This window comes from Kitasatospora sp. NPDC056731, assembly GCF_040687675.1.
Classification (GTDB): domain Bacteria; phylum Actinomycetota; class Actinomycetes; order Streptomycetales; family Streptomycetaceae; genus Kitasatospora.
On sequence record NZ_JBFBNR010000014.1, the window covers coordinates 115,344 to 173,014 of the forward strand.

Below are 57,671 nucleotides of genomic sequence, written 5' to 3' on the forward strand. Positions count from 1 at the left end.
GGTGACCAGCTCGGTCAGGACGCCGCCGCAGTCCTTGGGGTGCAGGAAGGTGATCCGCGAACCCATCGAGCCGATCCGGGGCTGGTCGTAGAGGACCCGCACGCCCTTGGCCCGGACGGCCTCGGCGTCGCCGTCCACGTCGGCGGTGCCGAAGGCGATGTGGTGCACGCCCTCGCCGTTCTTCTCCAGCCACTTGGCGACGGTCGAGTCGGGCCGGGTGGGCTCCAGCAGCTGGAGGTAGGAGGCGCCGCCGTCGCCGGTGTCGTTGATCTTGAGCATGGCCTCGCGGACGCCCTGCTCCTCGTTGACCTCGGTGTGGAACACCTCGAAGCCGTAGGTGGCGCGGTAGAACTCGACCGTCTTGTCGAGGTCGCGGCAGGCGATGCCGATGTGGTCGATACGGGTCAGCACGGCGACCTCCGGGGGCGGGTTGGGTACCTCGGGAACCAGGTGGCACCAGTGCAGCGCATCGCTGCTGACCGGCGCCAGCGCCGGACGTGCGAGTCTGCTCACACGCCGGGGGTTGCCCCGGGCCGCACGCCGGGGGCTCACCCGGGGCAGGCGCCGGGGTTCACCCGGGCCGCGTTGACACGGTGTTGACTGGAAGGTGCCAGTGCGCTCGATCACACCGTCGCTCCGGTGACGGGCGGGTAACAGGTCAGTACATTGAGCGCATCCTCACCTGGCCACGACGTGCGAAGGGGCTCGTCCCATGACCAACACCACCTCTGTGATCGTTGCCGGTGCGCGGACCCCGATGGGTCGCCTGCTCGGTTCCCTCAAGGGCTTCTCCGGTGCCGACCTCGGCGGCTTCGCGATCAAGGCCGCGCTGGAGCGGGCCGGCATCACGGGTGAGCAGGTCCAGTACGTGATCATGGGCCAGGTGCTGCAGGCCGGCGCCGGCCAGATCCCGGCCCGCCAGGCCGCCGTCCGGGCCGGCATCCCGATGAGCGTCCCGGCGCTCACCATCAACAAGGTCTGCCTCTCCGGCCTGGACGCCATCGCGCTGGCCGACCAGCTGATCCGGGCCGGTGAGTTCGACGTCGTGGTGGCCGGCGGCCAGGAGTCGATGACCAACGCCCCGCACCTGCTGCCGAAGTCCCGCGAGGGCTACAAGTACGGCGCGATCGGGATGCTCGACTCGATGGCCCACGACGGCCTCACCGACGCCTACGAGAACATCCCGATGGGCGAGTCCACCGAGAAGCACAACACCCGGCTGGGCATCGCCCGCGAGGTGCAGGACGAGATCGCCGCGGCCTCCCACCAGCGGGCCGCCAAGGCGCAGGCCGACGGCGTCTTCGACGCCGAGATCACCCCCGTCCCGATCCCGCAGCGCAAGGGCGAGCCGGTGCTGTTCGGCCAGGACGAGGGCATCCGCGCGGACACCACCGTCGAGGGCCTGGCCAAGCTGCGTCCGGCGTTCGCCAAGGACGGCACGATCACGGCCGGCACCTCCTCGCAGATCTCCGACGGCGCCGCCGCGGTGGTCGTGATGAGCAAGGCCAAGGCCGAGGAGCTGGGCCTGAGCTGGATCGCCGAGATCGGCGCGCACGGCAACGTGGCGGGCCCGGACAACTCGCTGCAGTCGCAGCCGTCCAACGCGATCAGGCACGCGCTGGCCAAGGAGGGCCTGGAGGTCTCCGACCTCGACCTGATCGAGATCAACGAGGCGTTCGCGGCCGTCGCCCACCAGTCGACCAAGGACCTGGGCGTCTCCTCGGACATCGTCAACGTCAACGGCGGCGCGATCGCGCTCGGCCACCCGATCGGGATGTCCGGCGCCCGCGTGGTGCTGCACCTGGCGCTGGAGCTCCAGCGGCGCGGCGGCGGGGTCGGCGCGGCCGCGCTGTGCGGCGGCGGCGGCCAGGGCGACGCCCTGATCGTGCGCGTCCCCAAGGACGCCAGCCCGAAGGCCTGATCAGCTGACATGCCTTCGGGGCTGCGGACCGCCACGCGCGGCGCCGCAGCCCCGAAGGCATCCGCGCTAGGAGCTCCCGATGATCGATGTCGCCACGCTGGTCGAACAGGCCCGGGCGGGCCGGCCGCGGGCGGTCGCCCGGCTGATCACGCTGGTCGAGAACGCCGCCCCGCAACTGCGCGAGGCGATGGCCGCGCTCGCGCCGTACACCGGGCAGGCCTACACGGTGGGCCTGACCGGCTCGCCCGGGGTCGGCAAGTCCACCTCCACCTCGGCGCTGGTCTCCGCCTACCGGCGGCTCGGCAAGCGGGTCGGGGTGCTGGCCGTCGACCCGTCCTCGCCGTTCTCCGGCGGCGCGCTGCTCGGCGACCGGGTCCGGATGCAGGACCACGCCACCGACCCCGAGGTGTTCATCCGCTCGATGGCCACCCGCGGCCACCTCGGCGGGCTGTCCTGGACGGCCCCGCAGGCCCTGCGGGTGCTGGACGCGGCCGGCTGCGACGTGATCCTGGTCGAGACCGTCGGGGTGGGCCAGTCCGAGGTGGAGATCGCCGCCCAGGCCGACACCACCGTGGTGCTGCTCGCCCCCGGCATGGGCGACGGCATCCAGGCCGCCAAGGCCGGGATCCTGGAGATCGGCGACGTCTTCGTGGTCAACAAGGCCGACCGGGACGGCGCCGACGCCACCGCGCGCGAGCTCAACCACATGCTCGGCCTCGGCGAGGCCCGCGGGGCGGGGGACTGGCGCCCGCCGATCGTCAAGACCGTCGCCGCCCGCGGCGAGGGCGTCGACGAGCTGGTCGAGGCGCTGGAGAAGCACCGCGCCTGGCTGGAGGAGCACGGCGAACTGGCGGCGCGCCGCCGCCGCCGGGCCTCCGACGAGATCGAGGCGATCGCGCTGGCCGAACTGCGCACCCGGATCGGCGACCTGCGCGGGGACCGCCACCTGGCCGGCCTGGCCGAGCGGGTGGTGGCGGGCGAACTGGACCCGTACGGCGCGGCCGACGAACTCGTGGCCGGCCTCACCCGCGGCTGAGGACGGCGCAGGGCCGGCCCCCGGTGGGGCCGGCCCTGGTGTGCTGGGGGGCGGCGGTGCGTCAGGCGCGGCCGCGGAGGCCGCGCAGGTGTTCGGCGACCGGGGCGAGTGCCTCGTACATGGCGTCGAGCTGCTCCTGGGTGAAGCGGTCGATGAAGTGGGCCCGGACGCTGCGCACGTGGTCGGGGGCGACCCGCTGCATGGTGTCCCAGCCGTGCTCGGTGAGGTGGGCGTAGAGGCCGCGGCGGTCGCCGGGACACTCCTGGCGCAGCACCAGGCCGGCGTTCTCCATCCGGGTGATCTGGTGCGAGAGCCGGCTCTTGGACTGGAGGGTGGCGGTGGCGAGGTCGGTCATCCGCATCCGGCGGTCGGGGGCCTCGGAGAGCACGACCAGGATCTCGTAGTCGTTGATCGCCAGGTTGTGTGGCTGGAGTTCGCGGCTGAGCTGGTACTCCAGCAGCTTGGCGACCTCCAGATGGGCGCGCCACATCCGCTGCTCCCTGGCGGTCAGCCAGGGAGTCTCCTCCTCGGGCTGCGACGGAGGGGTGTCCGCAGTGTTGATCGTGTGCGTATCCATGGGCTCAGCATACCCTATTTAGTTCAATATTGTACAAGTTTACAGGCCGAAACGTCGCCCCAGATCGCCCAGATTGCCGAGACCCGGCACGTTGAGGTTGCCCCCGCCGTGGCCCGACGCCGCCGGCTGGGACGGCACCCCGCCCACCGGCACGCCCGCCTCGGCGTCCACCTGGCCCACCGACCGCTCGGCCATCAGCTTCTCGCTGGACTGCAGCAGCACCTGGCCGGCGCCGATGAACTCGAACTGGTGCTCCTCGCCGGAGGCCCCGCCCAGCCCGGTCAGCCGCCGGATGCCGCCGATCAGCCCGTGCATGTAGTCGTGGTCGTAGTGGTGGCACGGCGCCGGGCAGTCCGCCCAGCCGACCAGCGCCTGCGGGTCCACCCGGATCGGCGGCTCGACGAAGTGCACCGGCCCGTTGGAGGCGGCGACGAACTTCCCGGTGCCGATCAGGGTCAGGAAGCCCGGGATGATCGACTGCTTGAGCCGCAGCGACGGGTCGAAGGCCAGCAGGTTGCCCGAGCGGACGGTCAGGTTGCCGTCGTCCAGGTCGTAGGAGTTGAGGTCGAAGGCCCGGTCGGCCAGCAGCAGCTTGCCGCGGCCCTGGGCGACGACCCAGTCCGCCGCGTGCATCGGCGAGTTGAAGTGCTGGCCGATCACCCGGTCCAGCATGCCGGCGCCGACGCCCTTGAAGGTGATGTCGCCGTAGTAGGCGACCATCTTGCCCTTCTGCAGGAAGTACGAGCCGTTCAGGTCGACCGAGTAGGCGTACGGGTTGACGTTGTCGTTCACCGGCAGGCTGTACGCGTCGTGCACCACCGGGCCGGAGCCGCCGTGCGGGTTCGGCAGCGGGGCCTGCGGGCCGCCGAACTGCTCCTGGGCGTAGGCCTGTTGGGGTTGCTGCGGGGGAGGTGGCGGCGGGTAGCCGCCCTGCTGGGGGTAGCCCTGCGCGGGCGGGTGGCCCTGGCCGGGCGGCGGCGCGTAGCCCGGCGGGGGAGGGGCGGCGAAGCCGGGCTGGGTCGGCTGGTCGTACGGCGACTGCCCGTACGGCGGCTGCGGCGGGTAGGACATCAGAGCTTCTCCTCGCTCGCCTGGACGTACACCGCGCCCTGTCCGGACAGCTCCAGCTGGAAGGCCTCGCCGGAGCCGCGGCCGATCATGTCGCGCCAGCCCAGCGCCGTGGACAGCTTGTTCTGCACCTGGCCGCGGTGCGCCACGTACGCCTGCGGGTCGACGTGCACCGGCTGGCCCGGGACGATCGGCAGCTCGAAGACGCCGCCGTGCGCCATCACCGCGACCGAGCCCTTGCCGTCCAGCTGGGTGGTGAACAGGCCCTGGCCGGTGACCTGGCCGCGGACCATGCCCATCACCCCGCCCTGCGAGCCCATGAACATGGTGGACTGGCGCAGCGTGCCCTCGAAGGCCAGCAGCCGGTCCGCCTCGACGTACAGGGTGTCGCCGGCCAGGTCGATCACGTGCACGTGGTGGCCGCCGTGGCCGAACATCACCCGGCCCTGGCCCTCGACGGTCATCAGCGGGGTGTCCTCGTTGGCCACCCGGCGGCCGATCATCGACATCACGCCGCCCTGCCCGCCGGTGATGTTCGGCGTGAAGCGGACGTCCCCGGTGTACGCGAGCATCGCGCCGCGCTGGCTGAACAGCCGCTGCCCGGGCAGCACCACGGCCTCGACCATCTTGCCGTTGATCTTCGTGAAGCCCATCAGACGTCGCCCCCGATGGTGACCTTCTCCGACGGCTGCACGTACACCAGGCCCTCTCCGGTGAACTCCACCTGGACGGCCTCGCCGCCGCCCTCGCCGATCACCGTGGTCCAGCCCGCGCCCGACTTCAGGCTGCGGTGCAGGCTGCCGGTGTGCGCCACGTAGGCGCCCGGGTCCACCCGCAGCGGCTGGCCCTGGCCGACCCGCAGGATGATCGCGGGCCCGTTCGAGGTGACGGCGGCCCAGCCGTGGCCCTCCACCTTGGTGGTGAAGAGGCCGTTGCCGGAGGACATGCCGTTGAGTCCGGTGAAGGTGGTGCCGGTGCGCAGCGAGCCCTCCGTGCAGAGCAGGTTGTCCGCCTCGACGAACAGCGTCTCGCCGTTCAGCCGGACCAGGTTGATCTCGGTGGCCTTGTCGGCGAAGTAGCAGGTGCCCTGGCCCTTCACCTCCATGACGGTCATCTGCTCGCCGGTGAGCCGGCGGGCGACCATGCCGCGTAGGCCGTCCCCGCCGCCGGTCAGCTTCTTGAAGCTCATCTGGCCGGTGTAGGCGACCATCGAGCCGTGTCTGGCCTTGACGGCCTCGCCGGCCAACTCGACGGCGAGTACCCGGGATCCCTGGAGTCTGAACTGTGCCACGGCCGCAATCTAGCGGGCGCGGCCGGTGCAGGGGGAGGGGCGGGGGCGGAACTGGTACCGGTCTGCGACAAACGCGCCGGTCACGCCCGCGCGTGCGCCCCCCGAGCGGCGTGCGGGACGGCGCCGGCCGCCTCCTCGACCTCCAGCAGCGAGGCCGAGTGGCGCTCCGCCTCGAAGGCCACCACACCGCCGCGCAGCCCGAACAGCCGCTTGGACAGCATGATCCAGAGCACCGCGGCGATGTTCAGCACCAGCGTGCCGATCTTCACGGCGCTGACGTGCTCGCTCAGCTCGTAGCCCTCCAGCGGCAGGAAGGCGGCGGTGGCCACGACGGTGAGGTACTCGGCCCAGCGCCTGCCCAGCCAGAGGCCGACCGCCTCGACGATCTCGATCAGCGCGTAGGCCACCAGCGCGCCCGCGACGATCAGCAGGGTGCTCTTCCTGTAGTCGAAGGTCTTGCGGATGGTGTCGACGATCGGGGAGTGTTCGAGGTCCCAGTGGAAGTGGTCGGTGACCGGCCGGAAGACCGACAGGTTCTCGTCGAAGACCCGGTGCACGGCGTCCTGGCTGTTGGAGAACTTCCAGACGGCCCAGGCCACGATGATGATCAGCAGGCCGCGCAGCACCCGCTCGACGGCGAGGAAGCGCAGGATGAAGAGGTCCCGCAGCGCCTTGCCGCGCGGCACCAGCGGGGCGTCCTGCGCCGGGCCGGAGCCGTGCGGGGTGCCGAGCGCGAAGTCGCCGCAGCGCAGGCAGCGCCAGGCGTCGCCGAGGGCGGTCGCGGCGTGCAGCCGGGCGGCCAGCTCGGGCTCGGTCGGTGCGTAGGTGGTGTGGCCGCGCTTGGCGCAGGTCCTTCGGTCCCAGTCCCGCTTGAACATGTGGTCGCTACCCCCGGTCGTCCGATGTCTACGGCGCCCGGTGTGTCGGGCGCGGGCAGCAGGATAGGGGCAGCGGGTGACGGGCCGGCGCGACCCGCCGGGTTCTGGCGCACAGCTGTGACACGGACACGACGGCCGTGGGGTCGGGCGTGACGGCCGTGGCGCCGGGGCCGGGCACGGCGGTTGTGACGTCGGGCACGGTGCCCACCCCGGCCGGGGCTTCGGACAGGTGCTCGGTGATAATGGCCGGAAGGCTTGTGAGTCGCTTCACAAGCAGGTCCGCCGCCGACCCCCGTATTGAGGTACCCATCGTGAACAGCAGCGCCGTCCACCGCCTGCGCCTGGTCTCCGGCCCCGAAGGGGTCTCGTTCATCCTGCTGCTGATCTGCTCCGTGCTGAAGCGGACCACGTCCTTCGACGGCGTCCCGGTGATGGGCATGGTCCACGGGATCCTGTTCATCCTGTACGTCGTCTTCTGGATCCAGGCCTGGCAGGCGCAGAAGTGGGACGCCAAGCGCGGCGTGCTGCTGTTCGTCCTCTCGGTGCTGCCCACCGGCGGCTTCTTCGCCGAGCGGATGCTCGCCAAGGAGGAGCGCGGCGAGCTGAAGCCGGCCACCGCGTAGGGACGAACCCCCACTGCGCGACGGTCGACAGGCTGCCGCGGCCTCCTCTCCCAAAGGGCCGCGGCAGCCTGTCGCCGTTTCTTACCGGGGGTGGCTAGGGGGTGGCTAGTTGACGTTGACGCCGCTCCACGCGGCCGCCACGGTCTTGTACTCGGTGCTGGTGGCGCCGTACAGGTCGGTCGCGGCCTTCAGGGTCGCCGTGCGGGCGGCCTTGTAGTTGGTGGTGGAGGTCATGTAGACGGTCAGCGCGCGGTACCAGATCGCGGCCGCCTTGGTCCGGCCGATGCCGGTGACCGTCGAGCCGTTGGAGGTCGGGCTGTTGTAGCTGACCCCGTTGACCACCTTGGCGCCGCTGCCCTCGGACAGCAGGTAGAAGAAGTGGTTGGCGATGCCCGAGGAGTAGTGGACGTCGAGGTTGCCGACGCCCGAGTACCAGGAGTCCGCGGAGCTGCCGTCCTTGGAGGGCTTGTCCATGTAGCGCAGCGGCTTGCCGTTGCCGAAGATGTTGAGCTTCTCGCCGATCAGGTAGTCCGGCGGGTCCGCGGGCAGGTTGGCCGACCACTCGACCATGGTGCCGAAGATGTCGGAGGTGGCCTCGTTGAGGCCGCCGGACTCGCCGGAGTAGTTGAGGTTCGCCGTGGCGGAGGTGACGCCGTGGGTCATCTCGTGGCCGGAGACGTCGATCGCGGTCAGCGGGTTGGTGTTGCCGGAGCCGTCCCCGTACGTCATGCAGAAGCAGGAGTCGTCCCAGAACGCGTTGACGTAGTTGGAGCCGTAGTGGACGCGGCTGGCGGCGCCGACGCCGTTGTTCTTGATGCCGTTGCGGCCGAAGGTGTTCTTGTAGTAGTCCCAGGTGGCCGCGGCGCCGTACTGGGCGTCCACGGCGGCGGACTCGCGGTTGGAGGCCAGGCCGTTGCCCCAGGAGTTGCTGGTCTTGGCGAACAGCGTGCCGTTGCCCGAGGTGGCGCCCTTGAGGTCGGTGGTGGACTGGCCGCCGCGCGTGGCGTCCTTCAGCGAGTAGGTCGAGCCGCTCTGGGTGGTGGTCAGCGTGACGGTGCCGACGTTGACGCCCTTGCCGGTGCCGGACGCGGTCTGCACCTGCTCGCGGGTGGACAGCACCTGGCCGGTGGCGGCGTCGGTGACGACCTGCTGGCTGCTCGGGGTGCCGTCGGCCCGCTCGCCGCGGACCACCGTGCGGTGGGCCAGCCGCGGCGCGCCGTCGGCCGCCCACACCACCAGCTCGGCCGCGCCCGCGCCGTCGACCCGGCTGAGCGCCGCCTCGTCCTCGTCGGCGGCCGTCCCGACGGTCGCCCGCACCGCGGCGGTGGCCCGCTCGGCCGCCTGCCCGGCGGCGAGGCCCGGGGCCAGGCTCGGCAGCGACAGGCTGCCGTCGAAGGCCCGGTCGACCGAGTCCACCGAGCCGTCGGCGCGCTGGTGGACGACCAGGTCGCCGCCGAGCACCGGCAGGCCGGCGTAGGTCCGCTCGTAGCGCAGGTGGCGTTCGCCGTTGGCGTCCGCGACGACGTCCTTGACCACCAGCCGCTCCTGGCCGCCGAGGGCCAGGGCCTGGGCGGCCGGGCTGCTCTGCCCGGCGGCCACCGCGAGCAGCGCCGCGCGCTGCTGCTCCGGCGACGGGGCGGCGGCCTGGGCGGCGGGGACGATGGCGATCTGGATCACGCCGGCGAGCAGGGCGGTGGCGGAGAGTACGGCGCCGGCTGTCAGCTTTCGCTTCACGTGCGGGGGTTCCTTCCACGAAACCGCGTGTGCGCGCGGTTGCGCCGCGTACCGGGGCGCCGGGGTTGGCGCCGTTGGGGCGGTAGGGCGCGGACGTGCTGCTCCCGTGCGGTACCTGACGATCCGTCGATGGGTGGGGGTGGCGGATGTCGGACGGGGCTTGGGCAGAAGCATGACAATCGATGGCAGGAAATGACAGACCACGGACAGGAATTGGCCGGGATCCGCCAGTGCTGGTGCGGATGGTTCGGCTGCCGCCCAGTGCCCGCTACGGGCGGTTCGTCCGGCTGGCGGGACTTCGCCACCCGGGGAGCGGAGTGGAGCGGGCATGCGGGGGAGGGTAGGCGCGCAAGGGGGTGTGCGGACGTCCGGGACCGCCTTCCGCGGAGGCCCCGGACGTCCTGTCACCGTGCGCCGTACGTCAGTTGACGTTGACGCCGCTCCACGCGGCCGCAACCGCCTTGTACTCGGCGCTGGTGGCGCCGTACAGGTCGGAGGCGGCCTTCAGGGTGCCGGTGCGGGCACTCGCGTAGTTGGTGGTGGAGGTGAAGTAGACGGTCAGCGCGCGGTACCAGATCTGCGCGGCCTTGTCCCGGCCGATGCCGGTGACGGCCGAGCCGTTGGAGGTCGGGCTGTTGTAGCTGAAGCCGTTGATGCTCTTCGCGCCGCTGCCCTCGGACAGCAGGTAGAAGAAGTGGTTGGCGATGCCCGAGGAGTAGTGGACGTCGAGGTTGCCGACGCCCGAGTACCAGGAGTCCGCCGAGCCGCCGTCCTTGCTGGGCTTGTCCATGTAGCGCAGCGGGGAGCCGTCGCCGTTCAGGTTGATCAGCTCGCCGATCCAGTAGTTCGGCGGGTTGGAGGGCAGGTTGGCGTAGAACTCGACCATCGTGCCGAAGATGTCGGAGGTGGCCTCGTTGAGGCCGCCGGACTCTCCGGAGTAGTTGAGGTTCGCCGTGGCGGAGGTGACGCCGTGGCTCATCTCGTGGCCGGCCACGTCGATCTCGGTGAGCGGGTGGGTGTTGCCGCTGCCGTCGCCGTAGGACATGCAGAAGCAGGCGTCGCTCCAGAACGCGTTGACGTAGTTGGAGCCGTAGTGCACCCGGCTGGTCGCGCCGACGCCGTTGTTCTTGATGCCGTTGCGGCCGAAGGTGTTCTTGTAGAAGTCCCAGGTGGCGGACGCGCCGTACTGGGCGTCCACGGCGGCGGACTCGCTGTTGGAGGCCAGGCCGTTGCCGAAGGCGTTGGTCGAGTTGGCGACCAGCGTGCCGGTGCCGGAGGTCTTGTTCTTCAGGTTGACGGTCGACTGGCCGCCGCGCGTGGCGTCCTTCAGCTGGTACGAGCTGCCGCTCTGGGTGGTGGTCAGCGGGACGCTGCCGACGAAGACGCCCTTGCCGGTGCCGGAGGCGGTCTGCACCTGCTCGTGGGTGGACAGCACCTGGCCGGTGGCGGCGTCGGTGACCAGCAGCTGGCTGCTGGGGGTGCCGTCGGCGCGCACGCCCTCGACGGTGGTCCGGTACGCCAGGCGCGGGCTGCCGTCGCTCGCCCAGACCACCAGCTCGGCCTTGCCGGTCTGGTGCACGGCCGCCAGCGGGGACTCGTCCTTGTCCGCGGCGACGCCGACGGTGGCCTGGACGGCGCCGGTGGCCTGCGCGGCGGCCTTGTCGGCCGGGATCTGCGGGGCCAGGCTCGACAGGCTCAGCTGCGCGGAGACCGCCTTGTCGACCGACTGCACCGCGCCGCGGGCGTTCTGGTGGACGACCAGGTCGCCGCCGAGCACGGGCAGTCCGGCGTAGGTGCGCTCGAAGCGCAGGTGCCGGGTGCCGTCCTGGTCCACCACGGCGTCCTTCGCCACCAGTTGCTCCTGGCCGCCGAGGGCGAGGGCCTTCGCCAGCGGGCCGGACTGGCCGCCCGCCAGGGCGAGCGCCGCCGCGTGCTGCTCGGCGGCCTGCGCCTGCGCCGCGGGGATCGGGCTGGCCTGGGCGGCGGTGCTCACCTGGACGACGCCGGTGAGCAGGGCGGTGGCGGAGAGTACGGCGACTGCTGCGAGCTTTCGCTTCACGGACGAGTCCTTCCGGGTAACCGCGTGTGGGCGGTCGCGCCTCGTCCCGGGGGCCGGGGTCGGCACCTGAGGGGCGGGACGGGCGCTGACGTGCGGACCCCGTGCGGCCGAGCGGCGAGCCACCGGTGGGTGGGGGTGGTGGCTACCGGACGGGGTTGGCGGAAAGCATGACAATCGAGCAAATCAAATGACAGGTCTTGCTCATGAATTGGCCAAGTCCCGCCAGCCGGAAGGATTGTGAACGGGCGGACAAAAGGTGCGAATCACCCTGCCTTTCAGCGGGTTACCATCCGAACCGAGGCCTGATAGTGCGGCTGCGGACCGATCGGCCGTCAACTCCGCTGCGCCCCGCTCCCGTTGCCGTGCATTCACACCGGTGCAATGTCCTGGTATGGACCTGGCCGCCCTTTTGGCGGGTTCCCGCCACGCGTCGCGCTTGTCCACCATCAGGACGGCTGGTAGCACCCGTCCCGTCCGCCGGTACGGTAAGGAGGTGCCCAAGCCCCTAGCCCTCGACTTCGACCCGATCGCCCGCGCCGACGAGCTCTGGACCCGCCGCTGGGGCGGGGTCCCCTCGATGGCGGCGATCACCTCGATCATGCGAGCCCACCAGATCCTGCTCTCCCGGGTCGACGCGGTGCTCAAGCCGTACGGGCTGACCTTCGCCCGGTACGAGGCGCTGGTGCTGCTGACCTTCAGCCGGACCGGCGAGCTCTCGCTGTCCAAGATCGGCGAGCGGCTCATGGTCCATCCGACCAGCGTCACCAACACCGTCGACCGGCTGGAGCGGGCCGGCCTGGTCGCCCGCCGCCCCAACCCGCTGGACGGCCGCGGCGTGCTGGCCGCGATCACCGGCCGCGGCCGTGAGACGGTCGAGGAGGCCACCCGGGAGCTCATGGCGATGGAGTTCGGGCTGGAGGAGTACGACACCGAGCAGTGTCGGCAGGTGTTCGAACTGCTCAGGCCGCTGCGGATCGCCGCCGGCGACTTCACCGACGAACGCGACGAGGGGGCTGCGCGGGAGCGGCCGTGAGGACGGCTACCCTCGTGGGAGCGGTGCGCGGATCCGGGCGTACCGGTCGATCCCTGCCGAACGAGGCGATGAAGAGTATGAAGGCGACCCCCCTGCTGGGCTGGTACCGGGCCCTGGCCATTGCGACCGGTGTGGCCCTGCTGGTGTTCTGCGGCTTCATGGTCGCGAAGTACGGCTTCGACGCGGCCGAGGACCTGACCACGTACGTCGCGATGCTGCACGGCTACCTGTACATCGGGTACTTCGTGGTGACCTTCCTGCTCGGGCAGAAGCTCAAGTGGCCGCTCGGCCGGATGATCCTGACCCTGGCCGCCGGCTGCATCCCGTTCGCCTCCTTCGTCTTCGAGCGCAAGGTGGTCCGCGAGGCCGCCGAGCGGCTCCCGGCCGGCGGCGACGCCCGCCAGCCCGCCGGCGTCTGATCCGACGCCCCGGCGAGTGCCCCTTCCCCCGCGGGGGAAGGGGCACTGCGCGTTTTGGCCCCCGGCGTTTCGACCCCGGCATCCATCGACAGCTGCTAGGACGTCCGAGTAAATTAGTAGGACGTCCTAATAGCTGTGCCGCCCCGGTGCCGTGGCGGCCGTACGGAGCGGAGTTCGGGGTCATGGACGCCGAGGAGATCGAGCGCGGACGGCAGCGCTGGCAGCAGCGGTACGACAGCGCCCGCAAGCGGGACGCGGACTTCACCACCCTGTCCGGCGACGAGGTCGAGCCGATGTACGGGCCCGCCCCCGGGCAGGCCGTCGAGGGCTTCGAGCGGATCGGCTGGCCGGGCGAGTACCCCTTCACCCGCGGGCTGCACCCGACCGGCTACCGGGGCCGCACCTGGACCATCCGCCAGTTCGCCGGCTTCGGCAACGCGCAGCAGACCAACGAGCGCTACCGGATGATCCTGGAGGCGGGCGGCGGCGGCCTCTCGGTCGCCTTCGACATGCCCACCCTGATGGGCTACGACTCCGACGACGCCAAGTCGCTCGGCGAGGTGGGCCACTGCGGCGTCGCCATCGACTCGGCCGCCGACATGGAGGTGCTGTTCCACGGCATCCCGCTCGGCGAGGTCACCACCTCGATGACGATCAGCGGCCCGGCCGTCCCGATCTTCTGCATGTACCTGGTCGCCGCCGAGCGCCAGGGCGTCGACCCGGCGGTGCTCAACGGCACCCTGCAGACGGACATCTTCAAGGAGTACATCGCCCAGAAGGAGTGGCTCTTCGCCCCCGAGCCGCACCTGCGGCTGATCGGCGACCTGATGGCGTACTGCGCCCAGGGCATCCCCGCGTACAAGCCGCTGTCCGTCTCCGGCTACCACATCCGCGAGGCCGGGGCGACGGCCGCGCAGGAGCTCGCGTACACCCTCGCCGACGGCTTCGCCTACGTCGAGCTGGGCCTGTCCCGGGGCCTGGACGTGGACGTCTTCGCGCCCGGCCTGTCCTTCTTCTTCGACGCGCACCTGGACTTCTTCGAGGAGATCGCCAAGTTCCGCGCCGCGCGCCGGATCTGGGCCCGCTGGATGCGCGACCGCTTCGGCGCCAAGACCGACAAGGCGCAGTGGCTGCGCTTCCACACCCAGACCGCCGGCGTCTCGCTGACCGCGCAGCAGCCGTACAACAACGTGGTCCGCACCGCCGTGGAGGCGCTGTCCGCGGTGCTCGGCGGCACCAACTCGCTGCACACCAACGCCCTGGACGAGACCCTGGCGCTGCCCTCCGAGCAGGCCGCCGAGATCGCCCTGCGCACCCAGCAGGTGCTGATGGAGGAGACCGGCGTCGCCAACGTGGCCGACCCGCTGGGCGGTTCCTGGTACGTCGAGGCGCTCACCGACCGGATCGAGCAGCAGGCCGAGGCGATCTTCCAGCGGATCCTCGACAAGGGCCGCGAGGACCACGGGATCGGCCCGATCACCTCCGGCATCCTGCGCGGGATCGAGGAGGGCTGGTTCACCGGCGAGATCGCCGAGGCGGCCTTCCAGTACCAGCAGTCGGTGGAGAAGGGGGACAAGCGCGTGGTCGGCGTCAACTGCCACCCGCGCAGCGTCACCCCCGAACTGGAGATCCTGCGGGTCAGCCACGAGGTCGAACGCGAGCAGGTGCGGGTGCTGCGCGAGCGCAAGGAGGCCCGGGACGAGGCGGCGGTGCGGGCCGGGCTGGACGCCATGCTGGCGGCCGCGCGCTCGGGCGAGTCGATGATCCCGCCGATGCTGGACGCGGTGCGCGCCGAGGCGACCCTGGGCGAGATCTGCAACGCGCTGCGCGAGGAGTGGGGGACGTACCGGGAGAACGCGTCCTTCTAGGACGTGCCGGTGGGCCGCCCCGTACGGAGCTTCTTCGTGCGGGGCGGCTTTGCCGTGCCCTCGGCCGGGCGGGAATTTTGAAACACGCCCTAGTCGCCCAGCAGGCTGGGAAAGGGGCCGAGCAGCAGGTTGGTGAAGCGGCGGGTCCAGTCGGCGGTGATCGGCTCGCCGCTGACCAGGACGCGGTGCTCGACCGTCCCGGCGATGGTGTCGAAGATGATGTCGATCTCCTCGCGGGCCGTCCGCGGGTCGGCGTCCGGGGCGAGTTCGCCGCGCGTCTGGGCGGCCGCCCGGCCCTGCCGGACCAGGCGCTTCTGCGGGTCGACGATGGCCTCCCGGATCCGGCGGCGCAGGTGCGGGTCGCGGGTGCCCTCGGCGAACAGCGCGAGCAGCGCGGCCTGGGTCTCGGGGCGGGCCAGCAGGTCGGCGAACTGGGCGACCACTGCCTCGATGTCGGCCCGCAGGCTGCCGAGGTCGGGCATCACCAGGTCGTCGAAGAGGCTGGCGACGGCGTCCACCACGAGTTCGTTCTTGGACGGCCAGCGGCGGTAGAGGGTGGTCTTGGCGACCTTGGCGCGGGTCGCGACGTGGCCCATGGTCAGCCCGCCCCAGCCGAGTTCGGCGAGGGCCTCGCGGGTGGCGTCGAGGATGGCGCGGTCGGCGGCGGCACTGCGCGGGCGCCCCTTGGCCCTGGTCGTGGCACCTGCCGAGGGGGCGGGTCCGTCCGCGGTCTCCGGGCCTGTGACGTCCGGGTTCGCGGGGGGCTGGGGGGCCGGCAACCGGGCCTCCTTGCGCTCTACTGGTGAGTAACATGGGTGGGGCTGGTAACGGTAGCGGCTGTTCGCCCGTTCGGGCAGCCGGGCCGCCCCGGAAAGTGGGGCAGGTCACGTCGCGGAACCGCCGGTGGGGCTTGCGGCCGGGACCCCGGCTCCAGTTACGCTACGACTCGTAGCGAAAGCAGTGACAACCAGGCGCCGCACCCGTGGGACGGGGCGGCGCGGGCGCGGGTGGGGATCCGCGCCGAACGGTTCAGGCTACCGGGGGAGGGCCACCGCGCCCGGGAATCCGCGCCGCGCGGCCCGCGCGGGGCGACTTTCCCGAGGTTGGTTGCCCGCAGGCGGCGCGGACGGGGGAGGATGGTGCCATGCAGCCACGGAATTCGCGTCTCAACAGCTCCGCCCTGCGCGGTGCGGTCGACCTCGCCGCAGTGAAGGCAGCCGGCGAGGCTGCCCAGAAGGCCGAGCAGGCCCGGGTCGAGCGGGCCCGCCAGGCGGCCGCCGACGAAGCGGCCGGAGTCGCCCCCGAGCAGTCCGCCTACGCGCTCGTCATCGACGTCACCGAGGACACCTTCGAGTCCGAGGTCGTCCAGCGCTCCACCGAAGTGCCGGTCGTCATCGACTTCTGGGCCGAGTGGTGCGGCCCCTGCAAGCAGCTCAGCCCGATCCTGGAGGGCCTGGCCGAGGAGTACGCCGGCCGGTTCGTGCTCGCCAAGATCGACGTGGACGCCAACCCGCTGATCTCCCAGCAGTTCGGCATCCAGGGCATCCCGGCCGTGATGGCCGTGGTGGCCGGCCAGTTGGTGCCGCTGTTCCAGGGCGCCGAGAGCGCGGCCAACGTCCGCAAGGTGCTGGACCAGCTGATCCTGGTCGCCGAGCAGCGCTTCGGCGTGGTCGGCGGCGCCGGGGCTCCGGGCGAGGCGCCGGACGCCGCCCCGCAGCGGCCGGAGGACCCGGCCCTGGCCGCCGCGCACGACGCGCTGGACAGCGGCGACCTGGGCGGCGCCGTCCAGGCCTACCGGAACGTGCTGGCCGACCAGCCGGGCAACACCGAGGCCAGGCTGGGCCTCGCCCAGGCCGAACTGCTGCAGCGGATCGAGAGCGTGGACCCGCAGGCCGTCCGCACCGCGGCCGCGGCCGACCCGAAGGACGTCGAGGCCCAGCTGCGGGCGGCCGACCTGGACCTGGTGGGCGGTCACGTCGAGGACGCCTTCGGCCGGCTGGTGGACACCGTCGGCCGGACCGCCGGTGAGGACCGGGACGCCGCCCGGCTGCGCCTGCTGGAGCTGTTCGAGGTGATCGGCCCGGAGGACCCGCGGGTCACCGCGGCCCGCACCGCGCTGGCGCGCGTGCTGTTCTGACGCCCCCTCCGGTCCGGTCCCGGCCGGTCCCGGGCGGATCCTGGCACGGCGGATGACCTGCGGTGTCGCCGGGTGATTTGGCGACAATCCGGTCAACCGGACAGAGGTTTACCAAATCTTGACAACACCCGTGGACAGTCACACTTGGTGACTGTCCACGGGTGTTTCGTTCGTGTTTCCGGCGGATTTCTTCGTCACGTTTCCTTCATGACGTCACGCACGGTGCATGCCACGCCGATTCCGCGGTCAACGCCGCCGGGTGTTGCATTACCCGTCAGTAAGGAACCTCTTGTGCTTCGCCCGGGATTCGAGCACGATCGGCGACGCCCGGTCCCTGACTCCACACCCTCCGATCCGGTCGGCCACATGGAGCGCGGGATCCCCACCGGGTGATCCGCCGGCCCCGGTCGGCGGTAGGGAGGGCAGGGGGGTATCCGCGGTCCCACGGCGGTTCCTGTCCTTCGACCGGCCGCGCGGCCCTGCGCGGTCGCTGGTTGTCGCTCGGGGGTGATCGCCGATGTCGTCGGTCCTGCCCGCCGCCCCGCAAGGACGGCCGGTGGAGGGACGGGAGTGCCGCTGTGTGCCGGCCGCTCCCGCGTCCGACGACGCCCAAGGCGCTCTCCGCTACCGAGGACGTAGCTCTCTCCCATCCCAGTCCCCCACCGGCGCGGGCTCGCCGCCGGGGAGCCGGAGATGTACGTCCTAGAAGGAGGACTCGCATGTCCCAGACCTACGGCAAGACCCGCTGGAAGCGCTTCGCCCTGGTGATGGTGCCGAGCATCGCGGCCACCGCGATGGTCGGCGCCGCCATGGCCAACAACGCGCTGGCGGCTTCGTTCAGCGTCTCCGGCCAGAGCTTCAAGGTCACCACGCCGGAGCTGCACGGCAAGAACTTCGCCCAGTTCGGCTCGATCGACGCCGAGGTGAACGGCACTCCGCACCCGGTCGCCGTCTCGGCCTTCGACGAGGCCACCATCAAGGGCCTCTGCCAGTCGGTGGTGACCGACCCCAACGTCATCCCCGGCCTGCCGTGGAAGCTGCCCAAGATCGTCCTTCGCCTGGAGGCGGGCAACAGCGACGACGTCAAGAAGCAGGTCTACGCCAAGAACCTGCTGATCGACCTCGACCAGCTGAACGCGGACGCCGAGTTCACCAACATCAACATCGGCCAGGACGCCTCGACCCTCAAGGGCGAGGCCACCCAGGGCTGGAAGTCCAAGCTCGGCGGCCTGCCGTCCGGCGCGACCGGCTTCGCCCAGGCCGCCGACAAGGCCGACCTGTACAACGTGCAGCAGACCGCCTGGGCCACCTCGGCCGGCACCTTCAAGCTCCCCGGCCTGAAGCTCGCGCTGCACACCGACGGCACCGGCGAGTGCTACTAGGCCGTTGACGGGCGGCGGACCGGGCCCGGTCCGCCGCCCCGACGGCACCCGAGGGACCGGTGGCGGCGCGTGTGCCGTCGCCGGATCCCGTGTCTCGTCCATCCCTCGTTCACACCATCGAGGAGCTGCACCGTGTCCAGCGCCCTTGCCTCATTCCGGCCCGCCGAGCACGAGAACCCCGTCCAGTGGCTGCGCCGGGTGTTCCGTACCTTCCGTCGGACGCGGCCGTACTACGGCGGCCTGCTGGCCATGATCGCCGGCGTCCCGATCATGTACTTCCCGTACGCCAAGCTCTCGTTGGGCGGCATGACGGTGGCCATGGCCACCACGGCGGGCGCCGGATCGCTGATCATCGGCGTGCTGCTGATCGTGCTCGGGCTGACCGCGTGGTTCCAGCCGACCGTGCGGGTCTTCGCGGGAGTCGCCACCACCCTGCTGACGCTGGTCTCGATCCCGGTCTCCAACCTGGCCGGGTTCGGCCTGGCGCTGCTGCCGGGTCTGATCGGCGGCGGTCTGATGGCGTCCTGGGCGCCGCTGCCGGAGCCGAAGGCGGCCAAGGCCGACGTCGCCGCGAGCGTCGCCGCCGAGGCCCCTGCTCCTGAGGCCCTCGCCTCCGAAACCCCTGCCTCCGAGGCCGCCGTCGCCGAGACCGCGGTCGTCGCCGGGAGCGTCGCCACCGAGCCCGCGGCCGCCGAAGCGCCCACCGCGAAGCTGCCCGCACAGGCCGCTTCGAACGAGCAGGCCGTCGCCGTGGACCCGAAGGAGGCGCGGTGAGCGCGTCGGAGGACCAACCGCAGCGCGCCGGTCGACACGCGGCGCCGCGCACGCCCGTCCGGGTCCGGCTGAGAGGCCGCGCGCTGGCGATGGCCGCGGTGCCGACGGCGCTGCTGATGGCCGCCGCGTACACCCCCAACCCGGCCGTCGCCGAGTCCACGGCGGGCAAGCCCTGCGGTACCGCGCCCGCCACCGTGCCGGACGTCGCGCCGCTGGAGACGCCCGTCCCCAAGAGCGAGCTGCCCGAGCCGCCGCCCGGTCCGTCCACGGCGCCCTCGACGGTGCCTTCCACGGCGCCTTCGACGGGGCCGAGCGCGATCCCCACCCAGACGCCGACCACCGCGCCCACCCAGCAGCCCTCCGTGCCGGCCGGTACGCCGAGCGCCGACGCGACGCCGACCGGCGCCCCGACCGGCGCGGCCACCGCCCCGGCGACCACGCCGTCGGCCGCCCGCTCCGCCGCCGTCGGCGGTTCGGACACGGTCCACCGGGCCGGGCTGATCGACGACGTCCTGGGCGGCGTCAACCACCTGCTGGACCCGGGTGGTTCACCGAGCCCGACGCCGAGCGCCAAGTCGACCGGCACCCCCGCGCCGGCCACCACCCAGGCCCCCGCGCCGGCCGCCCCGGCCCCGCGCGCCGGGACGCCGGCCCAGCCGCAGGCCCCGACGACCGGGGCCCCGGCCGACGCACAGCCCGGCACCCCGCCGCCCGCCGCCGGCAGCGGCGAGCAGACCCCGGCGGGCGACCAGGCCTCGCCCGCCGCGACGGCCCCCGCCGCCGGTGGCCCGGCCGGCGCCACCACGGGGAAGCCGAGCGGCAAGGCGAGCCCGAGGACGGCCCCCGCCACCCCGTCCGGGGCCGCCACCGACACCCCGTCGTCCTCGCCGAGTGCCAACCCCAACTGCGCGGTGGACACCAGCGGCCTGACCGCCGGCGCGCCTGCCACCGGGGACGTCGTCCCGCAGCAGAACTGGACGCTGGCGACCAGCCGGCTGGCGCTGCACGGCGCGGCCTTCCACGGCGTCTACGACGTGCGGACCCCGACCGGCACCAAGCGGGTGCTGAAGTTCGTGGTGGACACCGTCGACATCGACAACCTCGACATGTCGACGTTGCAGGGCAACGGCAAGACCTTCCACGTGAAGGGCGCCCCCGGCTCGACCTCGACCATGCGCAAGGGCCCGGTCACGATGTACGTGGAGCGGCTGTCCGGCCACCTCTCCAAGGTGCTCGGCCTGCCGATCCCGATCGACCTGGGCGAGATCACCCTCACCCCGGACACCCTGCCGCGCTGGCTGTACGACCTGATCGGCTCGATCCCGATCCCGCTGGACCTGGAGCTGACCGGGGTCACCGCCAAGCAGGCCGGCCAGTTCGGCGGCACGCTGACCATCCCCGGCATGCGCCTGTTCAACGACGACGCGCCGTACAGCGACAAGTAGACGCGCCGTACAGCGACGAGTAGGCGACCGGCAGCCGCGCCACGGCGGCGGCGACGTCGCGAGAACGCCCGTGGGGCGGCCCTCCACCGGAGGACCGCCCCACGGGCGTCGGTGCCACGGGGTGTTACTCGCCCCGGGTGCCCAGGTGGTGCACCTGGACCATGTTGGTGTTGCCGGGGATGCCGGGGGGCGAGCCGGCGGTGACGATGACGGTCGCGCCCTCGGCGAGCTGGCCCATGCTGAGCAGCTCGCGGTCGACCTGGGCGACCATCGCGTCGGTGGACCCGACCTGCTCGGTGACGTGCGCCTCGACGCCCCAGCTCAGCGAGAGCTGGTTGCGGGTGGCGACGTCCGGGGTGAACGCGATCACCGGGATCGGCGAACGGTAGCGGGACAGGCGGCGGGCGGTGTCACCGGACTTGGTGAACGCGACCAGCGCCTGGCCGTTCAGGAAGTCGCCCAGCTCGCACGCGGCGCGGGCGATCGAGCCGCCCTGGGTGCGCGGCTTGCGGCCCGGGTTGAGCGGCTGGAGGCCCTGGGACAGCAGCTCCTCCTCGGCCCTCTCGGCGATCCGGCTCATGGTGCGGACGGTCTCGATCGGGTACTTGCCGACGCTCGACTCGGCGGACAGCATGACCGCGTCGGTGCCGTCCAGGATGGCGTTGGCGACGTCGGAGACCTCGGCGCGGGTGGGGCGCGAGGCGTGGATCATCGACTCCATCATCTGGGTGGCGACGATGACGGGCTTGGCGTTGCGGCGGGCCAGCGTGATCAGCTGCTTCTGGACCAGCGGCACCCGCTCCAGCGGGTACTCGACGGCCAGGTCGCCGCGGGCGACCATGATGGCGTCGAAGGCGAGGACGATCTCCTCCATGGCCTCGACGGCCTGCGGCTTCTCGATCTTGGCGATGACCGGCACGCGGATGCCGACCTCGTCCATGACCTCGTGGACGTCCTTGACGTCGTCCGCGTTGCGGACGAAGGACAGGGCGACCATGTCGACGCCCAGGCGCAGCGAGAAGCGCAGGTCGTCCTTGTCCTTCTCGGACAGGGCGGGCACGTTCACGGCCGCGCCGGGCAGGTTGATGCCCTTGTTGTTCGAGAGCACGCCGCCCTCGATCACCACGGTCTTCACCCGCGGGCCGTCGACGCTGACGACCTCCAGGGCGATGACGCCGTCGTTGATCAGGATCGGGTCGCCGGGCTTGACGTCGCCGGGCAGGCCCTTGTAGGTGGTGCCGCAGATGTGCTGGTCACCGGGGACGTCCTCGGTGGTGATGGTGAACTCGTCGCCGTTGTCGACGGTCACCGGGCCGTTGGCGAAGGTCGCCAGACGGATCTTGGGACCCTGGAGGTCGGCCAGGACGCCGATGGCCTTGCCGGTGTCCTCCGAGACCTGGCGGACCTTGCGGTACCGCTCCTCGTGGTCCGCGTGGTTGCCGTGGCTCATGTTCAGTCGGGCGACGTTCATGCCCGCCTCGACGATGGCCTTCAGCTGTTCGTAGGAGTCCGTCGCCGGACCCAGGGTGCAGACAATTTTCGCTCGGCGCATATGGATCAGTCTATCCGTTCGTGTTATAGGTGCATTCGGCACGAATCGTGAGGAATCGCCAACGAAGGATCCCGAGGGGCGAGACGGCGTCCGGTCAGTCCCCGGACCGCCGGTGGACCAGTGCGAAGGCCTGTCGGGCGATCTCCAGTTCCTCGTCGGTGGGCACCACGGCGACCGCCACCCGGGCGTACGCGGGCGAGATGATCCGGGCCTCACCGGAGCGCACCGAGTTCAGCTCGGGGTCGACCGCGATGCCCAGTTCGTCCAGCCCGGCGGTGGCCGCCGCGCGCACTGGCGCCGCGTTCTCCCCGACGCCCGCGGTGAACGCGATCGCGTCCACCCGGCCGAGCACGGCGTAGTAGCCGCCGATGTACTTGCGCAGCCGGTGGATGTACGCGTCGAAGGCGAGCTTCGCGTCGGCGTCCCCGGCCTCGGCCCGGCGCATGATCTCGCGCATGTCGTTGTCGCCGCACAGGCCGCGCAGACCGCTGCGGCGGTTGAGCAGGTCGTCGATCTCGTCGATCGACAGCCCGCCCACCCGGTGCAGGTGGAACACCACACCGGCGTCGATGTCGCCCGAACGGGTGCCCATGACCAGGCCCTCCAGCGGGGTCAGGCCCATCGAGGTGTCCAGGCAGCGACCGCCGGCGACCGCCGAGGCGGAGGCGCCGTTGCCCAGGTGCAGCACGATCACGTTCACCTCGGCCGGGTCCTTGCCGAGCAGCCGGGCGGTGGCCCGCGAGACGTACTGGTGCGAGGTGCCGTGGAAGCCGTAGCGGCGCACCCGGTGCTCGTCGGCCACGGCCTTGTCGATCGCGTACCGGGCCGAGAACTCGGGCATCGAGGCGTGGAAGGCGGTGTCGAAGACGGCCACCTGGGGGAGGTCCGGGCGCAGCGCGCGGGCCACCTCGATGCCGGTGACGTTGGCCGGGTTGTGCAGCGGCGCGACCGGGATCAGCCGGCGGATCTCCTTGAGCACGTCGTCGGTGACGACGGTCGGCTCGGTGAACCGCTTGCCGCCGTGCACCACCCGGTGGCCGATCGCGGCCAGCTCGGGGGAGTCCAGCCCGAGGCCGTCGGCGGCCAGCTCCTCGGCGACGGCCTTCAGGGCGGCGGAGTGGTCCGGGAAGAGCTGCGGCAGCTCGCGCGGCCCGCCCGCGTGCGGGGTGTGCACCAGCCGCCCGCCGGGCTCGCCGATCCGCTCCACCAGGCCGGAGGCCAGCCGGGCACCGTCCAGCATGTCGATCAGCTGGTACTTCACCGACGAGGAGCCGGCGTTCAGCACGAGAACGCGCGTTCCTTCGCTCATGCGGCCACCTCGCTGCGCTCGGCGGTCGCTTCGCGAAACGCGCACCTCTTGATGATTCGCTCGCTGCGCTCACTCATGCCTGCGACTCCTTGTCGTCCTGGGCCTGGATGGCGGTGATCGCGACGGTGTTGACGATGTCCTGGACCAGCGCGCCGCGCGAGAGGTCGTTGACGGGCTTGCGCAGGCCCTGGAGGACGGGGCCGACCGCCACCGCGCCCGCCGAGCGCTGGACCGCCTTGTAGGTGTTGTTGCCGGTGTTGAGGTCCGGGAAGATCAGCACGGTCGCCCGGCCCGCCACCGCGGAGCCCGGCAGCTTGGTGGCCGCGACGTGGGCGTCCACCGCCGCGTCGTACTGGATCGGGCCCTCGACCAGGATGTCCGGCCGCAGTTCGCGGACCAGCTCGGTGGCCTTGCGGACCTTGTCGACGTCCGCGCCGGAGCCGGAGGTGCCGGTCGAGTACGAGAGCATCGCGACCCGCGGCTCCACCCCGAACTGGGCGGCGGTGGCGGCGGACTGGATCGCGATGTCGGCCAGCTGCTGGGCGTCCGGGTCGGGGTTGACCGCGCAGTCGCCGTACACCAGCACCTTGTCGGCCAGGCACATGAAGAAGACGCTCGACACGATGGCCGCGCCCGGCGAGGTCTTGATCACCTCGAAGGCGGGCCGGATGGTCGCGGCGGTGGAGTGCACCGCGCCGGAGACCATGCCGTCCGCGATGCCCTCCTGGACCATCAGGGTGCCGAAGTACGAGACGTCGGTGACCACGTCCAGTGCCAGCTCGACGGTCATCCCCTTGTGGGCGCGCAGCCGGGCGTACAGCTCGGCGAACTGGCGGCGCAGCGGGCTGGTGGTCGGGTCGACGATCCGGACCTGGGCGCGGTCGCCGCCCGGCTGTTCCTGCGGGAGGTCGATGCCGAGGCCCGCGGCCTTGCGGCGCACCGCGTCGGCCTCGCCGAGCAGGGTGAGGTCGCAGATGTTGCGGCGCAGCAGGATCTCGGCCGCGCGCAGCACCCGCTCCTCGGTGCCCTCCGGCAGGACGACGTGCCGCCGGCTCGCCCGGGCCCGCTCCAGCAGCGCGTGCTCGAACATCATCGGGGTGACGCGTTCGGACCGGCCGACCTCGATCAGGTTGGTCAACTCGGCCGTGTCGACGTGCAGTTCGAACAGTCCGAGGGCGATCTCGGCCTTCCGCGGACTGGCCGCGGTGAGCTTGCCCTCCAGGTGGGTGAGGGTCGCGGCGGTCGGCCAGCTGCCCTCCGGGACGACCGCGACCGGGGTGCCGGGGGCGAGCCGGGCGGCCAGCGCCATCACGTTCGGGCCGGGGTGCTGGCCGAGCGTCAGCAGCACGCCGGCGATCGGCGGGGCGCCGGCGGCGTGCGCGGCCAGCGAGCCGATCACCAGGTCGGCGCGGTCCCCGGGGGTGACGACCAGGGCGCCCTCGGTCAGGGCGTCCAGGAAGGTGGGCAGCATGGCGCCGCCGAAGACGAAGCCGCGGACGTCCCGGGCCAGGCCGGCGGCGTCCCCGAGCAGGACCTCGGCGCCGGTCGTCTCGACCAGCTGGGCGACGGTCGGCGCGGCCAGCGCCGGCTCCTCCGGGATGACGTAGGCGGGGATCGGCAGCTTCTCGGTGAGCTTGCGCTGGATCCGCTGCTTGGCGCCCGGGGCGACCCGGTTGGCGATCATCGCCAGGGTCTCGCAGCCCAGGTCGGTGAACGCCCGGTGGGCGTTGCGGACCTCGGCGATGACGGCCTCCGGGTCCTCGGCGTGCCCGCCGACCACCGGCAGCACGGCGGCGCCGAACTCGTTGGCCAGCCGGGCGTTGAAGGCCAGCTCGTCCGGGATGTTGGTGTCGGCGAAGTCGGTGCCGAGGACCAGCACCGCCTGGCAGCGCCGCTCCAGCGCGCGGAAGCGGTCGACCAGGGTGGAGACCAGCTCGTCCTGCCCCTGGGCGGCCTGCAGCGCGGCGGCCTCCTCGTAGCTGAGCCCGTACAGCTCGGAGCTCGGCAGGTCGATCCGGTACCGGCCGCGCAGCAGCTCCACCACGTGGTCCGAGCCCGGCTCGCCCCCGGCCTGGCGGCCGGCAGGCGCCCCCGCGTGCGCGTGCACCAGCGGCCGGAACACCCCGACCCGGTCCACCTGGCGGGTGAGCAGTTCCATGACCCCGAGTTCGACCGCCTGCCGGCCGTCCCCCCGGTCGATACCGGTCACGTACACGCTGCGCGCCACGTGGGTGTCTCCGTCCCGTCGTCTCGGAATATGGCCATATCGACCATACCTTCGCACCACGAACGGGCGTCCGCGAGCAGAGCGGCCCGGCGGGGGCAAGGGCTGAACGTCCTGGGCTCGGGGTTTGCGCCGCGGCCCGCCCTTGATGTACCTACATGATGTAGTTACATTGGAAGGCATGGAGACCATGGGACTGCGTGAGCTCAACCAGAACCCGTCCAAGGCGGTCGCGCGGGTCCGGGCCGGCGCGACGATCGTCGTCACCGACCGCGGGCGGCCCGTGCTGAGACTGGTGCCGGAGGAGCCCCCGGCGACGACCCTCGAACGCATGATCGCGGCCGGCGAGGTCACCCCGCCCGCCGAGGAGGGCATGCCCGAGCTGGCCCTCGACCTGCTGCCGGACATCGGCAGCCTCTCGGACCTCCTGGTGGAAGACCGCGAACGGGAGCGGAACCGTTGATCTACCTCGACTCCTGCGCGCTGCTGAAGTTCATCAAGCCGGAGCCGGAGACGGCCGCACTGCGGGCGTGGCGGCAGGCGCTGCCCGCCGGGACCGAGCTGATCACCAGCGCGCTGGCCCGGCTGGAGATCACCCGCACCCTGCTCCGCGCGGGCCTGGCCCACCAGCAGGTCCCCTACTACGTGGACCAGGCGCTCCGGGGCAGCCACCAGGTCGACCTCAGCAGCGCGGTGCTCGCCCGGGCGCTCTCCTACCGCACTCCGCGCCTCGGCTCGCTGGACGCGTTGCACCTGGCCAGCGCGGACCCGTTCCGCACGGAGCTGACCGAGTTCATCACCTACGACCGCGAGCTGGGCAGGGCCGCGGAGGACCTCGGCTTCCCGGTGTCGGCACCGAGCTGAGGGCCTGCCCGGCCGGGCAGGCCCTCAGGCCCTCAGGTGCTCAGGTGTTCTGGTGCTCAGGCCCTCAGCGGGCCGGGCGGAGCCAGAGGGTGGCGAGCGGGGGGAGGACCAGTTCGGCGGAGCGGGGCTGGTCGTGCCAGGGGGTCGGTTCGGCCTTGACCGGGTGGGAGTTGCCGATGCCGCCGCCGCCGTAGGTTTCGGCGTCGGTGTTGAGCAGTTCCTCCCACAGCTGGTCGCGGCCGTCCAGGTCGGGCAGGCCGACCCGGTGGCCGTGCCGGACGACGGGGGAGAAGTTGCAGACCGCGACCAGCGGCGAGCCGTCGGCCGCGTACCGGACGAAGGAGAGCAGGTTGTCCTCGGCGGCGCCGCCGTCGAGCCAGCGGAAGCCGTCCGGGGTGGTGTCCCGTTCCCAGAGGGCGGGGGTGTCCAGGTAGTGCCGGTTGAGGTCGCGGACCAGCCGGCGGACGCCGTGGTGGTCCTGGTGGGCGGGCCACTGCTCGTCGAGCACCCACCACTGCGGGCCCTGCTCGTGGTCCCATTCCGCGCCCTGGGCGAACTCCTGTCCCATGAAGAGCAGTTGCTTGCCCGGGTGGGACCACATGAAGCCCAGGTAGGCGCGGTGGTTGGCGCGCTGCTGCCACCAGTCGCCGGGCATCTTGGAGACCAGCGCCTGCTTGCCGTGCACCACCTCGTCGTGCGAGATCGGCAGGACGTAGTTCTCCGAGTAGGCGTACACCATCGAGAAGGTGATCTCGTTGTGGTGGAACTTGCGGTGCACCGGCTCCTTGGACATGTAGACCAGCGAGTCGTGCATCCAGCCCATGTTCCACTTGAGCCCGAAGCCGAGGCCGCCGGCGTCGGTGGGGCGGGTGACGCCGTCCCAGGCGGTGGACTCCTCGGCGATGGTGACCACGCCGGGGCAGCGCCGGTAGACGGTGGCGTTCATCTCCTGCAGGAACGCGGCCGCGTCCGGGTTCTCCCGGCCGCCGTGCTGGTTGGGCGTCCAGGCGCCGCCCTCGCGGGAGTAGTCGAGGTAGAGCATCGAGGCGACGGCGTCCACCCGCAGGCCGTCGATGTGGAACTCCTCGCACCAGTAGACCGCGTTGGCGACGAGGAAGTTGCGCACCTCCGTGCGGCCGTAGTCGAACTCCAGGGTTCCCCAGTCGGGGTGCTCGGCGCGCAGCGGGTCGGCCGGCTCGTACAGCGGCTCGCCGTCGAAGCGGGCGAGCGCGAAGGCGTCCTTGGGGAAGTGGGCGGGCACCCAGTCGACGATCACGCCGATGCCGTGCCGGTGCAGGGTGTCGACCAGGTGGCGGAAGTCGTCGGGGCTGCCGAGCCGGGCGGTGGGGGCGTAGTAGCCGGACACCTGGTAGCCCCAGGAGCCGCCGAAGGGGTGCTCCATGACCGGCATGAACTCCACGTGGGTGAAGTTCAACTCCTTGAGGTAGCGCGGCAGTTCCTCGGCGATGGCGCGGTAGCTGGTGAGGTCGGGCCGCCAGGAGGCCAGGTGCAGCTCGTAGACGGACATCGGTGCCCGGTGGTGTGCGGCGCGGGCCCGGCGGGCCATCCACTCGCCGTCCTGCCAGCGGTGGTCGGAGGAGGTGACCACCGAGGCGGTGGCGGGCGGGCACTGGGCGGCCCGGGCGAGCGGGTCGGCCTTGTCGAGCACCCAGCCCTGCCGGGTGTGGATCTCGTACTTGTACGCGGCGCCCTCGGCGAGGCCCGGGACGAAGAGCTCCCAGATGCCGGACGAGCCGAGCGAGCGCATCGGGTGCCCGGTGCCGTCCCAGTGGTTGAAGTCGCCGATCAGCCGGACGCCGACGGCGTTCGGTGCCCAGACCGCGAAGGCGGTGCCGGCGACGCCGTCGACGGTGCGCACGTGCGAGCCGAGGGCCCGCCACAGCTGCTCGTGCCGGCCTTCGGAGATCAGGTGCAGGTCGAGTTCGCCGAGGGTGGGCGGGGTGCGGTAGCCGTCGTGCTGGGCCAGCGGCTTGCCGCCGGGGTAGGTCACCAGCAGCCGGTAGTCCACGGTGTCGGCGCCGGCCACCAGCCCGGTGAACAACCCGCCCTGCTGATGGGTGAGTTCGGCCGGGCCCTGGGTGGTCTCGACGACCACCCGCTCGGCGAACGGGCGCAGCACCCGGATCGCGGTGCCGCCGTGCACCGGGTGCGCGCCGAGCAGGGCGTGCGGGTCGTGGTGCTGCCCGCCGACCAGCCGGTCCACCTCGGACGGCGGCAGCGGCGCCTCGGGCAGGCGCAGCGAGGCCGTGGGCGGAGCCGTGACCGGTGCGGACTCCGCGACCGGTGTGGACTTCGAGGCCGGCACGGGATCGCCGGCCGGCGCGGACTCCTCGGCCGGGACGGGCTCGGGCCGGGGCGAGTCCGGGCCGGCCAGGAAGGTGGCCGGGACGGGGCGGGTGGTGCGGCCGGGCGGGTCGAGCGGCGTCACGGCTGGGTCCTCCTGCGACGGGGGGTGGGCTAACTCCAGGGCGGCGGAACCGGGGGTGCGGGTGGGGCAGGGGATGCGGGCAGGGCAGGGGGTGCGGGCGGGGCCGGGGTGGTCAGACGGTGAGGGCGAGCCGGTTGATCGCGGCGAGCGGGATCGGCAGCCAGCTCGGCCGGTGCCGGGCCTCGTACACGACCTCGTACACCGCCTTGTCGATCTCCAGGGCCCGCATCAGCTCCGGTGAGGCCGCCGGGTCGGCGCCGCCGCCGGCGGTGTAGCCGGCGCAGAAGGCGGTGCGGTTGCGCTGGGCCCAGGCGGCGGCGAGGTGGGCGAGTTCCGGGTCGACCGGGCCGCCGGCCAGCAGGTGGGCGGCCGCGTAGTCGAAGGAGCGGAGCATCGCGGCGACGTCGCGCAGCGCGGGCTGCGGTTCGCGGCGTTCGTTGACGGATTTGGCGGGTTCGCCCTCGAAGTCCAGCAGCACCCAGCCGTGCGGGGTGCGCATGGCCTGTCCGAGGTGCAGGTCGCCGTGGATGCGCTGGACGGGCAGGCCGTCGGGGTGGGCGTCGCCGAGTTGCTGGAAGGCGGTGCGCAGTGCGGCCCGGTAGCGCAGCAGGCCGGGGACGGCGGCGACGGCGCTGTCCAGCCGGTCGGCCATGGTGGTGGCGAGCCGGCTGGTCTGGGCGCGGTCGAGCCGGGCGACCGGCATCGAGCGGGCCAGGACCCGGTGGACTTCGGCGGTGGCCCGGCCGAGCCGGTGGGCCTCGATGGCGAAGTTGCCGGGGGAGGGGTCGCCCTTGAGCCGGCCGACCTGGTCGAGGGCGAGCTCCCAGCCGTCCTCGGCGTCCGGCAGGTAGCGCTGGAGCAGCCCGAGGGTGGCGGGTTCGGCGCGTTCCAGCCGGCTCTCGAACCAGGCGGCGACCCGGGGGATCCGGGTGGAGCCGGCCCGGGAGAGGGCGAGGGAGAGTTCGAGGTCGGGGTTGGTGCCGGGGTGGATGCGGCGGAACAGCTTGAGGATGTACGAGGTGCCGTAGATGACCGAGCTGTTGGACTGCTCGGCGGTGGAGGCGCGGCCGGGGAGGTTGGCGGGGAGCCCGGAGCCGGGGGTGCGGCGGAAGGACAGCGAGCCGAACCGGTCGCCGGTGGCGAGGTGTTCCAGCAGCCGCCCGGTGAGTTCGGGGTCGTGGACGGCGTCGTAGAGCGCCGCGCCGTCGTACGGGCCCTGGCTGAGCCGGCCGAGCACGGCGCTGGGCTCGATGTCCGCGTGCCCGTCCGAGCGGATGCCGAGCAGGAGTTGGTAGATGTCGCCGTGCGGGGCGCCGACCGTGGTGGCGTGCTCGACCCGCAGCAGCAGGTGCAGCAGGGCGGGGTCGCCGACCTGGAGCGGGGTTCCGACCATCGGGGTGAGGCCGGTGATGGGCCGTCCCTTTCCGGCGTACCACCGCTGGGTGGGGAGCCACTCGGCGATCAGCGGCAGCGCGGCCTGGACGAGTTCGCTGACCCCCAGGGCGGCTCTCCGGGCCCCGGTGCTCCGCGCGCCCGCCGGCGCGGCGGGGTCGGCGGGGGCATCCTGCTGCACATGGGCTTGAGAACGGGAGGTTTCGGACATGACTCCCTTTCCCCGGAAGCGGGCGGACTGCCCGACGGGTCTGGCCGGGTCCGTCAGTCTTCCGGATTTCGGCGGCGCGGCGGCGGCGGCACGCGAGCGGGGCTCAGGTGTCACGCCTTCGTGTGGGTGGCCGTTGGGCTGTTCTCCGTACGCGGCGGTGCAGAGAACTCCGGGGGCGCAGGGGTTCAACTCGCGCCCCCGGAGGGTCTGGTGGTGCTGTGTGGCAGGGTGTGGCGGATCGTTACTTCGAGCGCCTGGTCCCGCTCAGCCGCGGTGGCTGCCGGAGCTGGAACCAGTAGAAGCCGTGGCCGGCCAGCGTGAGCAGGTAGGGCCACTCGCCGATGGAGGGGAAGCGCACCCCGCCGATCAGCTCGACCGGGTACCGTCCGCCGTACTGCCGCAGGTCCAGCTCGGTCGGCTGCGCGAACCGCGAGAAGTTGTTCACGCACATGACCAGGTCCCCCTCGTGTTCGCGCACGAAGGCCAGCACGGCGGGGTTGCTGGAGGGCAGTTCGGTGTACGTGCCGAGGCCGAACGCCGGATTGAGCTTGCGGATCTCGATCATGCGACGCGTCCAGTGCAGCAGCGAGCTCGAACTGCTCTGCTGTGCCTCGACGTTGGTCACCTGGTAGCCGTACACCGGGTCCATGATGGGCGGCAGACTGAGCCTGCCCGGGTCGGCGGAGGAGAAACCCGCGTTGCGGTCCGGGGTCCACTGCATCGGCGTGCGCACGCCGTCCCGGTCGCCCAGCCAGATGTTGTCGCCCATGCCGATCTCGTCCCCGTAGTAGAGGACCGGCGAGCCGGGCAGCGAGAACAGCAGGGCGGTGAACAGCTCGATCTGGTTGCGGTCGTTCTCCAGCAGCGGGGCGAGCCGGCGGCGGATGCCCACGTTGGCGCGCATCCGGGGGTCCTTGGCGTACTCCGCGTACATGTAGTCGCGCTCCTCGTCGGTGACCATCTCCAGGGTCAGCTCGTCGTGGTTGCGCAGGAAGATGCCCCACTGGCAGCCGCCGGGGATCTGCGGGGTCTTGGCGAGGATCTCCGACACCGGGTAGCGGGACTCCCGCCGCACGGCCATGAAGATCCGGGGCATCACCGGGAAGTGGAACGCCATGTGGCACTCGTCGCCGCCCGCGGTGAAGTCGCCGAAGTAGTCGACGACGTCCTCGGGCCACTGGTTGGCCTCGGCCAGCAGCACGGTGTCGGGGTAGTCGGCGTCGATCTCCTTGCGGACCCGCTGGAGGAACTCGTGGGTCTCCGGCAGGTTCTCGCAGTTGGTGCCCTCGCGGGCGAACAGGTACGGCACCGCGTCCAGCCGGAAGCCGTCGATGCCGAGGTCGAGCCAGAACCGCAGTCCGGCGATCATCTCCTGCTGGACGCGGGGGTTGTCGTAGTTGAGGTCCGGCTGGTGGGAGAAGAACCGGTGCCAGAAGTACTGCTTGCGGACCGGGTCGTAGGTCCAGTTGGAGGTCTCGGTGTCGACGAAGATGATCCGGGCGTCCGGGTACTGCTTGTCGTCGTCGGCCCACATGTAGAAGTCGCCGTACGGGCCGTCCGGGTCCGTCCGGGAGGCCTGGAACCACGGGTGCTGGTCGCTGGTGTGGTTCATGACGAAGTCGATGATCACGCGCATGCCGCGGGCGTGCGCGGCGTCGACGAACTCCATGAAGTCGGCGAGGTCGCCGAACTCCGGCAGCACCGACTTGTAGTCGGCCACGTCGTACCCGCCGTCGCGCAGCGGCGAGGCGAAGAACGGCGGGAGCCAGAGGCAGTCGACCCCGAGCCACTGCAGGTAGTCGAGTTTGGTGGTGAGCCCCTTCAGGTCCCCGACCCCGTCGCCGTTGCTGTCCTGGAAGGACCGCACCAGCACCTCGTAGAAGACCGCACGCTTGAACCACTCCGGGTCCAGGTTCTTCTTCGAGGTCTCCGGGAAGGTGTCGGGGACGGGCTCGTTCACAGTCACGCTGGGTTCCTCCGAACCGTGAGGAGGTGAGCCGGCTCGGCTGAGGGATCGAGCCGGACGTAGTTGTGCCGGCCCCAGGTGTAGACGGCGCCGGTGAGCTCGTCGTGCACCGCGTACGGGCCGTCGCCGTCGAGGGTGACGGTGGCCTCCTGGACGTGGTGCGGGTCGAGGTTGACCACGGTGACGACCTGGTCGGTGAGGCCCTCGGGGGTGGTCGCGGTCTTGGAGTAGGCGAGCACCTGGTCGTTGTCCGTGGGGTGGAAGCGCAGGTTGCGCAGCTGCTGGAGGGCCGGGTGGCGCCGGCGCAGCCGGTTCAGCACGGTGAGCAGCGGGGCGAGGGAGTCGGTGCGGGTCCAGTCGCGGGGGCGCAGCTCGTACTTCTCCGAGTGCAGGTACTCCTCGGAGCCGGGGTGGGCCGGCTCGTCCTCGTACAGCTCGAAGCCGGCGTAGACGCCGTAGCTGGGGGCGAGGGTGGCGGCGAGCACGGCGCGGATCGCGAACGCGGCGCGGCCGCCGTGCTGGAGGTAGTCGTGCAGGATGTCCGGGGTGTTGGCGAAGAAGTTGGGTCGCATGTAGGCGGCGGCGTCACCGGTGAGTTCGGTGAGGTACTCGGTGAGTTCCGGCTTGGTGGTGCGCCAGGTGAAGTACGTGTACGACTGGTGGAAACCGATCTTCCCCAGGGTGTGCATCATCGCGGGCCGGGTGAAGGCCTCCGCCAGGAACACGACGTCCGGGTCGGTGCGGGCGATGTCGGCGAGCACCTTCTCCCAGAACGCCACCGGTTTGGTGTGCGGGTTGTCGACCCGGAAGATCCGAACGCCGTGGGACATCCAGAACCGGAGGATCCGGATGGTTTCCTTGACGATTCCTTCCATGTCCTGGTCGAAGTTGATCGGATAGATGTCCTGGTACTTCTTCGGCGGGTTCTCGGCGTACGCGATGGTGCCGTCCCCGCGGTGGCTGAACCATTCCGGGTGCTTGTTCACCCACGGGTGGTCGGGGGAGCACTGGAGGGCGAAGTCCAGCGCCACCTCCAGGTGCAGGGCCTCGGCCTCGGCGACGAAGTGGTCGAAGTCCTCGATCGTGCCGAGGTCGGGGTGGACGGCGTCGTGGCCGCCCTCGGGGGAGCCGATCGCCCAGGGCGAGCCGACGTCGTGCGGACCGGCCGTCAGGGCGTTGTCGGGCCCCTTGCGGAAGGCTCGTCCGATCGGGTGCACCGGCGGCAGGTAGACCACGTCGAAGCCCATCGCGGCGACGGCCGGCAGCCGCTCGGCGGCGGTGCGCAGGGTGCCCGAACGCGGCGGCTCGACGCCGCCCGGATCCACCACCGCGCCCTCCGAGCGGGGGAAGAACTCGTACCAGGAGCCGTACAGCGCGCGCTCGCGGTCCACCTGGAGCGGCAGCGGGCGGGAGGCGCTGAGCAGTTCGCGCAGCGGGTACCGGGCCAGCAGGTCCAGCACCTCGGGGGCGAGCGCGGCGGCCAGCCGGGACAGCGGCGGCAGACCGGGGTCGCGCAGCGCGTCTGCGGCGGCCAGCACGTGCGCGCGGCCCTCCTTCTTCGGCACGCCGACCGCGGCCTGCTCCAGCAGCCGGGCGCCGTCCTCCAGGACCAGCGCGGTGTCGATCCCGGCCGGCAGCTTCACGGCGGCGGTCCGGCGCCAGGTGGCGACCGGGTCGCTCCACGCCTCGACCAGGTACGACCAGCGGCCGGACGCGGTCGGGGTGACGTGCGCGCCCCAGCGGTCGGTGCCCTCGGCCAGCTCGCGCATCGGCGTCCACGGGCCGCCGCGGCCGCGCGGGTCGCGCAGCACCACGTTGGCGTTGACGGCGTCGTGGCCCTCGCGGAACACGGTCGCGGTGACCAGGAAGGTCTCGCCGACGACGGCCTTGGCCGGGCGGCGGCCGGAGTCGACGAGGGGGCTGACGTCCAGGACGGGGATGCGGCCGATCACGGTGTCGCTCTCTGTCGTCTTGCGGGCGGCGGGCTTGCGGGCGGAGGCCTTGCGCGGCGCGGCGCCGGAGGTGCCCTCGGCGGTGGTCCCGGCGGTCCCGGCGGCGTCGGCGGTGGCCTTCGCGGTGGCGGCGGCGCGGCGCGTGGTGGTGGTGCGCCTGCGCGGTGCCGCGGTCCGGCCCTCCTCGGCCCCGGGTTGTCGGGCCGCTTCGGCCGACTCGGTGCGGACCGCCCCGGCGGCCCGCGGCGCCGGCATCGCCGGATCCGTCCGAGTGTCAGAATCCATCCGTCCGGCGGATTCCGCGACCGCTGCGTCGTGGCTGTCGGCCACCGGTGTGGACTGGTCCCGCGTGTCGCCGTGCATGTCAAACTCCTGCCCGAGATCGGCGGCAGCTCCCGCGGGCCGGGGGTGGGCCAGGGGAGTACCGGGAGGACTGCTGGGTGGGGAGGACGTGCGACCGGAAGCCTGCCCGCGCCGTCGTCCCCGGCAACCTGCCCGGCGCCCGCCGAGCCCTCGACGGGAGCCCTGGAGCCGCGCGCGTCCCGGCGCGCGCCTCCAGGGGCACGCCCCTGGGCGACCCGGTCGACCCGTGAACGAGCAGGCCGAGTACGAGGACACGCGTCGGTGCGAGGTGAGCGCCGAATGGGCTAAGAAGAAGGGGAACGATCAACGCGAAAAGGATTCGGACGTGCTGCTTCAAGGCGGACGCCACCCGCCGCCGCACTCCCCGCAGCATCAACGACCTTGAGTCATCCTCGCACCGGGGACAAGACTTTTGCAGCGGTACGACAGTAGTTTCGGGCTTTGTCCTGAGCGGATGAGTCATCGGAAATGGACCTGTTCCGCAGTGTTCATGCATTGGTAGCGCAGGACCCCGGAAATGTGCGCCGCGCGCGCCCCCCGTGCAGACCAATGCGCCGAATGCGATCTCATCAATAGGCCGAACGGATGCCCAATAGCCCACTTGACGCACTGTCATGACGGACATCGCGGCTACGCTTCACGCCGTGAAGGCAATCCGCAGATTCACCGTCCGCACCGTCCTGCCCGAACAACTCCAGCCGCTGCACGAGCTGGCCCTCAACCTGCGCTGGTCCTGGCACCCCGAGACCAGGGACCTCTTCCGGTCCGTGGACCCGGAGGTCTGGGCCGCGACCGGCGAGGACCCGGTGCGGCTGCTCGGGGAGGTCCCGGCCGCCCGGCTCGCCGCCCTCGCCGCCGACCGGCGGTTCCTGCGCAGACTCGGCGACCTCGCCGACGACCTGCGCGAGTACCTCAGCGGCCCGCGCTGGTACCAGGCCCAGCAGGAGGCCGGCACCACCCCGCCGCCCGCCGCCATCGCCTACTTCTCCCCCGAGTACGGCATCGCCGCCGCGCTGCCGCAGTACTCCGGCGGGCTCGGCATCCTGGCCGGCGACCACCTCAAGGCCGCCAGCGACCTCGGCGTCCCGATCATCGGCGTCGGCCTGTTCTACCGGCACGGCTACTTCCGGCAGTCCCTCAACCGGGACGGCTGGCAGCAGGAGCGCTACCCGCTGCTCGACCCGGACGAACTCGCGGTCAGCCTGCTCCGGGAGGACGACGGCACCCCCGGCCGGGTCGACCTCGCCCTGCCAGGCGGCCGCACCCTGGCCGCGCACATCTGGAAGGCCCAGGTCGGACGGGTCCCGCTGCTGCTCCTCGACTCCGACATCGAGGCCAACTCGCCCGCCGAGCGCGACGTCACCGACCGGCTCTACGGCGGCGGCAGCGAGCACCGGCTGCTCCAGGAGATGCTGCTCGGCATCGGCGGCGTCCGCGCCGTCCGCGCCTACTGCCGGCTCACCGGGCACCCCGCCCCCGAGGTGTTCCACACCAACGAGGGCCACGCGGGCTTCCTCGGCGTCGAACGGATCCGCGAGCTGGTCGCCACCGGCTCACCCGGCCCCGACAGCGTCGGCCTGGACTTCGCCGCCGCCCTGGAGTCCGTCCGGGCCGGCACCCTGTTCACCACCCACACGCCCGTCCCGGCCGGCATCGACCGCTTCGACCGCGAGCTGGTCGCCCGCCACTTCAGCGGCGACGCCGCCCTGCCGGGCGTCCCGGTCGAACCGGTGCTCGCGCTCGGCGCCGAGACCTGGCCCGGCGGGGACCCGAAGCTCTTCAACATGGCCGCCATGGGCCTGCGGCTCGCCCAGCGCGCCAACGGGGTCTCCACCCTGCACGGCGAGGTCAGCCGCTCCATGTTCAACGGCCTCTGGCCCGGCTTCGACGCCACCGAGGTGCCGATCACCTCCGTCACCAACGGCGTCCACGCCGCCACCTGGATCGACCCGGCGGTCGTGCGGCTCGGCGCCGCCGAGATCGGCGCCGACCGCGCCGAGGACGCCATGACCACCGGCGACGCCAAGCGCTGGACCGGCCTGGAGCGGATCGGCAACACCGAGATCTGGGACCTGCGCCGCAGCCTGCGCGCCCAGCTGGTCGACGAGGCCCGCCGCCGGCTGCGCGACTCCTGGCGCCAGCGCGGCGCCGGCGAGGCCGAACTCGGCTGGGTCTCCTCGGTGCTCGACCCCGACGTGCTCACCATCGGCTTCGCCCGCCGGGTGCCCTCGTACAAGCGGCTCACCCTGATGCTGCGCGACCCGGACCGGCTGCGCGCCCTGCTGCTGCACCCCGTCCGGCCGGTGCAGATCGTGGTCGCCGGCAAGGCCCACCCGGCCGACGACGGCGGCAAGCGGCTGATCCAGCAGATGGTCGCCTTCGCCGACGACCCGGCCGTCCGGCACCGGATCGTCTTCCTGCCGGACTACGACATGGCGATGGCCCGGCACCTCTACCCGGGCTGCGACGTCTGGCTGAACAACCCGCTGCGCCCGCTGGAGGCCTGCGGCACCTCCGGGATGAAGGCCGCGCTCAACGGCTGCCTCAACCTGTCCGTCCTGGACGGCTGGTGGGACGAGTGGTACGACGGCCAGAACGGCTGGGCGATCCCCACCGCCGACGAGACCGGCGGCGTGCTCGACCCGGAGAGCAGCGAGGCCGAGCGCCGCGACGACATCGAGGCCGCCGCGCTGTACGACCTGATCGAGGACCAGGTCGCCGGCCGGTTCTACGACCGGGGCACGGACGGGCTGCCGCACCGCTGGATCGCCATGGTCCGGCACACCCTCGTCACCCTCGGCCCCAAGGTGCTGGCCGGACGGATGGTCCGCGAGTACGTCGAACGGCTGTACACCCCGGCGGCGCTGGCCCAGCGGGAGCTGGCGGCGGCGGAGCACCACGGCGCCCTGGAGCTGGCGGCCTGGAAGGCGAAGGTCCGGGAGGCCTGGCCGGCCGTCCGGGTCGAGCACGTCGAGGCGGACTGTCCGGACGAGGCGCAGGAACTGGGCAGCTCGCTGGCGCTGCGGGTGCAGGTCGCGCTCGGGGCGCTGGAGCCGGGCGACGTCGAGGTGCAGGCGGTGTCCGGCCGGGTGGACGAGACGGACGGCATCTCGGACGGCTGCGTGCTCGCCCTCAAGCCGGTCGGCGGGTCCGACCTGGACGGCCGGACCCGCTACGAGGGCTCGCTGGAGCTGGGCCGGACCGGCCCGTTCGGCTACACCGTCCGGGTGCTGCCGGCCCACCCCCGGCTGGCCTCCCCGGCGGAGCTGGGGCTGGTGGCCCTGCCCGCCGAGTCGTCGGGGATGGACGCGGGGGTGCTGCGGTGAGGCCCCGCCGCGGGGAGCGCCGGACCTAGGAGGACCTAGACCAGGCTGTCCCGCCAGGCCTGGTGGAGTGCGGCGAAGCGGCCGGATCCGTCGATCAGCTCCTGCGGGGAGCCGTCCTCGACGATCCGGCCCTGGTCCATCACCAGGACGCGGTCGGCGATCTCCACGGTGGAGAGCCGGTGCGCGATGATCACCGCCGTCCGGCCGGCCAGCACCGTGCGCATGGCCCGTTGGACGGCCTGCTCGCCGGGGACGTCCAGCGAGCTGGTCGCCTCGTCGAGGATCAGCACCGCCGGGTCGGCGAGCAGGGCGCGGGCGAAGGCGACCAGCTGGCGCTGCCCGGCGGAGATCCGGCCGCCGCGCTTGCGCACGTCGGTGTCGAAGCCGTCCGGGAGCGCGGCGATGAACTCGTACGCGCCGATGTCCCGGGCGGCCTGCTCGACCTCCTCGCGGCCGGCGCCGGGGCGGCCGATCGCGATGTTCTCGGCGACGGTGCCGGAGAACAGGAAGGACTCCTGGGTCACCATCACCACGCCGCGCCGCAGCTCGGGGGTGGCGAGGTCGCGCAGGTCCACGCCGTCCAGCCGGATCCGGCCGTCGGTCGGGTCGTAGAAGCGGGCCAGCAGCTTGGCGACCGTCGACTTGCCGGCGCCGGTCGCGCCGACCACCGCCACCGTCTGCCCGGCCGGGATCACCAGGTCGAACGGCGGCAGCACCTGCTTGCCGGTGCGGTAGGCGAAACGGGTCTCCTCGAAGCGGACCTCGCGCCCCTTGCCGACGGCCTGCGGCAGTTCGGCGGGCGCGGCCGGCTCGGCGACGGTCGGCTCGTGGGCGAGCAGGCCGGCGATCTTCTCCAGCGCGGCGGCGGCCGACTGGTAGCTGTTCAGGAACATCGCCAGCTGGTCGATCGGGTCGTAGAGCCGGCGCAGGTAGAGCACGAAGGCGGTGAGCACGCCCAGTTCGACCGTGCCGTCGGCGACCAGGTAGGCGCCGAGCAGCACCACGCCGGTGGTCCACAGGTTGGCGGTGACGCGGGAGAGGCCGACGTAGCGGGCGATCTCCAGCAGGCCGTCCGCCGTCGCGGTGGCGGACTGCCGGTTGACCAGGCCGAAGGCCTCGTCGTTGGCCTTCTCGCGGCGGAAGGCCTGCACCGGGCGGATGCCGTTCATGGTCTCGGTGAAGCGGACGATCAGCGAGGCGGCCGAGGTGCGGGAGCGGCGGTAGACCCGGCGCGAGCGGCTGCGGAAGGAGCGGGCGATCAGCGCCAGCGGCAGGATCGACGCCAGCGAGACCAGGCCGAGCCGCCAGTCCAGCACCAGCAGCAGCACCGAGATGTAGCAGACCGACAGGAGGACGGTCAGCAGCTCCTGGAGGCCCTCGGAGAGCAGCTCGCGCAGCGCGTCCACGTCGCTGGTGGCGCGGGAGATGATCCGGCCCGAGGTGTAGCGCTCGTGGAAGTCCAGGCTCAGCCGCTGGGCGTGCCGGAAGATCCGGCCGCGCAGCTCCAGCAGGATGTCCTGGTTGACCCGGGCGCTGATCTTGATGAACGCCCACTGCAGCAGCAGGCTGAGCAGCGCACAGCCCAGGTAGGCGCAGACCACCGCGATCAGCGGGCCGCTGTCGCTCTCGCGCAGTGCCGGGATGCCGCGGTCCATCGCGATGGCGACCAGCAGCGGGCCGGACTGCAGGGCCGCCTGCTGGATGAGGATCACCAGCATCGCGACGCCGATCCGGGCCCGGTGCGGGCCGAGCAGCGAGCGCAGCAGCGCCCGGGGCGCGCCGGGCGGGACGGGGATGTCCTCCTCGTCGGCCGGGGGCGGCGGCGGAAGCTGTTCCTCGACCGGTTCGGCGGTCTCCCGTTCGGCGGGGCCGGCGGGCGAGATGGTGGTGGTCATCGGGTGGTGCCCCCCTCGGAGACCAGTGCGGCCTCGGGCATCGGGGCGCACTCGCCCGACATCAGTTCGCGGTAGTGCGCGCAGTCGCGCAGCAGGTCCTGGTGGGTGCCGACGGCCTCGATCCGGCCGTCGGAGAGCACCGCGACCCGGTCGGCGAGCAGCACGGTGCTCGGGCGGTGGGCGACCACCAGGGCGGTGGTGGCGCCGAGGACCTGGCGCAGCGCCCGTTCGACCAGGGCCTCGGTGTGCACGTCGAGGGCGGAGAGCGGGTCGTCCAGCACCAGGAAGGCCGGGTCGCCGACCACCGCACGGGCCAGGGCGAGGCGCTGGCGCTGGCCGCCGGACAGGCTCAGGCCCTGCTCGCCGACCTCGGTGTCCACGCCGTCCGGGAGCTTCTCCACGAAGGAGGCCTGGGCGGTGGCCAGGGCGGCGCGCAGCTGCCGGTCGTCCGCGCCCGGGGCGCCCATCAGGACGTTCTCCCGGACGGTGGCGGAGAACAGGGTGGGCTCCTCGAAGGCGACCGCGACCAGCTCGCGCAGCCGCTCCCGGGGGAGGTCGCGGATGTCCCGGCCGTCCAGGGTGATGGTGCCGGCGGTGGCCTCGTACAGGCGGGGGAGCAGTGCGGTGAGCGTGGTCTTGCCGCTGCCGGTGGCGCCGACCAGGGCCATCGTCTCGCCGCTGCGGATGTGCAGGTCGATGCCGGCCAGCAGGTCGGGGGTGTCGTCGGGGGCGTCGGGGTAGCGGAAGCGGACGCCGGTGAAGCGGATGCCGTCGGGGGTGGCGCCCAGGCCGTCGGCGGTGCCCGGGTCGGCGGTCTCGGGCTCGTCCAGCACCTCGAAGAAGCGGTCGGCGGCGGTGGCGGCCTCGTTGGCGTAGGCGAGCAGCCAGCCCAGGGACTCGACCGGCCAGCGCAGCGCCAGTGCGGTGGAGAGGAAGGCGACCAGGGTGCCGGCGCTCAGCTCGTCGTGGGCGACCAGGTAGGCGCCGGCGGCGAGGGCGCAGCCGAGGGCGATCTCGGGCAGGCCGACGATGACCGCCCAGAGGTTGGCGAGCAGCCCGGCCTTGCGCAGTTCGGTGCGGCGCAGGTCGTGGGCCTGGGCGCGGAAGCGCTCGGCCATCGAGCGGTGGCGGCCGAAGGCCTTGAGGATGCGGATGCCGAGGACGGACTCCTCGATGACGGTGGCGAGGTCGCCGTTCTGGTCCTGGGCGCGGCGGGAGGCGCCGGAGTAGCCCGCCTCGAACCGCCGGGTGAGCACGAACAGCGGGACCGCGGGCAGCAGGATGATCAGGGCGAGCCGCCAGTCCTGGGTGAACATCACCGCCGTGCCGGCGAGGAACATCACCGAGTTGACGACCAGGAAGACCAGCGGGAAGGCCAGAAACAGCCGCATGGTGTACATGTCGGCGGTGGCCCGGGAGAGCAGCTGGCCGGATCCCCAGCGCTCGTGGAAGGAGATCGGCAGCCGCTGGAGCTTGGCGAAGAGGTCGCCGCGCATGGCCGTCTCCAGCCCGGCCAGTGGGCGGGCCAGGACCACCCGGCGGGTGTAGAACAGCGCGGCCTCGACCAGTCCGAGGACCAGCAGCAGGCCGATCAGCGGCCAGAGCCCGCTCAGGTCGTGGTCGGCGAGCGGGCCGTCGACGATCCGGCCGAGGACCAGCGGGACGCCGAGGACGCTCAGCATGGCGACCAGGGCGGCGGCCACCGAGGTGGCCAACCGGCGGCGGACGGCTCGGGCGTAGGGCCACAGGCGCAGGAGGGAGCGGACCGTGGAGCGGTGCCCGGTCGCGGTGTCGTCGTCTTGTCGGTTCTCGGCCATCGTCGTGAGGGTAGGACGAGGTCGCGTCATTTCTCATCAGGTTTTTCACCCCTGACAGAACGCTTCGGCGAGAACCGGCCACCTGTACGGGTGGGGCATGGGTGAAAAGCGGGGCTCGTGGGGCCGGCCGCAGGGGCCGGAGTGCGCCGCACGTGCGGCCGACACCGCTCAGGTCGTGGCGGCGGGCGCGCGCAGCAGCCGCAGCGAGCGCCCGGCCAGCAGCGTCGCGCCCTGCGGACAGGGCTCGCCGCCGCCCTCGACGGCGGTGTCGACCACCGTCTCGTACGCCTCCTCCGGCGCGGCCCAGGGCTCGCCGGGGAGGGTGAACAGCACCGGTTCGTGGCCGGCGTTGAGCAGCAGTAGGAAGCTGTCGTCCAGCGTCGGCCGCCCGGCCTCGTCCCGCTCGGACATCGCGGTGCCGGACAGCAGCATGCCCAGGCAGGCGGTCGGGGCGAACCAGTCGGCCTCGGTCATCTCCTTGCCCAGCGGCGTGAACCAGGCGAGGTCCGGCTGGCCGCCCGGGGCGGCGGCCCGGCCGGAGAAGAACGCCCGCTGCCGCAGCACCGGGTGGGCCCGGCGCAGCCGGATCAGCCGGGCGGTCAGCTCGCACAGCCCGCGCCAGCGGGGATCCGCCAGGAGCGACCAGTCCAGCCAGCCGAGTTCGTTGTCCTGGCAGTAGGCGTTGTTGTTGCCGCCCTGGGTGCGGCCCAGCTCGTCCCCGGCGGTGAGCATCGGGACGCCGGTGGAGAGCAGCAGTGTGGCCAGCAGGTTGCGCAGTTGGCGCAGCCGCAGGGCGTTGACCTCCGGGTCGGTGGTCTCGCCCTCGACGCCGTGGTTCCAGGACCGGTTGTCGTCGGTGCCGTCCCGGTTGGCCTCGCCGTTGGCCTCGTTGTGCTTGCGGTCGTAGCTGACCAGGTCGCGCAGCGTGAAACCGTCGTGCGCGGTCACGTAGTTGACGGAGGCGTACGGGCGGCGGCCGCCGCGCTGGTAGAGGTCGGAGGAGCCGGACAGCCGGTAGCCCAGCTCGCGCACGTCCGGGCGGGCGCCGCGCCAGAAGTCCCGCACGGTGTCCCGGTACTTGTCGTTCCACTCGGCCCACAGCGGCGGGAAGCCGCCGACCTGGTAGCCGCCCGGGCCGACGTCCCAGGGCTCGGCGATCAGCTTCACCCGGCTGAGCAGCGGATCCTGGGAGACGGCGGCGAGGAAGGGGTGGTCCATGTCCACCCCGTCGGTGCCGCGGGCGAGGGCGGCGGCGAGGTCGAAGCGGAAGCCGTCCACGCCCATCTCGGTGACCCAGTACCGCAGCGAGTCGGTGACCAGCCGGACCACCTGCGGGCGGCGGGTGTCCAGGGTGTTGCCGCAGCCGGTGAAGTCGGCGTAGCCGCGCGGGCGGTGCGGGGCCGGGCGGTAGTAGGCGGTGTTGTCGATGCCGCGCAGCGAGAGCATCGGGCCGAGTTCGGCGCCCTCCGCGGTGTGGTTGAACACCACGTCGAGGATCACCTCGATCCCGGCGGCGTGCAGGGCGCGGACCATCCGCTTGAACTCGCCGACCTGGCCGCCGCGCGAGCCGGCCGCCGAGTACCCGGCGTGCGGGGCGAAGTAGCCGATCGTGTTGTAGCCCCAGTAGTTGACCAGGCCGCGCGACTGGAGGTGGTCCTCGCTGGCGTACTGGTGCACCGGCAGCAGTTCGACGGCGGTCACGCCGAGGCGGGTCAGGTGGGCGACGGCGGCCGGGTGGGCCAGGCCCGCGTAGGTGCCGCGGAGCTCCGGCGGGATGTCGGGGTGGCGCATGGTGAAGCCGCGCACGTGCAGTTCGTAGAGCACCGTCTCGGCCCACGGGGTCTTCGGGCGGTGGTCGTCGTACCAGTCGTCGTCATCGTGGACGACCACGGATCTGGGCACGTAGCGGGCCGAGTCGCGGTTGTCCCGGACGGTGTCGGCGACGTCCGCCTCCGGCCAGTTGCGGACGGCGGCGCAGACCGCGTCGTGGCTGGTGTAACAGCCGTCCACGGCACGGGCGTACGGGTCGAGCAGCAGCTTCGCCGGGTTCCAGCGGGCGCCGGTCCACGGATCCCACCGGCCGTGCACGCGGAAGCCGTACCGGGTGCCGGGGCGGACGCCGGGCAGGAAGCCGTGCCAGGTCTGGAAGTCCTGCTCGGTGAGGCGGTGCCGGCCCTCCCGGCCGTCCTCGTCGAACAGGCAGAGGTCGACCGCCTCGGCGCCGGCCGCCCAGAGTGCGAAGTTGGTGCCCTGGCGGCCCTGTTGGTCGGTCCGGAAGCGGGCGCCGAGCGGCTGCCAGCTGCCGGGCCACGGTGGCTCGGCGGTGTCCCCGCCGGGCGGCCGCACTCCGGCTTCCAGCTCCTGCCCTGACGCCATGGCCGCACCCTCCCTGGACGGGGTGTCCCGGACCCCGTTCACTTCCTCTTTCCCGGATTGCGCAGATCGGAAGCGGCTGAACGGGGGCTTACCGGCGGATGGCGGCCGATGGATGGGGGGATTTCGCGCGGCTGCGCGTGTCCCCGCCGCGATTGCCCTCGTTGTTCCCGGTATCGGGCGTTCCCGCTAGCGGACGTTCCTGACATCGGGAGTTCCCGGCGTCGGGCGTCCCCGGTGGCGGAGGCTCCCGGTACCGGATCTTCCCGGTACCGGACGTGGACAGTGGGAGGCCCCGGAATGCGGCGCCGAGGACGGGTGTGGGCGCGGCGGGCGGCGGCGGTGGCCTGGGGCCTCGCCGTCCTGACGGGGTGCGGCGGCCCCCCGGCGGCCCCCGCGCAGGACGCCGCCGGGCCCGGGGCGCACACCCCGCCCCCGCCGCCGTCCCGGGCGGTCGTCACGGCGCTGCCCGCCGACGGCGCCCAGGACGTGCTGCCGGAGGGTCCAGTCCGGGTGACGGCGGCGCAGGGCCGGCTGGTCACCGTCCGGCTGGCCGACGCCAAGGGCACCGAGGTCCCCGGCACGATCGCCCCGGACGGCGCCGCCTGGACACCCGACGGCCCGCTGCCGCTGGGCACCGCGTACACCCTGGACGCCGTCGCCGAGGACGACCAGGGCCAACGGGCGGCCCAGCACTCGGCGTTCTCCACGATGGCCCGGGCGCACACCTTCGTCGCCTTCTTCACCCCGGAGGACGGCTCCACCGTCGGTGTCGGCATGCCGGTGTCGCTGCGCTTCAGCCGGCCGATCACGGACCGGGCGGCGGTGGAGAAGGCCGTCCAGGTGAGCGCCGACCCGCCCGTCCCGGTGGCCGCGCACTGGTTCGGCAACCAGCGGCTGGACGTCCGACCGCAGCAGTACTGGGCGGCCGGCACCAAGGTGACGGTGGCGCTGCGGCTGAAGGACGTGCAGGGCGCGCCGGGCGAGTTCGGCACCCAGACCAAGGACCTGCACTTCACCGTCGGCCGGGCCCAGGTCTCCACCGTCGACCTGGACGCGCACACTCTGACCGTCCGGGCCGGGCAGGGCGGCAAGGTGGTGCGGGTGCTCAAGGTGTCCGGCGGCAGCCGTGACCACTCCACCTACCGGGGCGTCATGGTGGTGTCGGAGAAGTACAAGGTGACCCGGATGAACTCGCAGACCGTCGGGATGGGCGACGAGTACGACATCAAGGACGTGCCGCACGCGATGCGGCTGACCAACTCCGGCACCTTCGTGCACGGCAACTACTGGGCGGACCCCGGGGTGTTCGGCGCGGCCAACACCAGCCACGGCTGCATCGGCCTGGCCGACGCCAAGGGCGGTGCGAGCAAGGACTCCCCGGCGGGCTGGCTGTTCGAGCACACCATCCCGGGGGACGTGCTGGAGGTGAAGGCCTCCGCGGGGGACTTCGTGCCGCCGCAGAACGGCCTCAACGGCTGGAACGTGCCGTGGGAGCAGTGGGTGGCGGGCAGCGCCCTCGGGCCGGTTGCCGGGCCGTCGGCCGGTCCCGCCGTGGGGCCCGCCGTCGGTCCCTCCTCAAGCCCCGTCGCGCAGTAGTCGATCTTCACCGCCGATTCACCCCCGATCCACCCACCTCCCCCCGGGAGCCGCCCAGACGGCCCGGCTATCCTGCTCCGGCGCGCCCTGGTCCGGCGCGAAAGATCGGCGTCCGGTGCAACTCATGGGGGCACTCAACGCGTCAAGAGAGTGGATACCGGGAGGGGAGAAACCGTGAAGACGGGGAAGACGGCTGACGCCGCGATACGTACCACCAGCCGTTACGGGCGCAGGGGTGCGATGGCGTTGGTCATGGGAGGGGTGCTGCTGCTCACCGCGGCCTGCGGCGACGACAAGGGCGGAACGGGCGGCGGGGGCGACAACGCGGCGCCCGCGGCGACGGCGGGTGCGGGCGGGACGGCGGCCCCGGCGGGCGCGTCGGCCGAGCCGAAGACCTCCGCCGCGGTGCTGGCCGTCGAGCCGAAGGACGGCGCCCAGGACGTCGCACCGAGCAACGCGTTGCAGGTGTCCGTCTCGAACGGCAAGCTCACCACGGTCGAGGTGACCGACAAGAACGGCAAGCCGGTCGACGGGGCGATCACCCCGGACGGCATCGGCTGGAAGCCCGCCGCCGCGCTCACCGTCGGCATGGCGTACAAGGTGAACGCGCAGGCCAAGGATGCCGACGGCCTGGTGGCCGCGTCCACCACGACGTTCACCACGCTGACGCCGGACAAGAAGGTCTCCACCAACGACAACATCAGCGACGGCGCCACCTACGGCGTCGGCATGATCGTCTCGGTGAACTTCAGCAAGACCGTCAAGAACAAGGACGCCGTCCTCAAGGGCATCACCTTCGAGACGAACAACGGCACCGAGGTGAAGGGCCACTGGTTCGGCGACAACCGGCTGGACTTCCGCCCGGCCGAGTACTGGAAGCCGGACACCAAGGTCACCATCAAGTACCGGCTGAAGAGCGTCGAGGTCGCCCCGGGCATCTACGGCGACGTGGACAAGGACGAGCCGTTCACCATCGGCCGCTCCCAGATCGCCACCGCCGACGCCAAGGCGCACCAGATGACGATCGAGCGGGGCGGCAAGAGCACCACCGTGCCGGTCACCATGGGCGCGGAGGCGACGCCGTCCTGGAGCGGGACCATGGTGATCATGTCCAAGGAGAAGGTCACCCGGATGAACTCGCAGACCGTCGGCCTCGGCGGCGAGTACGACATCCAGGACGTGCCGCACGCGATGCGGCTGACCACCTCCGGCACCTTCGTGCACGGCAACTACTGGTCCAACGCGACCAACCCGTTCGGCAGGACCAACGCCAGCCACGGCTGCGTCGCGATGGTGGACGAGAAGGGCGGCAGCGACACCTCCGTCGCGGGCAAGTTCTTCAACGACTCGATGGTCGGCGACGTGGTCAAGGTCGTGAACAGCAAGGAGAAGACCGTCGCGCCCTCCAACGGGCTGGGCGGCTGGAACGTCGCCTGGGCGAACTGGTAGATCCTGCCCGCTGATTGACCGGTTAGTCCCGGTTCGTCGGTGCGGTGCAGAAGAGCGGCCCGATCCTCACCCGTTGGGGTCGGGCCGTTCGCGTTTTCGCAGCGCACCGGGCCCCGGATGGCGCAACCTTTCCGGGGGGCCGGCGCGTGTAGTGGTCGGGTCCGTCGTGTGCACGGGAGTTGCGCGGGGTTTCGGGTCGTGGGGTTTCGGCCCGCGGGTTTCGGCGCGCGGGCTTCGGTTCGCGGGTTGCGGGTTGCGGGTCGTGGGGTTCGGTTCGTGGGGTTTCTGAGGGAGGGATCGACGTTGAGGTCGATACGCAGAGTGGTGGCCGTCGGTCTGGTGGGCGGCGCGATGGCGCTGACGGCCGCGTGCGGCGGCGGGAGCGGCGGTAGCGGGGGCGGGAGCGCGGCCAAGGCGGACCTGGGGGCCGGCGCGGCCGCCGGGACGGCCTCCCCGGGCGCCGCGGCGGCGAGCAGCGCGGCGCCGAAGGTGTCGCAGGCCGTGGTGAACATCGAGCCCAAGCCCGGCACGGTGGACGTCGCGCCCGACGCGCTCAAGGTCGGCGCGACCGGCGGCAAGCTCACCACCGTCAAGGTCAGCGACAAGACGGGCGCGGAGGTGCCCGGCACCATCGCCGCCGACGGCTCCAGCTGGACCCCGTCGGCCGGCCTCGCCGTGGGCAGCGCCTACCAGGTCAGCGCGATGGCCGCGGACGCCAACGGCGTGGTCGCCAGCGCGGACAGCAACTTCACCACGCTGACGCCGACGGCCCTCGCCAAGGCCGCCGACAACGTGGACAACGACGCGACGTACGGCGTCGGCATGATCGTCTCGGTGAACTTCAGCAAGGACGTCAAGAACAAGGACGTCGTCGCGAAGGGCATCACCTTCGAGACCGACAACGGCACCGTGGTCAAGGGCCACTGGTTCGGCAACCGCCGACTGGACTTCCGCCCCGAGCAGTACTGGAAGTCCGGCACCAAGGTGACGGTGCACTACCGCCTCAAGAGCGTCGAGATCGCCCCTGGGGTGTACGGCACCGACCGGGACGAGCCCTTCACGATCGGGCGGTCTCAGATTTCGACGGTTGACGCCGCCGCGCACAGGATGACCGTCGAACTGGACGGCAAACCGTCGGACATCGACATCACCTCCGGCTCGCCCGAACACCCGACCTGGAACGGCACGATGGTCGTCATGTCCAAGGAGGGCGTGGTGCGGATGCAGTCCAGCACCCTCCCCGGCATGAGCGGCTCCCCGTACGACCTCCAGGTGCCGCACTCGATGCGGCTCACCGACAGCGGCACCTACCTGCACGGCAATTACTGGAGCAAGCTCATCGGCGAGGACAACGTCAGCCACGGCTGCGTCGCCCTCAAGGACGTCGAGGGCGGCGGCGAATCCACCTCGATGGGCAAGTTCTACGCCGGCTCGATCGTCGGCGACGTGGTGGTCGTGAAGAACTCCACCAAGAAGGAGACCCTCGACCCGGCGAACGGGCTGAGTGGCTGGAACGTGCCCTGGAGCGCCTGGTAGGCCGACCGGTAGCCGCCCTGGTCGGGGCGGTTCCGTGGCAACCCGGGATTGACGCGGACGCGGCCCGGGTTGCCTGCTCCCCACCCTCTTCCGGCTCCTTCCGGGCCCCCTCCAGGCCCCCGCCTGGCACTCTCCCCGGGGTCTCCTTGCACGCGGCATATGCCGACTCGGAGGAGATCGTTTGCTCATTGTCCGTACGCGGCCGCTTGCGTTCCGCAATGATGGACCGCATGGCGGGTTGGGGCGAAACAGATCAGTCATCAGTTCCCGGGGCCGGATTGGTCGCCGAGGCGTCGTGGATCGATGTCCAGGGCGCGCTGGCGGCGCTGGAGCGGCTCAGCTCGGAGGAACTGGAGGAGATGTATTGCGGCAGGCTGAGCGATCAGTCCGTGCCGAACGAGGTGCGACTGCCGTCCCGGCCGGAGACCGGCCCGGTGGCCCGCCGACTGGTGCTGTCGGTCCTGGAGTCCTGGGACCTCCACCAGCACCTGGAGGCCGGTGAGTTACTCACCAGTGAACTGGTCTCCAACGCCGTCCGGCATGCCGCCGGACGCACTATCGGGCTCCAGGTGATCCGCAAGCCGGGCTGGCTCCGCGTCGAGGTCCGCGACTCCTCCCGGGCGCTGCCCTGCATGATCCTCGCGGAGCCGAAGCCGGTGACCGAGCGGGGGCGGGGCCTGCGGGTCATCGACGACCTGGCCGACCGCTGGGGCGCCGACCTGCTGCCGCGTGGCAAGGGCGTCTGGTTCGAACTGAAGGTCCGCGAGCGGCACTGACCCTTCCGGGTGTTCCGGGTCTTCCCGGGAAAACGCGCAGGGCCCCCGAAGTCGCCGTGGTCCGGCGGATGGGGGCCCCTGCAAGTCATCGCGCCGGCCAAGGGGGTGCGTGCCGCGCGATGGGCGTCGGCCGTGCCAGGTCGGGCCAGCCGAAGTCTCCACGCCCAGGCCGGCGTGCTGTGCCGCCCGCCGTTGGGCTGCTTCGACTATCGCACGGATCTCAGCATGTGGGCAAACCAGGTGACTTGGATTGAAAGGTTTGTAACCTAGTTCACCTTTGGATTTTGCATAGGTTCACGCTGTCGCCTGTGAATATTCACCATCCTCGCCGTCGGGCCTCCGGTGCTTCGTCGCCCGGCCGCCAATTCCTCCGTGAACCCCACCCCGCCGGAACTGCCGGGTAGCATCAGGCCCGTGAACCTGTACTGGCACGTCGTGCTGCCACCGCTCTGCGCCTGATCGGGCACACACGCCGGTGGCTTGACCCCTGCGCTCCCTGCTGCGGCCCTCTCCGGCCGCCAGGAGGCTGCCGTGTGTGCCCGTTGCGAAACCAGCTCCCCTGACGGTCTTCGACGACGGAAGTTCACGACTGTGCCGAACCGCACCTCCACGCCCGCGCCCACCCGGGCCACCGCCCCCGCCGCCCGCCGCACCAGCCCGCTCGGCGGGCCGGTCCCGATCCTGGTCGCCGCACTGCTGTGGGGCACCACCGGGACGGCCAGCTCCCTCGCACCCGACGGCGCCCCTTCGGCGGGCATCGGCGCCGCCGCGTTGGTCCTCGGCGGCCTCCTCCTGTTCCTCTCCACCCGCAGCGCCCGCGCGCTGCCCCGGGCCTGCGGCCGCTGGGAGCGGTGGCAACTCGCCGTCGGCGCCGTCGCGGTGGTCGGCTACCCGGTCACCTTCTATCCGGCGGTGACCCGCGCCGGGGTGGCGGTGGCCACCGTGATCGCACTGGGCAGTGCCCCCGTCTTCGCCGGCCTGCTCGGCTGGCTCACCCGGCAAGGGCGGCCGAGCGGCCGGTGGGCCTGCGCCACGATGACGGCGGTCGTCGGCTGTGCCGTCCTCGTGCTGGGCCCCGAACTCACCGGCGGCGGCGCGGCGGTGGACACCGTGGGGGTGGCGCTGGCCGCGCTCTCCGGCCTCTCGTACGCCGTGTACTCGCTCATCGGCGGGAAGCTCATCTCGCGCGGGCACCCGTCCGCCGGGGTGATGGGGGCGATGTTCGGTGCGGCCGCGCTGCTCGTCCTGCCGGTGCTGTTCCTCGGCGACCTGCGGTGGCTCGCCTCGCCGCGCGGTGCGGCGGTGGTGCTCCATCTCGCCGTGATCACCACCTTCCTCGCCTACCGCCTCTTCGGCCACGGCCTGCGCCGCACCTCCGCCCAGACCGCCACCACCCTCACCCTCGCCGAACCCGCCGTCGCCGCCCTCCTCGGCGTCGCCGTCCTCGGCGAACGCCTCCCCGCCGTCTCCTGGTGCGGCCTCGCCATCCTGGCCGCGGGCCTCGCCGTCCTCACCGTGCCCGTGGGCACCCGCCGCCGCTGACCTGCGTGCGGCACCTGCGCAGGAAGTCGGACGGGCCGACTTCCTGCGCGCGGGGCCGGGATCGAGTGTCCGAGCGGGCCCGGGGAAAATATATCGACCGGTCTACATAGGGCGCGTTCGTGGAGGGCTGGGGCGCATAGGAAGTCGGCGGGGCCGACTTCCTGCGCGGGAGGTGGGCGGGGGAGCGCTGAAAAGGTAGACCGGTCTGCATATTCCGGGCGTGGAAGGTAGACCGGTCTACATAATTTCCCCTACCCACTCACCCGAGGTCCGGGTCGCGCTCAGATGGCGAGGTGGGTGGCGATGCCGGTGAGGACGCAGTCGAGGCCGGTTTCGAACTGCCAGGTGGGGTCGTCCTTGCGGGTGGCCTCGTGGAGGTAGCGCTGGTAGGTGGGGTAACGGCCGGTGTCCATCAGGAAGGACATTCGGGGGGCGAGGCCGGCGCGGGTCTCGTCGCCGTCGGACCAGCCGTGCTCGCGCTGGAGGGTGCGCAGGGCGAGCTCGGCGGCGACGGAGCCGTGGACGTAGCCGGTGACGGTGCGGAAGACCGCCATGGTGGTGTCGGCGTCCAGGCCGTGGTCGGCGAGGGCGGCGAAGGCGCGTTCGGGGATGGCGAGCTGGTTGGGGGTGAGGGGGACGGCACCGGCGCGGACGATCCACGGGTGGGCCAGGTTCATGGCGCGCAGGTGGAGCGCCAGGGTGCGCATGGTGTCGCGCCAGCCGGTGGCGGGGGTGCCCCGGGGGAGTTCGCCGTAGACGAAGTCGACCATCAGGTCGATGAGTTCGTCCTTGCCGGAGACGTACCGGTAGGCGGCCATCGGGGCGACGCCGAGGGTGGTGGCGAGCCTGCGCATGGTGACGGCGTCGAGGCCTTCGGCGTCGGCGATCGCGATCGCGGCCTCGGCGATCCGGTGCGGGGTGAGGGTGGTGCGCGGTGCGGGGGCCGGGCGGGCGAGGCGCTCCCAGAGTGAGGCCTGGGGCTTGGTCTGGTCGTCGTCCCCGGCGGAGGCCTGCTGGGCGGGCATGACGGCGGGCTCCTTCGGGCTGGGGTTCTCACCGTACCACCGGAGTGTACGGCGTATCGAAAGTAGACGGCGTACGCGCCGATGTGTACGTTGTATCCGGCAGATACGTTGTACACATCGTCCCGGAGGGGGATATCCATGGCCAAGGACGTTTCGGAGAAGAGCCTGAAGGTCGCGGTCGTCGTCGGCAGCACCCGGAGCGGCCGGTTCGCGCCGGTCGTCGCCGACTGGCTGCGCGGCCACCTCGGCGCGCGCGGCGACATGACCGCCGACCTGATCGATCTGGTCGAGACCCCGCTGCCGACCACCTTCCCGTCCTTCGGCGGTGAACTGGAGCCGGGCGCCGCCGAGTTGCTCGCCGCCGTCACGCCCCGCTTGGAGGCCGCCGACGCCTTCGTGGTCGTCACGCCCGAGTACAACCACAGCTTCCCGGCCCCGCTGAAGAACGCCATCGACTGGCACAACAGCCAGTGGCACGGCAAGCCGGTCGGCTTCGTCTCCTACGGCGGCCTCTCCGGCGGTCTGCGTGCCGTCGAGCAACTGCGAGTGGTGCTCGCCGAGTTGAACGCCATGACGATTCGCAACACGGTCAGCTTCCACGGCGCCGCCCAGTGCTTCGGCGCCGACGGCCGGCCGCTCGACCCGGCCGCCGACGTCGCCGCCAAGACCATGCTCGACCAACTCGCCTGGTGGGCTGAGGCGTTGCGCGACGCCCGGCGCGTCCGCCCGTTCGCGGCCTGAGCGGCCTGAGCGGCCTGAGCGGGCGCGTCGGGTGGCGCCGGGAAGCGGGGCTGGGGTGGGGCCGGCGGTGGCCCCGCCGCCCGGGACGCCCCGGAACGCCGAGAGCCCCCGGAACGCCGAGAGCCCCCGGACGGGTCCGGGGGCTCAGGCGACAGCGGGTGTGATCAGCACTCGATGACGTTGACGGCGAGGCCGCCGCGCGAGGTCTCCTTGTACTTGATCTTCATGTCGGCGCCGGTCTCCTTCATCGTCTTGATCGCCTTGTCGAGCGAGACGTGGTGCCGGCCGTCGCCGCGCAGGGCCATCCGGGCGGCGGTGACGGCCTTGACGGAGGCCATGCCGTTGCGCTCGATGCAGGGGATCTGGACGAGCCCGCCGACCGGGTCGCAGGTGAGGCCGAGGTTGTGCTCGATGCCGATCTCGGCGGCGTTCTCGACCTGTTCGGGGGTGCCGCCGAGGACCTCGGCGAGGCCGCCGGCGGCCATCGAGCAGGCGGAGCCGACCTCCCCCTGGCAGCCGACCTCGGCGCCGGAGATGGAGGCGTTCTCCTTGAAGAGCATGCCGATGGCGCCGGCCGCGAGGAGGAAGCGGACGATGCCGTCCTCGTCGGCGCCCGGGATGAAGTTCAGGTAGTAGTGCAGGACGGCGGGGATGATCCCGGCCGCGCCGTTGGTCGGAGCGGTGACCACCCGGCGGCCGGAGGCGTTCTCCTCGTTGACCGCCATCGCGTAGAGGGTCACCCACTCCATCGCGTTGGCCGGGCCGATGCCCTCGGCACGCATCGCGCGGGCGGCCGCGGCGGCGCGGCGGCGGACCTTGAGGCCGCCGGGCAGGATGCCCTCGCGGGACATGCCGGCCCGCACGCACTCCTGCATCACCTGCCAGATCTCCAGCAGCCCGGTCCGGATCTCCTCCTCGGAGCGCCAGGCCTTCTCGTTCTCCAGCATCAGGCCGGAGATCGACAGCCCGGTCTCCCGGGTGAGCCGCAGCAGCTCCTCGCCGGTGCGGAAGGGGTAGCGCAGCGAGGTGTCGTCGGGCTTGACCCGGTCCGCGCCGATGGCGTCCTCGTCGACGACGAAGCCGCCGCCGACCGAGTAGTAGGTCTTCTCCAGCAGCGTGGAGCCGTCCGCCGCGTACGCCCAGATGGTCATGCCGTTGGCGTGGTACGGCAGCGAGCGGCGGCGGTGCAGGACCAGCTGGGTGCTCAGGTCGAAGTCGATGGGGTGGGTGCCGAGGAGGTTGAGCCGCTTCTCGGTGGTGATCCGCTCGACGTCCTTGTCCGCCTGGTCGACGTCGACCGTGCGGGGGGAGTTGTCCTCCAGGCCGAGCAGGACGGCCTTCGGGGTGCCGTGGCCGTGGCCGGTGGCGCCCAGTGAGCCGTACAGCTCGGCGCGCACGCTCGCCACCTCGGCGAGCAGGTCCTCGGACCGCAGGCGTCGGGCGAACATCCGGGCGGCGCGCATCGGGCCGACGGTGTGGGAACTCGACGGGCCGATGCCGATGGAGAAGAGGTCGAAGACGCTGATGGCCACGGGGGACGTCCTTGTCTGGTCTCGTGGAAGGACTGGCGGGCGGGGGACGACACGGGTCGGGGCACCGCGCGCACTGTCCAGTGTGCGCGGTGCCCCGGGATCCCAGGTGCCGCGGCGGGGTGAGGCCGGTCACCCCGCCCGAACGATCACCGCGGTGATCAGAGGTTCGGGTAGAGCGGGTACTTCTCGGCCAGCGCGGTGACGCGGGCCTTGAGCGCGGTGGCGGCGTCCTCGTCGAAGGCGGGCTTGAGCGCCTCGGCGATGATGTCGGCGACCTCGCGGAAGTCCTCGGCCTGGAAGCCGCGGGTGGCGAGCGCGGGGGTGCCGATGCGCAGGCCGGAGGTGACCATCGGCGGCCGCGGGTCGTTCGGGACGGCGTTGCGGTTGACCGTGATGCCGACCTCGTGCAGGCGGTCCTCGGCCTGCTGGCCGTCGAGCTGGCTGTTGCGCAGGTCGACCAGGACCAGGTGCACGTCGGTGCCGCCGGACAGCACCGAGGCGCCGGCCTCGGCGACGTCGGCCTGGAGCAGGCGCTCGGCGAGGATCTTGGCGCCCTCCAGGGTGCGCTGCTGGCGCTCCTTGAACTCCTCGGACGCGGCGACCTTGAAGGCAACGGCCTTGCCGGCGATCACGTGCTCCAGCGGGCCGCCCTGCTGGCCGGGGAACACCGCGGAGTTGATCTTCTTGGCGTACTCGGCCTTGGACAGGATGACACCGCCGCGCGGGCCGCCCAGGGTCTTGTGGGTGGTGGTGGTGACCACGTCCGCGTACGGCACCGGGTTGGGGTGCAGGCCGGCGGCGACCAGGCCGGCGAAGTGCGCCATGTCCACCATCAGCAGCGCGCCGACCTCGTCGGCGACCCGGCGGAACGCGGCGAAGTCCAGCTGGCGCGGGTAGGCGGACCAGCCGGCGATGATCAGCTTCGGCTGGTGCTCCTTGGCCAGGCGCTCGACCTCGGCCATGTCGACCTGGCCGGTCTTCTCGTCCACGTGGTACGCGACCACGTTGTAGAGCTTGCCGGAGAAGTTGATCTTCATGCCGTGGGTCAGGTGACCGCCGTGGGCCAGGTTCAGGCCCAGGATGGTGTCGCCCGGCTTGATCAGCGCGAACATCGCGGCGGCGTTGGCCTGCGCGCCCGAGTGCGGCTGGACGTTGGCGTGCTCGGCGCCGAACAGGGCCTTGATGCGGTCGATCGCGATCTGCTCGACCACGTCGACGTGCTCGCAGCCGCCGTAGTAGCGGCGGCCGGGGTAGCCCTCGGCGTACTTGTTGGTGAGTACCGAGCCCTGGGCCTCCATGACCGCCACCGGGGCGAAGTTCTCGGAGGCGATCATCTCCAGGGTGGTCTGCTGGCGGTGCAGCTCGGCGTCGACCGCGGCGGCGATCTCCGGGTCGAGGGAGTGCAGGGACTGGTTCAGAACCGTCATGGTGTGGTCTTCCCGGGAGGAGAGAGACGGGAGCAGAGAGGGGGGAGCCTGGCAGGGCGGCCGCCGCGCTGCGGCCGCCCCGTCACGAGCGGGTCAGCCGCCGATGAAGGCGGTGTACTCGTCCGCGCTGAGCAGCTCGTCGGTGGACTCCACCTGGACCTTGAACAGCCAGCCGCCCTCGAACGGGGCGCTGTTGACCAGGCTGTTGTCGTCCAGGACGTCCTGGTTGATCTCGACGATCTTCCCGGTCACCGGGGAGAACAGGTCGCTGACCGACTTGGTCGACTCCAGCTCGCCACAGGACTCGCCCGCGGTCACGTCGGCGCCGACCTCGGGCAGCTGCACGTAGACGATGTCACCGAGCGCGTCGGCCGCGTGGGCGGTGATGCCGACCGTGGAGACACCGCCCTCGATGGCGGTCAGCCACTCGTGCTCCTTGGTGTACTGCAGGTGCTGGGGGTTGCTCATGGCGTCATTCTCCAGGATGGGAAGCGGGTACGACGAAGCGGGCCGCCGCACGGACGGCTTCGACGCGGATCAGGCGTGGTTCAGGCATGGGATCAGACCTGGGTCGGACCTGGGTCGGACCGGGATCAGGCGTGGCTCAAGCCTGGGTCGGGCGTGGTGACAGGCCCGGGTCTACGGGGAGGGCGGGGCCTCGGCGAGCGGAGGCCCCGCGGCCTCAGCGGGCGCGCTTGTAGAACGGCAGCGCCACGACCTCGACCGGCTCGTGCTTGCCGCGCACGTCCACCGCGACGGCGGTGCCGGGGGCGGCGTGGGCCGCGTCCACGTAGGCGATCGCGATCGGTCGGCCCAGGGTCGGCGACGGGGCGCCCGAGGTGATCCGGCCGATCGGGGCGCCGTCGGCGGAGACCACGGTGTACTCGGCGCGCGGGACGCGCTTGCCCTCGGAGACCAGGCCGACCAGCACCCGCGGCGGGTTGGCCTCGGCCGCGGCGGCGGCCCTCTCCAGCGCCTTGCGGCCGACGAAGGTGCCCTCGTTGGTGGTCTTGTCGAAGCGCACGACCCGGCCCAGGCCCGCGTCGAACGGGGTCAGGTCGGTGGAGAGCTCGTGCCCGTACAGCGGCATGCCGGCCTCCAGACGCAGCGTGTCGCGGCAGGACAGGCCGCACGGGACCAGGCCGCGGCCCTCGCCGGCGGCGGTCAGCGCCTGCCAGACCCCCTCGGCGTCGCCCGGGTTGCAGAAGATCTCGAAGCCGTCCTCGCCGGTGTAGCCGGTCCGGGCGAGCAGCACGTCGCGGCCGGCGACCTGGGCCGGGAGGATCGCGTAGTACTTCAGGCCGGGCAGGTCGGCGTCGGTGGTCCCGGCCAGGATCGCGGTGGCCTCCGGGCCCTGGACGGCGATCAGCGCGTAGGTGTCGCGGTCGTCCGTGACGACGGCGTCGAAGCCCTTGGCGCGGGCGATCAGCTCGTCCAGCACCAGCTGGGCGTTGGAGGCGTTGGCGACGACCAGGAAGGCGTCCTCGCGCAGGCGGTAGACGATCAGGTCGTCCAGGATGCCGCCGTCCTCGGCGCAGATCATGGTGTAGCGGGCGCGCAGCACGCCCAGCGCGGAGACGAAGCCGACCAGCGCGTGGTCCAGCATCTCGCCGGCCTGCGGGCCGGTGACGGTGATCTCGCCCATGTGGGAGAGGTCGAACAGCCCGGCCCGGGTGCGGACGGCGAGGTGTTCCTCGCGCTCGCTGCCGTAGCGCAGCGGCATGTCCCAGCCGGCGAAGTCGGTCATGGTCGCGCCGAGGGCGCGGTGCAGCGCGTCGAGCGCGGTGAGGCGGAGGGACGACATGGCCTGGAACTCCTCGGTCTGGGCACTCATGGGTGCACGCGCCGGAACCGGACCCGCTGGGGGGCCGACCCTGCGCGCGGGCATGCGGCGGCGTGGGTCTCCCCATCTGTCGTCGAACCTGAGAGCTTCACCGCCCACCTGCCCGCAGCTGTTTCCAGCATCCAGGACAGCATGGTGGCTTGCACCGTGGGTGGGCGCGCGACAGGGCCGTGCGCCACTTTCCAGATGTGCCTAACCCGTGCGGTAGGGGGGCCTGAGAGATTCCGGGGAGGAGTTGCTCCTTCGGCGCCGGCTGTGCCGCC

At 72.1% G+C, this 57,671-nt stretch carries 43 protein-coding genes and 1 riboswitch (2 of these 44 cut by a window edge); of the genes, 19 read left to right on the forward strand and 24 right to left on the reverse strand.

Features of this window, described 5'->3' with window-relative positions; genetic code table 11:
• Nucleotides 1-411: the 5' portion of a methylmalonyl-CoA epimerase gene (mce, locus tag AB0R04_RS17265; RefSeq protein ID WP_363372050.1), read on the reverse strand. 33 nt of this gene lie to the left of the window's left edge; only the first 411 of its 444 coding nucleotides appear in the window; the start codon lies at nt 409-411; the stop codon falls past the left edge of the window.
• 301 nt (nt 412-712) lie between these two features.
• Between mce and AB0R04_RS17270 the strand changes: the two genes are divergently transcribed.
• Entirely contained in the window at nt 713-1,921 is a 1,209-nt protein-coding gene (locus tag AB0R04_RS17270; protein WP_363371928.1) for an acetyl-CoA C-acetyltransferase, read from the forward strand.
• Nucleotides 1,922-2,000: 79 nt separating this feature from the next.
• Nucleotides 2,001-2,957, forward strand: coding sequence for a methylmalonyl Co-A mutase-associated GTPase MeaB (gene meaB, locus AB0R04_RS17275; protein ID WP_363371930.1), 957 nt, complete (start codon nt 2,001-2,003; stop codon nt 2,955-2,957).
• Nucleotides 2,958-3,018: 61 nt separating this feature from the next.
• Here the strand turns inward: meaB and AB0R04_RS17280 are convergent, their stop codons facing one another.
• The 5 genes from AB0R04_RS17280 to AB0R04_RS17300 all read right to left on the reverse strand — a co-directional run bounded on the left by AB0R04_RS17280 (nt 3,019) and on the right by AB0R04_RS17300 (nt 6,771).
• Complete coding sequence (locus AB0R04_RS17280) at nt 3,019-3,534, reverse strand: MarR family transcriptional regulator (RefSeq protein ID WP_079135623.1); 516 nt, start codon at nt 3,532-3,534, stop codon at nt 3,019-3,021.
• 39 nt (nt 3,535-3,573) lie between these two features.
• Complete coding sequence (locus tag AB0R04_RS17285; RefSeq protein WP_363372053.1) at nt 3,574-4,383, reverse strand: AIM24 family protein; 810 nt, start codon at nt 4,381-4,383, stop codon at nt 3,574-3,576.
• Nucleotides 4,384-4,604: 221 nt separating this feature from the next.
• Nucleotides 4,605-5,255, reverse strand: coding sequence for an AIM24 family protein (locus AB0R04_RS17290; protein WP_063347778.1), 651 nt, complete (start codon nt 5,253-5,255; stop codon nt 4,605-4,607).
• Nucleotides 5,255-5,893: an AIM24 family protein gene (locus tag AB0R04_RS17295; protein ID WP_079135621.1), complete on the reverse strand. Its 639-nt coding sequence runs from the start codon at nt 5,891-5,893 to the stop codon at nt 5,255-5,257. Before AB0R04_RS17295 ends, AB0R04_RS17290 begins: the two co-directional genes overlap by 1 nt.
• An 80-nt stretch (nt 5,894-5,973) precedes the next feature.
• Nucleotides 5,974-6,771, reverse strand: coding sequence for a DUF2127 domain-containing protein (locus AB0R04_RS17300; protein WP_363371933.1), 798 nt, complete (start codon nt 6,769-6,771; stop codon nt 5,974-5,976).
• 242 nt (nt 6,772-7,013) lie between these two features.
• On the opposite strand from AB0R04_RS17300, the gene AB0R04_RS17305 reads away from it, so the two are divergent.
• Nucleotides 7,014-7,394 (forward strand): DUF3817 domain-containing protein, encoded by a 381-nt coding sequence (locus AB0R04_RS17305; protein WP_363371936.1) that lies wholly within the window; start codon nt 7,014-7,016, stop codon nt 7,392-7,394.
• Nucleotides 7,395-7,499: 105 nt separating this feature from the next.
• Here AB0R04_RS17305 and AB0R04_RS17310 read toward each other — a convergent pair whose 3' ends face one another.
• Entirely contained in the window at nt 7,500-9,128 is a 1,629-nt protein-coding gene (locus AB0R04_RS17310; RefSeq protein ID WP_363371939.1) for a M4 family metallopeptidase, read from the reverse strand.
• Between the two features lie 421 nt (nt 9,129-9,549).
• Nucleotides 9,550-11,187 (reverse strand): M4 family metallopeptidase, encoded by a 1,638-nt coding sequence (locus tag AB0R04_RS17315; RefSeq protein WP_363371941.1) that lies wholly within the window; start codon nt 11,185-11,187, stop codon nt 9,550-9,552.
• 493 nt (nt 11,188-11,680) lie between these two features.
• On the opposite strand from AB0R04_RS17315, the gene AB0R04_RS17320 reads away from it, so the two are divergent.
• The 3 genes from AB0R04_RS17320 to AB0R04_RS17330 all read left to right on the forward strand — a co-directional run bounded on the left by AB0R04_RS17320 (nt 11,681) and on the right by AB0R04_RS17330 (nt 14,507).
• Nucleotides 11,681-12,220 carry a MarR family transcriptional regulator gene (locus tag AB0R04_RS17320; RefSeq protein ID WP_363371943.1) on the forward strand — a complete coding sequence of 180 codons (540 nt, stop codon included), beginning with the start codon at nt 11,681-11,683 and terminating at the stop codon, nt 12,218-12,220.
• A gap of 77 nt (nt 12,221-12,297) precedes the next feature.
• Nucleotides 12,298-12,639 (forward strand): DUF3817 domain-containing protein, encoded by a 342-nt coding sequence (locus AB0R04_RS17325; RefSeq protein WP_063347771.1) that lies wholly within the window; start codon nt 12,298-12,300, stop codon nt 12,637-12,639.
• Between the two features lie 182 nt (nt 12,640-12,821).
• On the forward strand, nt 12,822-14,507 hold the full coding sequence (locus AB0R04_RS17330) for a methylmalonyl-CoA mutase family protein (protein WP_363371946.1): 1,686 nt from the start codon (nt 12,822-12,824) through the stop codon (nt 14,505-14,507).
• Nucleotides 14,508-14,596: 89 nt separating this feature from the next.
• On the opposite strand, the gene AB0R04_RS17335 is transcribed toward AB0R04_RS17330, so the two are convergent.
• Complete coding sequence (locus AB0R04_RS17335) at nt 14,597-15,286, reverse strand: TetR/AcrR family transcriptional regulator (RefSeq protein WP_079135619.1); 690 nt, start codon at nt 15,284-15,286, stop codon at nt 14,597-14,599.
• A gap of 365 nt (nt 15,287-15,651) precedes the next feature.
• On the opposite strand from AB0R04_RS17335, the gene AB0R04_RS17340 reads away from it, so the two are divergent.
• From AB0R04_RS17340 to AB0R04_RS17355, 4 genes are all read left to right on the forward strand, one after another.
• The gene (locus AB0R04_RS17340) at nt 15,652-16,644 is read left to right on the forward strand and encodes a tetratricopeptide repeat protein (protein WP_363371949.1); all 993 of its coding nucleotides are present in this window, start codon (nt 15,652-15,654) and stop codon (nt 16,642-16,644) included.
• Between the two features lie 719 nt (nt 16,645-17,363).
• Nucleotides 17,364-18,026, forward strand: a complete 663-nt coding sequence (locus AB0R04_RS17345) for a DUF6230 family protein (protein WP_063347768.1) — start codon at nt 17,364-17,366, stop codon at nt 18,024-18,026.
• Between the two features lie 132 nt (nt 18,027-18,158).
• Nucleotides 18,159-18,800 carry a DUF6114 domain-containing protein gene (locus AB0R04_RS17350; protein ID WP_363371953.1) on the forward strand — a complete coding sequence of 214 codons (642 nt, stop codon included), beginning with the start codon at nt 18,159-18,161 and terminating at the stop codon, nt 18,798-18,800.
• On the forward strand, nt 18,797-20,245 hold the full coding sequence (locus AB0R04_RS17355; protein ID WP_363371956.1) for a hypothetical protein: 1,449 nt from the start codon (nt 18,797-18,799) through the stop codon (nt 20,243-20,245). Before AB0R04_RS17350 ends, AB0R04_RS17355 begins: the two co-directional genes overlap by 4 nt.
• Before the next feature lie 124 nt (nt 20,246-20,369).
• Here AB0R04_RS17355 and pyk read toward each other — a convergent pair whose 3' ends face one another.
• The 3 genes from pyk to pta form a co-directional block, all read right to left on the reverse strand.
• Nucleotides 20,370-21,797 (reverse strand): pyruvate kinase, encoded by a 1,428-nt coding sequence (gene pyk / locus AB0R04_RS17360; RefSeq protein WP_063347766.1) that lies wholly within the window; start codon nt 21,795-21,797, stop codon nt 20,370-20,372.
• Nucleotides 21,798-21,891: 94 nt separating this feature from the next.
• Complete coding sequence (locus AB0R04_RS17365; RefSeq protein WP_363371959.1) at nt 21,892-23,106, reverse strand: acetate kinase; 1,215 nt, start codon at nt 23,104-23,106, stop codon at nt 21,892-21,894.
• A 73-nt stretch (nt 23,107-23,179) separates the two neighbouring features.
• Nucleotides 23,180-25,333 carry a phosphate acetyltransferase gene (gene pta / locus AB0R04_RS17370; protein ID WP_363371961.1) on the reverse strand — a complete coding sequence of 718 codons (2,154 nt, stop codon included), beginning with the start codon at nt 25,331-25,333 and terminating at the stop codon, nt 23,180-23,182.
• A gap of 178 nt (nt 25,334-25,511) precedes the next feature.
• Between pta and AB0R04_RS17375 the strand changes: the two genes are divergently transcribed.
• Entirely contained in the window at nt 25,512-25,793 is a 282-nt protein-coding gene (locus AB0R04_RS17375) for a type II toxin-antitoxin system prevent-host-death family antitoxin (RefSeq protein WP_063347763.1), read from the forward strand.
• On the forward strand, nt 25,790-26,194 hold the full coding sequence (locus AB0R04_RS17380) for a type II toxin-antitoxin system VapC family toxin (protein ID WP_363371963.1): 405 nt from the start codon (nt 25,790-25,792) through the stop codon (nt 26,192-26,194). Before AB0R04_RS17375 ends, AB0R04_RS17380 begins: the two co-directional genes overlap by 4 nt.
• A 64-nt stretch (nt 26,195-26,258) precedes the next feature.
• On the opposite strand, the gene glgB is transcribed toward AB0R04_RS17380, so the two are convergent.
• The 4 genes from glgB to AB0R04_RS17400 all read right to left on the reverse strand — a co-directional run bounded on the left by glgB (nt 26,259) and on the right by AB0R04_RS17400 (nt 34,164).
• A complete protein-coding gene (gene glgB / locus AB0R04_RS17385) occupies nt 26,259-28,643 on the reverse strand; it encodes a 1,4-alpha-glucan branching enzyme (protein ID WP_363371965.1) in 2,385 nt (794 codons plus the stop codon).
• Nucleotides 28,644-28,755: 112 nt separating this feature from the next.
• Nucleotides 28,756-30,246: a phosphotransferase gene (locus AB0R04_RS17390; protein ID WP_363371968.1), complete on the reverse strand. Its 1,491-nt coding sequence runs from the start codon at nt 30,244-30,246 to the stop codon at nt 28,756-28,758.
• Nucleotides 30,247-30,487: 241 nt separating this feature from the next.
• Entirely contained in the window at nt 30,488-32,212 is a 1,725-nt protein-coding gene (gene treS / locus AB0R04_RS17395) for a maltose alpha-D-glucosyltransferase (protein ID WP_363371971.1), read from the reverse strand.
• A complete protein-coding gene (locus AB0R04_RS17400; protein ID WP_063351131.1) occupies nt 32,209-34,164 on the reverse strand; it encodes an alpha-1,4-glucan--maltose-1-phosphate maltosyltransferase in 1,956 nt (651 codons plus the stop codon). The genes treS and AB0R04_RS17400 overlap by 4 nt, the downstream gene beginning before the upstream one ends.
• Before the next feature lie 1,007 nt (nt 34,165-35,171).
• On the opposite strand from AB0R04_RS17400, the gene glgP reads away from it, so the two are divergent.
• On the forward strand, nt 35,172-37,853 hold the full coding sequence (gene glgP, locus AB0R04_RS17405) for an alpha-glucan family phosphorylase (protein ID WP_063351130.1): 2,682 nt from the start codon (nt 35,172-35,174) through the stop codon (nt 37,851-37,853).
• A 35-nt stretch (nt 37,854-37,888) separates the two neighbouring features.
• Here glgP and AB0R04_RS17410 read toward each other — a convergent pair whose 3' ends face one another.
• The 3 genes from AB0R04_RS17410 to glgX all read right to left on the reverse strand — a co-directional run bounded on the left by AB0R04_RS17410 (nt 37,889) and on the right by glgX (nt 43,941).
• A complete protein-coding gene (locus AB0R04_RS17410) occupies nt 37,889-39,748 on the reverse strand; it encodes an ABC transporter ATP-binding protein (RefSeq protein ID WP_363371973.1) in 1,860 nt (619 codons plus the stop codon).
• Nucleotides 39,745-41,565, reverse strand: a complete 1,821-nt coding sequence (locus tag AB0R04_RS17415) for an ABC transporter ATP-binding protein (RefSeq protein WP_363371975.1) — start codon at nt 41,563-41,565, stop codon at nt 39,745-39,747. Before AB0R04_RS17415 ends, AB0R04_RS17410 begins: the two co-directional genes overlap by 4 nt.
• Nucleotides 41,566-41,733: 168 nt before the next feature.
• Nucleotides 41,734-43,941, reverse strand: a complete 2,208-nt coding sequence (gene glgX, locus AB0R04_RS17420) for a glycogen debranching protein GlgX (protein ID WP_063347757.1) — start codon at nt 43,939-43,941, stop codon at nt 41,734-41,736.
• Nucleotides 43,942-44,238: 297 nt separating this feature from the next.
• On the opposite strand from glgX, the gene AB0R04_RS17425 reads away from it, so the two are divergent.
• The 5 genes from AB0R04_RS17425 (at nt 44,239) to AB0R04_RS17445 (ending at nt 50,840) form a co-directional block, all read left to right on the forward strand.
• Nucleotides 44,239-45,537 carry an Ig-like domain-containing protein gene (locus tag AB0R04_RS17425; RefSeq protein ID WP_363371979.1) on the forward strand — a complete coding sequence of 433 codons (1,299 nt, stop codon included), beginning with the start codon at nt 44,239-44,241 and terminating at the stop codon, nt 45,535-45,537.
• A 240-nt stretch (nt 45,538-45,777) separates the two neighbouring features.
• Nucleotides 45,778-46,986 (forward strand): Ig-like domain-containing protein, encoded by a 1,209-nt coding sequence (locus tag AB0R04_RS17430; RefSeq protein ID WP_363371981.1) that lies wholly within the window; start codon nt 45,778-45,780, stop codon nt 46,984-46,986.
• 303 nt (nt 46,987-47,289) lie between these two features.
• On the forward strand, nt 47,290-48,522 hold the full coding sequence (locus AB0R04_RS17435; RefSeq protein WP_363371983.1) for an Ig-like domain-containing protein: 1,233 nt from the start codon (nt 47,290-47,292) through the stop codon (nt 48,520-48,522).
• A gap of 230 nt (nt 48,523-48,752) precedes the next feature.
• Nucleotides 48,753-49,298 (forward strand): ATP-binding protein, encoded by a 546-nt coding sequence (locus AB0R04_RS17440; protein ID WP_079135615.1) that lies wholly within the window; start codon nt 48,753-48,755, stop codon nt 49,296-49,298.
• Between the two features lie 591 nt (nt 49,299-49,889).
• The gene (locus AB0R04_RS17445) at nt 49,890-50,840 is read left to right on the forward strand and encodes an EamA family transporter (protein WP_363371986.1); all 951 of its coding nucleotides are present in this window, start codon (nt 49,890-49,892) and stop codon (nt 50,838-50,840) included.
• A gap of 281 nt (nt 50,841-51,121) precedes the next feature.
• Here the strand turns inward: AB0R04_RS17445 and AB0R04_RS17450 are convergent, their stop codons facing one another.
• Entirely contained in the window at nt 51,122-51,865 is a 744-nt protein-coding gene (locus AB0R04_RS17450; RefSeq protein ID WP_363371989.1) for a TetR/AcrR family transcriptional regulator C-terminal domain-containing protein, read from the reverse strand.
• A 138-nt stretch (nt 51,866-52,003) separates the two neighbouring features.
• Here AB0R04_RS17450 and AB0R04_RS17455 point away from each other — a divergent pair, with 138 nt between their 5' ends.
• Nucleotides 52,004-52,606: an NAD(P)H-dependent oxidoreductase gene (locus AB0R04_RS17455; RefSeq protein ID WP_363371992.1), complete on the forward strand. Its 603-nt coding sequence runs from the start codon at nt 52,004-52,006 to the stop codon at nt 52,604-52,606.
• Between the two features lie 164 nt (nt 52,607-52,770).
• Here the strand turns inward: AB0R04_RS17455 and AB0R04_RS17460 are convergent, their stop codons facing one another.
• The 4 genes from AB0R04_RS17460 to gcvT form a co-directional block, all read right to left on the reverse strand.
• Nucleotides 52,771-54,138 (reverse strand): L-serine ammonia-lyase, encoded by a 1,368-nt coding sequence (locus AB0R04_RS17460; RefSeq protein WP_363371995.1) that lies wholly within the window; start codon nt 54,136-54,138, stop codon nt 52,771-52,773.
• A gap of 158 nt (nt 54,139-54,296) precedes the next feature.
• Nucleotides 54,297-55,565, reverse strand: a complete 1,269-nt coding sequence (glyA, locus tag AB0R04_RS17465; protein WP_063347748.1) for a serine hydroxymethyltransferase — start codon at nt 55,563-55,565, stop codon at nt 54,297-54,299.
• 93 nt (nt 55,566-55,658) lie between these two features.
• Nucleotides 55,659-56,033: a glycine cleavage system protein GcvH gene (gcvH, locus tag AB0R04_RS17470; RefSeq protein WP_063347747.1), complete on the reverse strand. Its 375-nt coding sequence runs from the start codon at nt 56,031-56,033 to the stop codon at nt 55,659-55,661.
• A gap of 214 nt (nt 56,034-56,247) precedes the next feature.
• The gene (gcvT, locus tag AB0R04_RS17475; protein WP_363372055.1) at nt 56,248-57,369 is read right to left on the reverse strand and encodes a glycine cleavage system aminomethyltransferase GcvT; all 1,122 of its coding nucleotides are present in this window, start codon (nt 57,367-57,369) and stop codon (nt 56,248-56,250) included.
• Nucleotides 57,370-57,600: 231 nt separating this feature from the next.
• Nucleotides 57,601-57,671, reverse strand: a riboswitch (glycine riboswitch); it runs 35 nt beyond the window's last position.

Bases quoted from the DNA above. Each gene is read 5' to 3' on its own strand.
- AB0R04_RS17375 (WP_063347763.1), top strand. From the start codon at position 25,512: ATGGAGACCATGGGACTGCGTGAGCTCAACCAGAACCCGTCCAAGGCG.
- gcvT (WP_363372055.1), bottom strand. From the start codon at position 57,369: ATGTCGTCCCTCCGCCTCACCGCGCTCGACGCGCTGCACCGCGCCCTC.
- AB0R04_RS17270 (WP_363371928.1), top strand. From the start codon at position 713: ATGACCAACACCACCTCTGTGATCGTTGCCGGTGCGCGGACCCCGATG.
- AB0R04_RS17345 (WP_063347768.1), top strand. From the start codon at position 17,364: ATGTCCCAGACCTACGGCAAGACCCGCTGGAAGCGCTTCGCCCTGGTG.
- AB0R04_RS17450 (WP_363371989.1), bottom strand. From the start codon at position 51,865: ATGCCCGCCCAGCAGGCCTCCGCCGGGGACGACGACCAGACCAAGCCC.
- AB0R04_RS17280 (WP_079135623.1), bottom strand. From the start codon at position 3,534: ATGGATACGCACACGATCAACACTGCGGACACCCCTCCGTCGCAGCCC.
- AB0R04_RS17340 (WP_363371949.1), top strand. From the start codon at position 15,652: ATGCAGCCACGGAATTCGCGTCTCAACAGCTCCGCCCTGCGCGGTGCG.
- gcvH (WP_063347747.1), bottom strand. From the start codon at position 56,033: ATGAGCAACCCCCAGCACCTGCAGTACACCAAGGAGCACGAGTGGCTG.
- AB0R04_RS17425 (WP_363371979.1), top strand. From the start codon at position 44,239: ATGCGGCGCCGAGGACGGGTGTGGGCGCGGCGGGCGGCGGCGGTGGCC.
- AB0R04_RS17305 (WP_363371936.1), top strand. From the start codon at position 7,014: ATGGCCGGAAGGCTTGTGAGTCGCTTCACAAGCAGGTCCGCCGCCGAC.
- AB0R04_RS17365 (WP_363371959.1), bottom strand. From the start codon at position 23,106: ATGAGCGAAGGAACGCGCGTTCTCGTGCTGAACGCCGGCTCCTCGTCG.
- AB0R04_RS17330 (WP_363371946.1), top strand. From the start codon at position 12,822: ATGGACGCCGAGGAGATCGAGCGCGGACGGCAGCGCTGGCAGCAGCGG.
- AB0R04_RS17390 (WP_363371968.1), bottom strand. From the start codon at position 30,246: ATGTCCGAAACCTCCCGTTCTCAAGCCCATGTGCAGCAGGATGCCCCC.
- AB0R04_RS17455 (WP_363371992.1), top strand. From the start codon at position 52,004: ATGGCCAAGGACGTTTCGGAGAAGAGCCTGAAGGTCGCGGTCGTCGTC.
- AB0R04_RS17325 (WP_063347771.1), top strand. From the start codon at position 12,298: ATGAAGGCGACCCCCCTGCTGGGCTGGTACCGGGCCCTGGCCATTGCG.
- glyA (WP_063347748.1), bottom strand. From the start codon at position 55,565: ATGACGGTTCTGAACCAGTCCCTGCACTCCCTCGACCCGGAGATCGCC.
- AB0R04_RS17290 (WP_063347778.1), bottom strand. From the start codon at position 5,255: ATGGGCTTCACGAAGATCAACGGCAAGATGGTCGAGGCCGTGGTGCTG.
- AB0R04_RS17410 (WP_363371973.1), bottom strand. From the start codon at position 39,748: ATGACCACCACCATCTCGCCCGCCGGCCCCGCCGAACGGGAGACCGCC.
- glgX (WP_063347757.1), bottom strand. From the start codon at position 43,941: ATGGCGTCAGGGCAGGAGCTGGAAGCCGGAGTGCGGCCGCCCGGCGGG.
- meaB (WP_363371930.1), top strand. From the start codon at position 2,001: ATGATCGATGTCGCCACGCTGGTCGAACAGGCCCGGGCGGGCCGGCCG.
- AB0R04_RS17415 (WP_363371975.1), bottom strand. From the start codon at position 41,565: ATGGCCGAGAACCGACAAGACGACGACACCGCGACCGGGCACCGCTCC.
- pyk (WP_063347766.1), bottom strand. From the start codon at position 21,797: ATGCGCCGAGCGAAAATTGTCTGCACCCTGGGTCCGGCGACGGACTCC.
- AB0R04_RS17300 (WP_363371933.1), bottom strand. From the start codon at position 6,771: ATGTTCAAGCGGGACTGGGACCGAAGGACCTGCGCCAAGCGCGGCCAC.
- AB0R04_RS17440 (WP_079135615.1), top strand. From the start codon at position 48,753: ATGGCGGGTTGGGGCGAAACAGATCAGTCATCAGTTCCCGGGGCCGGA.
- AB0R04_RS17430 (WP_363371981.1), top strand. From the start codon at position 45,778: ATGGCGTTGGTCATGGGAGGGGTGCTGCTGCTCACCGCGGCCTGCGGC.